Below are 57,671 nucleotides of genomic sequence, written 5' to 3'. Positions count from 1 at the left end.
GCGGCCGCGGCCGTCGTGACTGGGACGACGAGCACGACGCGGACGGGTTCGACGACCACGACGACGACCTGGACGAGTCCGCCGCCCGGCCGGCGCGCGGCGCGAGCGCCCTCGGCAGTGCCAAGCGACGACCGCCGCGCAGCGAGTCCCGGTGGGAGCGGGTCGAAGACGAGGCCGACGACCCTCGCGCGACGAGTGGTCGGCCCTCGAGGCGGCGTAGCTACGACGACTGATCCGCTGCCCGCATACCATCGGCGGGTGCTCGACCCGCGTCATACCGAACGATGAACCAGGCCCGCCGCCCGCGGCACGTCCCTGCGCTCGACGGCGTCCGCGGCGTGGACATGATGCTGTTCATGGCCTACCACTTCGGCGTCACGGCGCTGCAGGGAGCGTGGGTCGCGGTCAATCTCTTCTTCGCCCTGTCCGGCTTCCTCATCGTGCGGCTGCTCACCCAGGAGCGCAGTGTCTGGGGTGAGATCCGCATCCTGGAGTTCTACCGGCGCCGGGCCCGCCGGTTGCTGCCCGCCCTCTTCGTGCTGCTCGCTGCGGTCATCACGTACTGCTTCTTCGTCGCCGAGGACGAGCTGAAGGCCGGGCTGCGTGGCGACGTGCTGGCCACCCTCGCTTACGTCATGAACTGGCGACTGGTGCTGACCGACAACCAGTACTTCGCCGAATGGGGCACGCCGTCGATGCTCAAGCACGCGTGGACGCTCGCGGTCGAGGAGCAGTTCTACCTCGTCGTGCCCTTCCTCGTGCTGCTGCTCTTTCGCTACGTGCGCACCCGCCGGGACCGCGCGCTGATCCTGCTCGGGCTCGCGGTCGCCTCGGCGCTGTGGACCCGGCAGGTCGGTGTCGCCGATCAGGCCGCCCAGGCGCACGCCTACTACGGCACCGACGTGCGCGTGCAGACCCTGCTGGTCGGTGCCGCCGCCGGGCTGTGGTTCGCGCCCAACCGGTCGGGCACGCGCCCGCGTCCGCTGCCGCGCCCCCTCGTCCTCGCCCTGGGCTGGGGTGGCCTGGCCTTCTACGCGTGGGCCTTCGTCGGCGTCCGCCCCTACGCGGGGTGGATGTACTACGACGGCGGCCTGCTGCTGTCCTCGCTGCTCGCCGCCGGGTTGGTGGTCGCCTGCGCCGACACCAGGCCCGGCCTGCTGCAGACCATCCTCGGCTGGCGCCCGCTCGCCTATCTCGGCCGGCTGTCCTACGGGCTCTATCTGTGGCACTGGCCGATCCGCATCGCCCTCGCGCGCGCGACCCCGACCTGGCCGGTCTGGGCCCATGTTGTCGTCGGTATGGCGATCACCATCACCATCGCGGTCGCGTCCTGGGAGCTGCTCGAGAAGAAGGTCATCGCCGGCGGTTTGCGGGCCATCGTCGGCCGGCGCAACGGGCGGCTGCGCAGCCGGGCCCTCGCGATCGGCTGCACGGTCGCACTGGCCGCCGCGGCGATGGCGACCACCTCGACCGCACGGGCCGGCACCGGGGTCAACACGCCCGCGGCGAGCTGGGTCATCGGCTACCCGAAGCTGGTCCCCGGCCAGCCCACCTACACCGCGCCGACCACCCCGGTGCGCGTCACCGTCTTCGGCGACTCGGTGCCCTTCCTGCTGCAGCGGTACTTCCCCTATCGCAACTTCCCGGGCTTCACCGTGGACAACCTGGCCGTCCCCGGCTGCGACCTGATGGACCAGACCATCGAATACCCACCGCCGCTGCCGCCGCCCACCAACGACCCGAAATGCACTGCGGCCAAACGCAATCTCGCGACCACCCTCGCCCGCCAGCCGGGCAGTGACGTGATCCTGTTCGCCAGCCCGTTGCTCGCCTTCCCGCACCGGATCAACGGCACAACCGTCTGGTGGACCGATCCGTCCTATCCGGCCGCGGTGTCGGCCACCTTCGACCGCTATCTCGCGGCCGCGCGCGCCGCGGGCAAGCGCCTGCAGGTCGTCAACGTCCCGTGCCGGCCGTTGAGCAAGCTGGTCCCGCCCGATGTCGCGACCGCGATGCGTTCACGGCCCGGGCTGATCGAGGAAGGGGAGGACCCCCGGCATACCAACGGGCTGGTCGCCTCCTGGGCCGCCCGCAACAAGGTGCCGCTGATCGACCTGCGCGGCGCCGTCTGCGGCGCCGGACCCCGGTCGAGCGTCGACGGCATCGAGCTGTATGGCGACGGCATCCACTTCTCGCCCGCGGCCACCCCGATGGTGTGGGGCTGGCTGGCGCCGAAGATCATCGCCAATGTGGAAGCCGGCCGGTGAGCGCTCGCACCCAGGCCGCACCTCGGCGGCCAGCGGACCGCTCGGCCGCGATCGACGGCTACCGCGGCTTCTTCGTTTCCCTGGTGGTCGCCTTCCACTTCGGGGCGACCTTCCTCGTTGGTGGCTGGGTCGGCATCAACCACTTCTTCGTCTTTTCCGGTTATCTCATCGCCCGGCTGCTGATCCACGAGCGGGTGCGCACCGGCCGGATCGCGGTGCTCGAGTTCTACCGGCGCCGCGCTCGCCGGGTGCTGCCCGCGATGCTGGTCCTGGTGACCGCGGTGCTGCTGCACACCTGGCTGACCCAGCCGCCCCAGCAGAAAAGCCAATTCGGCGGCGACGCGCTGGGCACCGTGGGGTTCTACCTCAACTGGAGGTTGATCTCTCGCCAGGACGCCTATTTCGACATGGTGGGCTCGCCGTCGCCGCTACGGCACGCGTGGACGCTCTCGGTCGAGGAGCAGTTCTACGTGCTGATCCCCTTCCTCATCCTCGGGGTCTGCGCACTCACTCGCCGGCGCTCGCGACGGGTGCTGGTGGTGTCAGCCGCTGCGGTGGCAGCCACCTGGTGGACCGCGCATGTCGGTTATCGCGGTCTGGATTCGCTGCCGCGGGTCTACTACGGCACCGACACCCGGCTGCTCGCGCTGCTGGTCGGCGTCGCGGCCGCCTTCGTCTTCGGGCGCGACGACCGCGGCCGCTTCCCGCGGCAGCTGTCGCGGGGCACGGCCCAAGCCCTCGGGTTGATCGGCTTCGTCGTCTCGCTGAGCGCGCTCTTCGTGCTGTCGCCGACCTCCGCGTGGGCCTACAACAACGGCGGCATGCTGCTTTTCGCGGTCGCTGCCGCGCTGATGGGAGCCTCGGCCACCGACCGCCGCGACCTGCCGCTGAACCGCATCGTCGGCTGGGCGCCGCTGGTCTTCCTCGGCCGGATCTCCTACGGGCTCTACCTGTACCACTGGCCGATCGGTCTCTGGCTGCCCCTCTCCGGTATGCCGACCGTGGTCGCCGGCACGATCCAGTTCGCCCTCACGGTCGCGCTGGCGGCACTGAGCTTCCGCTACCTCGAGGCGCCGATCCTGCAGCACGGCCTGCGGGCCTTCGTCCGCACGAGGCTGCAGGGCCGGGTGATCGCCTTCGGCACCGTGGTCGCGGTCGCCGCCGCCGGCTTCGCGTTGTGGCGCACCCCGCAACCGGGGCTGGCCGACGTGCCCCCGCTGGTGGCCGGGCAGCCGGCATACATCCCTCGAAGCGGTGCCCCGATGCGGTTCGGCGTCGTTGGCGACTCGGTCGCGGTCTCACTGGTCAAGGGCTACCCGCCGAAGGCGTACCGGGACCTCGAGCTCAACGACTTCGCGGCGATCGGTTGCGACCTGATGACCCAGCCGCTCGTCGTCGCCGGGCAGCAGCAGCCCGAGTCACAGGTCTGCGCGAACTGGCGCAAGGACTGGCCGGTGAAATTCGGTCAGTATTTCGACCGCACCCTGCTGCTGATCGCCGGCACGCACTACCTCACCGACCATCAGACGCCGTCCGGTCCGGCCGCTCCGGGCACGCCGCAGGCCGCCGCGCTGATCCGGCAGTCGCTCACCTCGATCTGGCAGTCGGCGAACCGCAACGGAGCCCGGTCGGTGACGGTGATGAACCTGCCGTGCCGGCGCATCGACCCGAACAAGCTCGACCCCTCGCTGCGGTTCTTCGCGGCCAAGGGCAGCAATGACGCCATGGTCGGCTGGGCCAATGGCGTGATCGCCGATTGGGTGAAGTCGACACCGCGCGCGCACCTGCTCGACCTCAACGCCCAGTTGTGCGGGGGCGGGTTCACCCCGACCGTGCGCGGCATACCGCTCTATCACGACACCCTGCACTTCACGCCCGAGGCGGCCGCGATGATCTGGACCTGGGCGGCGCCGGCGGTGCGCCGCAACGCGGACGGCTGACGCGGGTTCAGGCCCGGTCGGCCACCGCCATGACCGAGGCCTCGGCCTCCAGATCGGCGTTCTGGTGGCGGCGCACCACCCGCACCAGGCCAAGGGCGGCGACCACGAGCGCCCCCACGACGCACACCGCGACGATCTGGGCGGCGCTTTGGTGCCACCGCAGCGCGATCGCCGCCACCTCCAGCACGATCACCACCCAGGTCGTCAGGCCGAGCACGGTGGTGTTGCTGACCATCTCGGAGAACAGCCACAGTTGGGCTAGCGCCCAGGTGATGCCGAGACCGACGCAGACCAGCGCGAGGCGGCCGTACTCGGCATACTCCGGGCCGCCGGCGATGACGATGACCGTGCGGGGCGAGACCGCGACGACCGCGGCGGCGAGCAGGCCGAGGGCCAGCACGACGCCGCTGGCCTTCAGCAGGGTGACCGTCGCATTGCGCTGGCGCATCCGTGGCACCAGGATCAGCGCGACGAACTGGGTGCCCCAGCAGATCGCCCGGCCGAAGGTCGAGGCGAGCGAATAGCCGCCGGACTCGTGTGGGGTGAGGTAGTGGCGGGCCAGCAGCACGTCGACATTGGTCAATGCCACGAACGCGGCCAGCGTCATATTGGACCGGACCAGTTCGGTGACCAGGCCGCGGCCGGACGCCGGCAGGGTGCGCAGCTGGGCGCGGATCGTCCACACCCCGAAGGCCGCGGTGACCACGGCCGCGATCAGCATGCCGGCCATCACCTGCAGCACCGAGAAGTCGAAGACCGTCGCGGCGATCGCCACGAGCAGCCGGGTGCCGGCGGTGACCAGATAGAGCAGGGCAAGGGAGCGCAGCCGGTGCTGACCGAGCAACACGCCTTGCACGCAGCCGGTCACCAACATCGCCGGCAGCACGCCCCCGAGCAGCACCGGCGACCAGGCCGAGTCCAGATGGAACAGCGTGCGCAGCACCGGAGCGAGCAGCGCGGTGAACACGAAGATCCCGAGCCCGATCGTCGCGGCCGTGCGCAGCCCGCTCGTCACCTCCTCGGTCGCGGCGTCCGGTGCGGTCACCCGGCGAGCGATGACGATCTGCAGCGCCCCGGCCGGGATGGCGAGCACGACGCCATATGTCGACAGGGCGGTGTAACCGCCGAAATCCTCCGGCCCGAGCGCGCGGGTGAGCAGCGCCACCATCAGGTAGCCCAGGACATTGGCCACGCCCATGGCCATACCCAGCAGCGCTCCGAGGACCCCGGTGGCAGCGCGAGAGGAGGTGGAGATGGTCGGGGTCCCTTTCGAGGTCGAGATGGCGAGTTGGCCAGTACCGCAAGCGTACTCGTGGGTATATTGGAACGCGCCGTTTTGGCCGCAGGGACGCCGACCGACCGGGTCCCGATGTCCCGCGACCCGGAGATCCTTTGCGACGACTGTTCACGCCGTACCGCACGGCGGTCGGGGCCGCCGTCGCCCTCCTGGCGCTGGTGGTCGGTCTCAACGCGTTCGGCAGCTTCTACACCGACATCAAGCCCGAGGTCTATCTCGCGCCGGTGCAGATGATCGGCCGCTATCTCAGCGCGTGGAACGAGTCGCCCTATCTCGGCAGCCCCAACTTCAACGTCGGCCTGGTGCCGGTGTTGTTCGCGACCGGCTTCCTGCGCTCGATCGGATTCTCGCCGGAGTGGACCTTCAAGGTCTTCCACTTCGCTTTGTGGCTGCTCGCCGGCTGGGGCGCCGCGCGCCTGACCCGTCGGCTGGACGTGCGTGGTGGCCGGTGGGCCGGCCTGATCGCCGGCATCGTCTATGTCGCCAATCCCTATGACATGCAGGCCGGGTCGACCCTGGCGATCCTGCTGCCCTATGCCTTGCTGCCGTGGCTGCTGATCTGCCTCGTGCGGGCCTTCCGGCGCCCGAGCGGCTGGGCCTGGCCGGCGGCCTTCGGGCTGGTCTTCTTCGCGATGAGCGGGATGAACGTCGCGGTGGTGCCCACCTACCAATTGCTCGCGATCATCCCGCTCGCGATCGCCGCCCATGCCGTATGGCGGGTGCGCTGGTCGGCGATCGTGCTCGTCGTCGCCAAATGCGCGCTCTTCGTGGTCGGGGTGTCGATCTACTGGCTGGTGCCCGGTGGCGCGGCGATCAACACCGGTTCGCAGATCGTCGCCGGCTCCGAGACGCTCGACGGCATCGCCAAGGTGTCCTCCTTCCCCGAGGTGTTGCGGGGGATGGGCATGTGGCCGCTCTACGGCACCTACGGCGATCGAGCCTGGGTGCCGCAGGACGCCGTCTTCGTCACCAGCACCGTGGTCATGGTGCTCACCATCTTGTGGGCGGTGATCGGGTTGCTCGCGATGACCCGGGCACCCCGGGCCGCGCGTTATCTCGCCGCCGGGTGTGTCGGGCTCGCCGCGGTCGTCATGGTCGGCGCGTTCCCGGACCCGGCCCGCCCGGCCTCGCTCTTCGGCCGCGCCTTCGTGCAGCTGATGCAGTTGCCCTTCGCCTCGGCCTTCCGCACCACCAACAAGATCGGCGCGGTGCTGGCGCTCGGCTTCTCGGTCGCGATCGGGTGCGCCGCCGTGCGCTGGTGGCCACGGCTGCGCGGCCGGGCGCTGCTGCCCGAGCTGGCCGCCGCCTGCGCGGTCATCCTGGTCGCCTCGTGGGTGCTGCCCGCTCTCACCAACCGCCTCTACCTGTCCCAGCTCAATATCCCGCAGTACTGGCAGCAGGCCGCCGAGGCCGCCGACCGGGGCAGCGCGAACTCCACGGTGCTGTTCCTGCCCGGCCAGGTGCGACCGGCATACCGCTGGACCGAGCAGCGGCCGGACGACCTGCCCAACTCACTGATCGACCGGGTGGCCGTGCTGCCCGAGACGACCCCCAACGCATCGGCGCCCGGCAGCAACTATCTCGCCGCGCTCGACGACAGCTTCCAGAACGGCGGTATGCCGGCCAACACCACCATGTCGGCCTATGCCTACTACCTCGGTGCCGACCAGGTGATGCTGCGCAATGACACCGCCTGGGAGGACACCGCCGGCATCCGGCCGAGTCTGGCCAGCACCCAGATCAGCAACGACCCCGGCATGTTCGGTGTCGCCAACTTCGGCCCGCCGGGGGACTACGTGTACGCGCCGGGCGATCCGGCCAACCGCAGCGAGGCCTTCCTCAGCCCGGTGCAGTTGTTCGCCCTGAAGGACGCGGTCGCCTCGGTGCGGGCCGAGCCGGCCGCGAACTCGCTGGTTGTCGCCGGCGACGCCTGGTCGGTCGCGCAACTGAACGCCGCCGGTCTGCTCACCACCCGGCCGACCTTCCAGTATGCCGGGGGCATCACCCGCGGCGACCTGCTCAGCCAGCTCGGCGCGGGCCACCGGCTGGTCATCACCGACACCAACGCCCGTCGAGCGGCGGTGCCGAACCGGTTGACCAATGGCTATGGCCCGGTGCTGTCGGCCGACCAGCCGTTGGTCGGCGGTCGCACCCTCGGCACCGACCCGGCCGATCAGACGGTGATGGTGCCCTCGGGCGCAACGGTCTCGGCGACCGCCGAGGGTGGCGCGTTCTTCGATCTGCCGTATGCCGCCCCGGCGAATGCCATCGACGGCGACCCGGCCACCGCCTGGCTGTTCGGCGACTTCGACCGCGCGGTCGGCCAGCGCCTCACGATCAACCAGCCGGCACCGGTGCGGCTCGGCACGATCAAGATCTCCCAGGCCGACGTGGGGGTGCACAAGATCGGCACGCTGACGGTGACCGCCGGTGGCCGCTCGATCACCCAGCGGGTGCCGGACAAGGGCTATGCCTCCTTCGACTTCGGCGCGACCCTTGCCTCCCGGGTGACCGTCACCGTCGCCACCACCCGCGGCCCGGGCTTCAACCTGGTCGGCATCAATGACATCAAGATGGCCGGACCGCCGGCGGTGCGCACGCTGCGCACCCCGGTGACCTTCGACCGGCTCTACCGCGGCCTCAGCCCGGCCGAGCGGGCCCGTTTCTCGGCCACGCCCCTGGACGTGCTGCTCACCCGGTTGAAGGGCACCAACTTCACCACCGATGACACCGAGACCGGGCTGCGGCGCCTGGTGACCCTGCCCGACGCCCGCCGCTTCGATGTCTCGGCCCAGGTGCGCGTCAACGCCCCGCTGGAGCAGGCCTATGACCGGCTCGCCGGTCTGCCGCCGGGTGCCGCCGCGACGTCGTCGGGGTTCTACTTCGACGATGGCAGTTACCGCGCGGCGGCCGCCGCCGACGGCAGCCAGAGCACCGCCTGGATCCCCGGTGGCAAGGTCGACCAGTCATGGTGGCAACTCAGCACCGCTGCGCGGTCCATCTCCCAGGTCGTCGTCGACCAGCGACGGGGGCTGTCGGACAAGACCGGCGAGGACACCCAGTGGGCCGGTTCGGCCGTCGTCACGGTGGACGGCAAGCAGGTCGGCCAGGCGAAGCTGACGCGGGACGGGCGCACCACCATCAGCTTCCCGGCCGTGCGCGGCAAGACGGTGCGGCTGACCTTCACCGCCGCGGGCGGCCCGCGGGTCGGCGCCCAGCCGCGGTTCACCGCGATCGACACCGGCTACACCCTGCGGCCCGTGGCCGCCGGCCCGCTCGACCAGCCCGACGCGTCCGGCAATCGCTGCATCCCGGTCGGCCAGGTCGATGGCCAGCCGGTGCGGATGCGCCCGGTCGACCCGATCCTCGCCACCCCGGATGTCGCGCTGGGCTCGCGCTGGGAAGCCTGCGCCCCGCTGTCCCTGGCCGCCGGGCAGCACCGGATCGAGCAGGCTCCCGGCTTCACCATCGACAACCTGTCGATGCTGGACGCCTCGGCTCGCCAGCAGGCCGTGCCGGTCACCCCGGTGCAGCGGATCACCGCCAACCACGCCTCCGCCAAGGGGCTGAAGGTCACCGCACCGGCCGCCTTCAACGTGATCCTCGGCCAGAGCTACGACCCGCGCTGGAAGGCGACCGCCAACGGCAAATCACTCGGCAAGCCGGTGCTGCTCGACGGCTACTCGGTCGGCTGGCGCATCCCCCGCGGCGGCAGCTACGACATCCGCATCTCTTATGGGCCGCAGACTTCCTCCAATATTGCGCTCGCGGTGTCGGTGGTGGTGCTGCTCATCGCCCTCGCGCTGGTGCTCCTCGCGCGGCGCAATGGCACGCTCGCCGACCCGGAGCCTGAGCCGCGACGGCGCCTGCGTCCGGCCTTCGGCCGGCTGCCGCGCCCAGCCATCGAAGTCGGCCTCGTCGCCCTCGCCTTCGTCGGCGCCGGCTGGGCCGGTCTGGCCGCCGGACTCGGGCTGGTCGCGCTGCTGCGCTGGCGCCCGCAGGTGCGCTCGGACTGGCTGACCTGGGCCGGCGCCGCGCTGATCCTGAGCTCGATGGTGGTCTACCTGATCGTGCTCGGTCCGCTGCGTGGCACGATCAGCGCCGATGGCGTCGCCAAGAGCCTGTGGCCGCACTATCTCGCCGCGGCGGGACTGGTGCTGGCGCTGACCGGCGTCGTGCGCGGCGCGAGCGAGGAGGAGGGCCCGAGATGACCGGCATACCTCTGGTGACCGTGGTGGTCCCGACCCGCAACAACGAGCGGACGATCGAGGCCTGCCTCGCCTCGGTGCGCGAGCAGAGTTATCCCCGGGTCGAGCTGATCGTCGTGGACAACCACAGCAGCGACGCGACCCCGCAGATCGCCCAGCGGTATGCCGACCTGCTGCTCACCGCCGGACCTGAGCGCTCCGCTCAGCGCAACGCCGGCATCGAGCGAGCGCAGGGGGAGTGGGTGCTGTGGCTGGACAGCGACATGATCCTGCCGCCGACCAGCGTCCAGGTGGCGATGGAGACCGCCGAGCGCACCGGCGCCGATGCCGTGGCCCTGCCCGAGCGCACCATCGGCGACGGATTCTGGACTGCCTGCCGCGCGCTGGAGCGCGAGTGCTATCTGGACCAGCCGTTGCTGCACAACCCGCGACTGCTGCGCCGCGAATTGCTCACCGGTGCCGGCGCCTTCCACCTGGGGATGTCCGGGCCGGAGGACGCCGACCTGCGGTTGCGCTTGCGCGCCGCCGGCCGCCGGATCGAACTCGCCCCGATCGTCGTCGACCACGACGAAGGACGCCTCACCGTCGCCGACGTGCTGCGCAAGCGCTATTACTACGGGCGCAGCATCCCCGCCTTCGCCGCCGAGCACCGCGGGGCGGTCGGCACCCAGGGCCGTGACCTGCTCACGGCGTATGCCGCCCACCGCGGCCGGCTCGCGCGCGATCCCGCCCACGCGGCGGGGATGGTGGTGCTGCGCAGCCTGGAGGTCGTCGGCTATTCGCTCGGCGCCCGGCGCGGACGCAAGGACCGGACCGGCCGATGAGCCGGCGGCTGCTGTGGGTGTCGCTGCCGGACCAGCGACCCCGGCGCGAGCTGTACTGGATGTCGCGGATGCCGGACACTCAGGTCACCGCGCTCGCCGCCCAGGAACCGGTCGGCGACATTCGCTGGGTGCCCTCGGCATACCGCCGCCCGATCAAACGATTCGTCGAGGCCGGCGCCTTCGCCTGGGTGCGGGGGCTGCGCGAGCAGCACCAGGAGGACTACGACTGGGTGGCGAGCCTCGAGCTGTGCTCGCTGGTCACCGGGCAGGCCTCGCGCTGGCGGCGTCGTGGCAGCCGCCACCCGTTGCAGGCGGTGATCACCTGGGAGAACCTGCCCGACCAGCCGCTCTACAAGGTGCCGCCCTACAAGCAGGCGCTGGACTCCTGCCGCAGCGCCGACCTGCTCTTGTGCATGGTCGACGCAGCGCGAGAACACTTGCTGCACAACGGTTTTCACGACGAGCAGATCCGCGTCGTCAAGCCCGGGGTCGACACCGGGTTGTTCCGCCCGGCGCTGGAGCCGGCCCGCGAACCACGCATCGTCTTCACCTCCCCGCTGGCGGAGAACAAGGGCATCGACCGGGTGCTGCAGGCGCTGACCATCGTCCGGCGGACGGTGCCGGAGGCCACGCTCGTCGTTGCCGGCAACGGCCCCCTGCGCCCCATGGTCGAGGCGGCGGCTGCCGATCCGGGCAGCGGCGTGAGCCTCGCGGGGCACCTCGATGCCGAAGGCGTGCGCGACCTGCTGGCCTCCTCGGCGGTCTTTTGCACCGCACCCCGGCCGACCTGGAAGTGGACCGAGCAGCTCGGGCTGGCCTATCTGGAGGCCCAGGCGTGCGGCCTGCCGGTCGTCACGACGCGGTGCGGCACCAACGACGAGGCCGTGCAGTCGCCCAACCTGCTGCTCGAGGACGACGCCGAGGCACTCGCCGAGGGGTTGCTGAACTTCCTCACCGATGACGCGCTGCGCGCACAGGTCGGCGCGGCCAATCGGGCCCGGATGCTCGCCGAGCACGACCTGGCCACCCAGTGCGCCCGGATGGGCGCGGCCTTCGCCGAGATCGAGTCGGACCGGCGGTGAGCACCGCGATCCCGGCTCGCCGGCTGCCGCGGGTCACCCCGGGGATAGCGGGCGGCCTCACCGGGCTGATCTGTGGGCTGCTCGCGCTCGGCCCCGCCCTGCGGCCGGGCTATCTGCTCTTCTACGACATGGTCTTTGTGCCGCGGCTGCCGCTGTCGGCGCGCACGCTCGGCATCGACGGGTCAGTGCCCCGAGCCGTGCCCAACGACCTGGTGGTGGCGCTCGCGTCATCCCTGCTGCCCGGCTGGCTGGTGCAAAAGATCCTGCTGCTCGCGGTCTTCGTGCTCGTCGGGTCCGGCGTCGGCGGGATGCTGCGCACCCGCACCGGAGCGGTCGCGGCCGCCGTCTGCGCGGCCTGGAATCCGTATGTCGGGGAGCGGCTCGCGATCGGGCACTGGGGTTTCCTGCTCGGGTATGCCGTGCTGCCGCACCTCGCGCGCGCGACCGCGGCGTGGGCGGGTGACCGGCGCGGTGGACGCGCCCGCACCGCCCGCTGGACGGTGCTGATGGCGCTCACCGGCTCGACCGGTGCGGTCTTCGGGCTGCTGGTGACGGCCTGTGTGCTGCTCGCCGGCGCAGCGCGATGGGGGCGCCGCCTCGGGCGCACGGCGGTCGCACTCGGCTTCTTCCTGCTCGCCAACGCCGTCTGGTGGTTCCCCTTCCTCTTCCTCGCGCCGCGCGAGAGCGGCGACCCGGCCGGGGTGAGCGCCTTCATGGCCCGGGCCGACACCCCCTGGGGCGTCGTCCTGTCGGTGCTGACCGGTGGCGGCATCTGGAACCGCGGCGTCTGGTTCGCCGAGCGCTCCGGCGTGGTGACCTCCGGGCTTGCGCTGCTCGGGGTGGTCGCGGCGGTTGGCGCGCTGGCGCGCTCCGGCCGGCTGCGCGAGCCGCTGGTGCGCGGCGTGCTCGTCGCCGGTGTGATCGGCGCGGTGCTCGCCTTCGGGTCGGCGCTTCCGGGTGGGCGCGGGCTGGTGACCTGGATCGTGCGCGAGATCCCCGGCGGTGGACTGTTGCGCGACTCGCAGAAATTCGCGGCGCCGTGGATGCTCGCCGTCGCCCTCGGCGCCGGCATGCTCGCGGAGGTGGTTCGCCGCGCCGGGCGCCGGCTGCAGGCGGCCCCCGCCGCGGTCGCGCTGGCGGTCGCCGTTGCGGCGCTGTGGCCGGTGGCGACCCTGCCCGGGCTGGCGTGGGGCGCCGGCGGCAAGTGGCGCGCGGTCGACTACCCCCCGGCATACCGCCAGATCGCCGAGGTGATCGCTGCGCAACCGCAGGGCTCGGTCGCGGTCTTCCCGTGGACGCTCTACCGGCGCTACGCCTGGGACCACCGCGTCGTCGTGCTCGATCCGTGGCAGCGGCTGGTCGATCGCGACGTCCTGGTCAACGACGACCTGCCGCTGTCGGACCGGGTGGTGCGGGGCGAGAGCACCCGGGCGCGAGCGGTCGGCGACGCGTTGCGCTCCGGCGACCCGGTGCCGGTGCTGCGCCGCGAAGGGGTGACCTTGGTGCTGGTGCAAACCGACCAGCCGGCCCAGCCCGGGATCGTCACCGGTCTGCCGGTCCTCGCGCGGGCACCGGGGCTGGTGCTGATGCGGGTGCCCGGTGCCGTGGGCGACGCCACGCCGGCGCCCACGCCGACCGCATGGACGGGGCTCGGCGGGCTCGCTCTGGCGGTCCTCGGCGCGGCCGGGCTGACGGTCGCAGAAAGAGTTCGCACCGGCTCGCGTCGTTAACCCAGCGTGCTACCGACGAGTTTGCTACCGTTGGGCAATCAGCAAGTACGTGGCTTCGACCCGCGAGGCCCCGCACGATAGGTGAGGCGATGACGACTGAAAACCAGGCCGGCAAGAAGACCGCCTACAACGTGGGCGCGGGCATCATCGGTGCGCTGCTTGCCCTCTTCGCGATCTTCGGTCTGATCGCGCAGCAGGGCGCCATCACCCAGCCCCAGACCTACAAGGCACAGATCAGCTACGACCAGTAGCAGCTGACCGCCGAGACGGCGGCCCGGACCTCTCAGGGAGGGGTCCGGGCCGCCGTCTGTCGTTGAGGGCGGTGCGGCTCGCGTCAGACCGCGATGTCCTGCGGCTCGTCGGCGCGTGCGGCGGCCCGACGGGCGAGGTGCTCGGCCAGCAGGTCGTGCACCCGGCGGCGGTGGGAGGAGAGCGCGGCGGGGGAAACCGGCCGCGGCCCGCGCCCGGCGACATTGCGCACCACCTCGTGCAGGCGCGCGCCGGTGGCAGCCCAGTCGAAGCTCAGGGCATGCCGGCGAGCACCCGCGCCGAGTTCCTCGCGCAGGCTGTGGTGGCGCAGCAGCACCCGCACCTGTTCGGCCATGTCGTGCCGGTCGTGGGCGAGCAGCCCGGTGCGGCCGTGCTGGATCGACTCGCTCGGGCCACCGGCATGCGCGAAGGCGATGGTCGGGGTGGCGTGCAGCCCGGCCTCGACGATGGTCAGACCCCAGCCCTCCTTGTGCGAGGGCATCAGTGAGAGCCAGGACTGCGCGAGCAGCCGGTGCTTGGTCGGCTCGTCGACGAAGCCGTGGAAGGTGACCGCGTCGCTCACCGCGCGCCGCTGGGCGTGTCGCACCAGCTCCTCCTGCCAGTAGCCGGAGCCGACGACGTCCAGACGCAGGTCGGGGAATTCCTCGCGCAACTGGGCGACCACGTCGATGGCGATCTCGACCTGCTTGTGCGGCACCAGCCGGCACAACACCACCAGGCTGGGGACGTCGGTGCGGGGCACATCGCCATACGACAGATAGTCCTGCGGCAGGTCGTTGCCGGAGTAGACCAGGTCGATGTCCTTGGCCCGGACACCGAGGCCGATCAGGTCCTCGCGGGTGGCCTGCGACACCGTGACATATCGGCTGCCGCGGTAGACGCGGGGGGCGACCTTGGACTCCAGGAACCAGCCGAAGCGGGCGATGCGCTCACCGAAGATGACCGCCCACTGGTCCTTGTGCACGTGGTGGACCACGTTGACGACCGGCACCCGGCCGGCGACGAGCGGGGTCCAGAAGGGCACGCCGTTTTGCACGTCGATCACCACGTCGTAGTCGCCGCGGTGGGTGGCCAGGTGCAGCAGCCCGGCGAGATAGGTGGTGAACCGGTTGCCGCGGCGCAGGACGGTGACATCGCCGTGCCGGGCCTGCCGGTCGGCGCCCTTGAACCGGGCGGTGAACAGCGTGACGGCATCGCCGAAGGAGGTCATCACCTCGGCGGTCCGTTCGACAAAGGTCTCCGAGCCGCCCGCCTCGGGGTGCTCGCGGTCGCGCCAGGAGAGGTAGAGGATCCGCAGCGGATCCCGGGACCCCTGCGCCGGCGCGAGCCTTCGTCCGTGCGCTGACCTCACGAAGTCTCCCTTTGATCGATGGTCCCGCGCGGGGAAGCGTCCGCCGACTAGAGTATCGCCCGACCTACTCGGAGGTAGCAAAACGCGTGAAGTCCCTTGACTGCGAGATCTGCGGTGGTCCGGTCGCCGATCTTCGGCTCGCTCCGGGGTGCACGCTGGACCGCTGCACCGCGTGTGGTCACCTGGCCCGCGACCTGACGCGCGCTCCTGCCCGGCACCGCGATCTGGCGTATGGCGGGGAGCCGACGCTGGACCGGATCCGCCTGGACCTCACCTATCGCGCGATGCGGCGGTATGCCGAGCCGCGGTCGGTCTTCGAGATCGGTTACGGCAGTGGGTCGATGCTGCGCCGGTTTCTCGACGGGGGCGCCACCGTGGCCGGTGCCGACCCCGACCAGCTGCAGATCGGGGTGGACGAGAAGGTCCGCCGCGAGGGCACCCTGCACGAAGGACCGGTGGAGTCGCTCGACCCCGCCGGCGTGGACGCCGACCTGGTCTACGGCATCCACGTGCTCGAGCATGTGGCGGACCCGGTGCGCACCATGCGGGTGGCGCGCGACCTGCTCGCGCCCGGCGGGATGGTGCAGTTCCTCACCCCGGCCGGCGACAGCGACGGCATACAGCTGTATCGCGACGGCTGGTGGATGCTCGAGGACCCGACGCATGTGCGCTTCTTCACCGCGGCGTCGTTGGCGCGGGCCGCCGAGGACGCCGGGCTGATCCGGGTGCGGGTGCTGCGGCCGGTGCTGGACAGCCTGGTCACCGATGCGGCGAGCGTCGCCCGCCGGCTGTCGCCGCGAGACCGGCCGCGCGGCGTGCTGAGCTCCCGGGCGGTGCTCGGCGCCGGCCTGGCGTCCGCCCCGGTCGTGCTGGGCGCGCGACTGGCCCGGCCCCGGCTGCGGCCCACCCTGCACCTGGTGGCGGAGCGGCCCCGATGAGCGACCGCGGTCTCGCGCGCTCGGTGCGCTTGTTCCGAGCCTTCCTGCAGGAGCAGACCGACCCGCCGGTCTTCTACGGTGCGCTCGCCCGCGATTCGGTCGAGCTGCTCGACGAGCACGCCGACCTGGCCGGCCAGCTCATGCTCGACGTGGGCGCTGGCCCGGCGGAATTCGCCCGCGCCTTTCGGGCAGCGGGAGCGCGCTACGTGCCGGTCGACCACGACCCCTCGGTGGCATCGGTGCACGACGGCGGGGTCGTGGCGACAGCGGCGGCGCTGCCGTTCGGCGACGACAGCGTGGACCTGGTGTTCAGTTCCAACCTGTGGGAGCACGTGCCCGAGCCCGAGGCCGTCGCCGACGAGATGGTGCGCGTGGTCCGGCCCGGCGGACTGGTGTTCCTGTCCTACACCAACTGGCTGTCACCCTGGGGCGGCCACGAGACCTCCCCCTGGCACTGGCTCGGCGGCGATCGCGCCGCCCGGCGCTACGAACGCCGCCACGGTCGCCCACCCAAGAACCGGGTGGACGACACACTGTTCCGGGTGAGCGTCGCCCAGGGTCTGCGGTGGGCCCACTCGAGTCCGCGGGTGGAGGTGCTCGCCGCGCGCCCGCGTTATCTGCCCGACGCCGCCCAGGCCGTGCTGCGCGTGCCGGTGCTGCGCGAACTCGTGACCTGGAATCTGCTGCTGATCCTGCGCAAGCGATGACCCGGCGCTCGCCGGTGCTGTGGCTGAGCGCGATCGTCGTCGCGCTCGTGCCCTGGCTGATCCAGCCGGGCCGCACCGAGCCGGACACCAAGGTCGACCTGGTCATCTCGCCGTGGCGTTATCTCGGGCGCGCCCTGCGGGCCTGGAATGCCCACTCCGGCCTGGGTGAACTGCAGAACCAGGCCTATGGCTATTTGTTCCCGATGGGCCCCTTCTTCGGTGCCGGCTCCTCGGTCGGCCTGCCCGCCTGGGTGATCCAGCGCGCCTGGTGGACGCTGCTCGTGCTGGTCGCCTTCACCGGCACCGTCACCCTGGTGCGGCGGCTGGGCCTCGGCGGCCCGCGGGCGGCAGTGCTCGCGGGCGCCGCCTATGCCTTCGGCCCGCGCGTGCTCACCCTGCTCGCGGCCAACTCGGTCGAAGCCTGGCCGTATGCCGTCGCGCCCTGGGCCGTCGTGGCCGCCCACCGGCTGCTCGACCCGGCGCTGCGGGGACGCCGGCTGGCCGGTGCGCTTGCGGTGTGCGGTCTGTTGGCCACCGCGACCGGGGGTGTCAACGCGACGGCGTCGGCCGTCATACAACTCCTGCCCTTCGGGCTATTGCTGCTCGACCCGGTCGGCCGGCGACGACTGATTCCCTGGGGTGCGGCCGTGCTCGCGGGCGCGGTGTGGTGGCTGGCACCGCTGCTGGTGCTGGGCGGCTTCGCCTATCCCTTCCTGGACTACATCGAGACCTCCTCGATCACCACCGCGGTCACCTCGGTGCCCAACACCCTGCGGGGCGCGAACGACTGGGTCGCCTACATCCTGGACAGCCAGGGTCACCCGGTCTGGCAGGGCGGCTGGGTCGCCGCTCAGTCGCTGACCTCGATCCTGGCGACCTGCGCGCTCGCGGCCGTCGGGGTCCTGGGCGTATGCCGGCTGCCTGCGCGCGTGCGCACCTGGGCGCTGGTCTGCGTGGTGGCCGGGACGCTGGCGATGGTGCTCGGCCACCCGGGGTTCGCCGGGTCGCCGGTCGCTGGGCCGGTGCGTGCCCTGCTGGACGGCCCGCTCGCCGCGTTGCGCAATGTGCACAAATTCGACCCGCTGATCCGGTTGCCTCTCTGCCTCGGCCTGGCGGTGATGGCGCACCGGCTCGCGCGCGCACCGCGACCACGGGTGCGGTGGTCGGCCGGACTGGTGGCGCTGCTGGTGCTCGCGGCCGCGACGCCGTTGTGGCAGGGGCGGGTCGGCGACGCGGGCGCCTATCCCCGGCTGCCGGCGGAGATCTCCCGTACCGCCGCTCGGATGGATGCGCTGGCGGCGGCGGACGGCGGCTCGACCCTGTTGCTGCCCACCTCGCGCACGGCCACCTACACCTGGGGCCGCACCACCGACGAACCGTTGTCCGCGGCCGCGACCTCGCCCGTCGTGGTGCGCGCCTCGGCACCGCTCGGCCCGCCCGCCGCGACCCGGCTGCTCGACGCCGCCGACGAGCTCGCCGCCACCGGTCAGCCGCAGCCTGCGCTGGCGAGCGGACTGGCCCGGATGGGCATTCGTCGCGTCGTGGTGCGGCACGACCTCGCCGCCTCGGCCGGCGCCGGCGCGTGGCAGGCGGTCGAACGCACCCTGGCAAGCTCACCAGGCTGGCGCCGGGTGGGTGCCGACGGTGCGCTGACGCTCTGGCAGGTCACCGTGCCGGCGCCACCCACTCGATCGGACCGGTTCACCGTGGTCGACGGAGGACCAGAAGCGATCTTCGCCGCGCTCGCGACCGGCGTGATGTCCGCGGGCACCCCCACCGCGCTGCTCGGCGACGTGCGCACCGCCGCCAATGTCGTCACCGACTCGCTGCGCTGGCGCGCCTACAACAACGGCGTGCCCACCGTCGATGCCTACAGCCCCACCCTGCTCGCCACCGACAGCTCACCGACCAAGGCCGGTGCCCGCGATCTGCTGCCCGCGATGCCTGCGGGTCAACGCCCGCACCGGGTGCTGCAGCACCTCCAGGCCGTGAGCGTCAGCTCCGATGGTGCCGATCCCTTCGCCCGGGCGTATGCCGGGCCGCTCGCGTCGGCCTGGTCCGCGATCGACGGCGACCCATCGACCGCCTGGCTGACCGGTGGTCACGAATCGACGGCGCGGCTGCGCCTCACGCTGACCGCGGCTCGCGACGTCGGCGCGCTGCGCATCGTGCCGGCGCCGCGGTTGCCGGTCGGCACCTCGGTGGTGGTGACGACCGACCGGGAGCGCTTCACCGTGCCGGCCGACCGTGCCACCACCGTGCGGACCACCCAGCCCACCCGCAGCGTCACGGTGACGCTGAGCGCACCGGCCGGCGCCACTGACCCGGTGCTCGGACTGGCCGAGGTGTCGTCCTCGGCCGTGCGCTGGGGCTCGGTGATCGCCATACCTCGGCGGGTGAATCCCGACCGCACGCTGCTGCTGCAGCGCGACATGCGCACGACCGCGGGCCGGCCAACGGGGGAGGACGGCACGGTCATCAAGCGGCAGGTGACCTTCGGCGCGGCGGACAGCCCGGCGGTCGCGGTGTGGTTGCGGGCGCCCGCCCGGCCGGGAGCGACCGGGTGCGGCGTCGGCGCCGTGCGGATCGGTGATCGCTCGGTCCCGCTGCGCCTCGAGGACCCGGCAGTTCCCGGGTCGCTGGTGCGTGCCGTGCCGTGCGGGCGGGTGCGGGTGGCTGCGGGCACCACCGTGCTGGCGATCAGCGGCGCCGGGGGATTCGTGCCCGATTACGCCGTGTTGGGACCGGCACCGGCGGCGACGACGGGCGGCTCCCTGGTCACCACGACGCACGCGGCCAATCCGGGCTGGTCGGCCGGGCCCTCGGCACCCGCGGAGGTGGTCGACGGATGGCGGCAGGCCTACGCGAGCGCTGGGCCGGTGCGCGAGCGGTTCACCCCGCAGAGCGCGCATCTGCTCGGCTTGCTGACCGGTGCCGCGCTCGTGCTGCTGTTGCTGGCCGCTGCGATCGTCGGTGGCTTCGGGCGGGCGCCGCGCGCGCCGGGGCTGCCGGTCCAGCCGGCCGCGCTGACAGCGGCCGGTGCGCGATCCGGCCGGCCAGCCTCCCGGCGGCGGATGGCCGGTGGGCTGCTCGCCGTGCTCGTCGGCGGCCTGGCGGCCGGCCCGATCGGGCTGCTGATCGGCGTTCTGGTGGCGCTCATTCCGCGCCGGTGGCGGGTGCCCGCCGGCGCCGCCGCGTTGGTGCTGGCCGGGGTGGCCCTGGCGACCCTCGGCGTGGTGGATGCTCGGTCCGCTGGCGCCGCACTCGGTCAGGTGCTCGGCACGCTCACCCTGTGCGCACTGGCGTCCGAGCTGCTGGATCGGACCGACGCGCCCGGCGCAGCACCGGCAGCTCCAGCAACTGCGCCGACGCCTGGGCGATGACCACGGTCACCGTCACCACGGCGAAGAGCATCCAGCCGAAGCCGCCGGTGAACAACTGCCTCCCGGTGAACAGGTAGAGCACCTGCAGCACCAGCACATGCCAGAGAAACACCGCATAGGACAGATCCCCGGCGAAGCCCAGGCCCGGCCACGACGCGAGCTCACGTTCCCCGCGGGTGCGGGGCGAGGCCGAGGCGGCGAAGACGAGCAGCCCGGCGAAGACGGCATACAGCAGTTCCTTGGTGACGGCCTGGGGCACGGTCGGCAACCGCAGGTCGGCCGGGCCGGCCAGGGGAGTGGAGGCGACCAGGTAGACGATCGCGGCGACCCCGACGACCACCCCCGGCGTCCACCGAGCCGGGCGCAGCGCCACATCGGGGCGAGCCTGCAGCACCGCGAGCGCGGCGCCCACGGCAAACCACGCGGCGTGCCCGAGCGCGCTCGTGGCGAGCGCACCGGCATGACCCGCCGGGTCCTGCCGGCTCCACGCGGCGGCGCCAGCCTGGACGACCAGCCCGAGCAGCGCGACGGCCGCCAGCGTCGGCAGCACAGCGCGCGGCGCCCGATCGCACAGCCGCCGCAGGGCCGGTCCGAGCACGGGCAGCAGCAGGTAGAAGGTGACCTCGGTGGTGATGCTCCAGGTCTGGGTGAAGGCCTGATAGGTCTGGCCGGTGTAACCCTGCACCAGCAGCAGATTGGACAGCACCCGCCCGACACCGCCGAGGCCGCCCTCGGGCGTCGCCCCGGTGGCCGCGACGGCGAGCACCGTCACCAGCGCGACGGCATACGCGGGCAGGATGCGGGCGGCGCGGTGGACGGCATACCGGTGCAGGTCGACCGGACCGGTCAGCCACGGCCGCAGCAACAAGAAGGCCGAGATCGCGAAGAACACCGCGACGCCGCTGTCACCGCGCGCGAGCAACCCGCCGGAGACGTCGATCGCGGACGCGCCGGTCCAGAAGGCGACATGGGAGAGCAGCACGAGCAGCGCGGCCAGACCACGCAAGCCATCGATCCAGGGGAATCGCCGCACCCGTCGCCTCCTCACCACATACGCTGCTCACGCCACCTGCCGCGGCCAGCGCCCGGCCCGACCCGAGGGAGGTTAGCCGCCCGATGACCTCGACACTGGACGGTGCGGCGGACCCGTCGGTCGTCGACCACCGCAAGCCGGTGCTGCGTGCCCGCGCGCCGCTGCGGATCTCCTTCGCTGGTGGCGGCACCGATGTGGCGCCCTTCCCGGAGCGCGAAGGCGGCGCGGTGCTGTCGAGCACCATCTCCTCGTTCGCGTTCTCGACGCTGCGGCCGCGCACCGACGGTCGCGTCACCGTCCAGTCCGTGGACTACGGCACCTCGGTCGGCTTCGACATCGACGGCCCGGTCGAACTCAACGGCCAGCTCGACCTGCCCAAGGCGGCGATCGACCGGATCCGGCGCATCGACGGTGCGGTGCCCTCCACCGGGTTCGACCTGTTCCTGCACACTCAGGCACCGCCCGGGTCCGGCCTCGGATCCTCCAGCGCGGTGATGGTCTCGGTCATCGGGCTGGTCGCCCAGCACTGCAGCGTCGACCTCACGCCCTACGAGATCGCCGAGCTGGCCTTCCGGCTGGAGCGCGAGGACCTCGGCATACCGGGCGGTTCGCAGGATCAGTATGCCGCCGCCTTCGGCGGGTTCAACTTCATCGAGTTCCAGCCCGACCAGGTCGTGGTCAACCCGCTGCGCGTGCGCGACGCGACCGTGCACGAGCTTGAGCACAACATGCTGCTGGCCTTCACCGGCCGCACCCGGGTGAGCGACCACATCATCGAAGACCAGCGCAGCCGCTACGAGGGCGGGCAGAGCGAGGCGCTCGAAGGGCTGCGCGCCCAGAAGGAACTCGCCGCGCGGATGAAGCAGGCCCTGGTCAAGGGCGAGGTGGACGCCTTCGGGCGGCTGCTCGGTGAGGCCTGGCGGGAGAAGCAGAAGATGTCCTCGCGGATCACCACTCCGCTGATCGACGCCGCGGTCGAGCGGGCCACCAAGGCCGGCGCGCTCGGCGGCAAGGTCACCGGCGCGGGTGGCGGCGGACACATGGTGTTCGTCTGCGAGTTCGAGCGCCGGCATATCGTGGCCGACGAACTGATCGCGCTCGGGCTCACCGTCTCCGAGGTGACCTTCAGCAAGGACGGCGTCACCACCTGGAGGGGACAGCGCGCATGAGTCATCCGATCCACGGGGTCGACCCACAGGCCGCGGGTGCGGCTGTGACCCGGCGGTATGCCGACGGGCTCGCCTCCTGGTCGGCCCTCGCCGCCGCGCTCACCGATCCCGCGCTGACCGCCGCCGTCGATGCGGCCGGTGCGGCCTTCGTCGAGCGGGTGGCCGCCGGTGGCACCGTGCTCGTGGCCGGCAACGGCGGGTCCGCCGCGATGGCCAGCCATATCGCGGCCGAACTCGTCGGCAAATGTGTCCACGACAACCCGCCGCTGCCCGCGATCAGCCTGGCCGAATCCATCTCCTCGCTGACCGCGATCGGCAATGACTACGGCTACGACGAGGTGTTCAACCGCGGGATCCTCGCCCACGCTCGGGCGGGTGACGTCTTCCTCGCGATGAGCACCAGCGGCAGCAGCCCCAATATCGTCTCGGCGCTCGCCCTGGCCCGGGAGCGCGGGGTGCTCACGATCGCGATGGTCGGTGAAGGTGGCCGGCACCTGCAAGGCAGCGTCGACCATCTGCTCGTCGTGCCCTCGCGCGAGACCCCGCGCATCCAAGAAGTCCACCTGTTGTGGGGGCATTCCTGGTGTGAGGCGATCGACGTGCTCAGCCGTGATGCGGGCGATGCCGGCTCCTGAGCTGACCGACGCCGACCTGCTGGGACGCTCGACGGCGCCGCTGCCGCGGGCGCGGGCGGACTCGGCATACGACCTGGTCCTGCTGGACCGCGACGGGACCTTGAACCTGCGCCGGCCCGGTTATGTCGACGACCCGGACGACCTGGTGATGCTGCCCGGCGCGGCCGAGGCGGTCGCCCGGCTCAATGCCACCGGGGCAATCGTCGTGGTGGTGACCAACCAGCAGGGCCTGGCGACCGGCGCACTGACCGAGCGGCAGGTGCTCGCGGTGCACCGGCGGTTGCTCGACGAGCTCGCTGCGGCCGGCGGCTGGCTGGACGGCATCCAGCTGTGCCCCCATCGCGCGGGCACCTGCGGCTGCCGCAAACCGGCGACCGGCCTGTTCGAACAGGCCTTCGCTCGCGCCGCCTGGGCCCGCCCGGAGCGCTCGGTGATGATCGGCGATCAGCCGACCGATATCGCCCCGGCCACCCGCATGGGGGTGCCGGGTCACCAGCTGGGAGTCGCGGGGGATTCTCTCGCCGAGATTGTCGCGTCCATTCTCGGCGATCCGTGACACACGCCACGCTTACCTACGCTACTGTCCGGTAGAAGTGACTCGACTCTGGAGGTTCTGGTGCGGAAGTCCGCCATCGTCGTCGGCCTAGGTGCGTTTCTCGTCACGCTCGGGCTGCTGCTCAAGTTTTACGCGTTTCCTCGTCTGGCGGTGATCCCGTATGACCAGAACACCGGTCAGACGCTCACCGACCCCAAGGCGAAGTTCTTCGACGCGGACACGCTGAAGTTCAAGCAGGAGCCGATCACCACCACCGCGACCGTCGTCGGCAACAAGGACGCCGCCAAGAAATACGGTCGCAACTCGGTGATGATCAACTACTGGCAGTACACCGACAACAACGGCACCCCGCCGCCGATGTCGGCCACGACCGCCTCCTACGCCCTCGACCGCAACACGGGCAAGGCGCTCAACTGGGCCGGTTCGACCCTCAACGGTCGCCCGGTCGACTTCCAGAACGCCTACATCATCAAGCTGCCCTTCGGCCTGCAGAAGGGCAAGAGCTATCCCTACTTCGACACCACGCTCGGCAAGCCGGTCCAGCTGAACTACGCGGGCACCGAGAAGATCATGGGGATGGAGACCTACAAGTACACCGCGTCCGTGCCGGACACGACGTACATGAAGTTCGAGGCCCCTGGCTTCCTCTTCGGTCTCGGCAAGGAGTCGCCCGGTCAGAACGCCGACCGCACCTACTCCAATGACTACACGATCTGGGCCGATCCGATCACCGGTGTGTTCATGAAGATGAGCCAGCACCAGAAGCAGACCTTCAAGATCCCGGGCCGCCCGGCGGTCAACATCCTGGACACCACGTCCACGATGACCGAGGCCACGGTCAAGAAGAATGTCGATGAGTACAAGTCCAAGGGCTTCCAGCTCAACGCCCTGAAGGCCGCCCCGTGGGCGCTCATCCCGCTCGGCCTGATCCTGCTCATCGGTGGTCTGATCCTCGCCCTCATCACGGGCAACGGCCGTCGCGGTCGTCGCCGGGCAGAGAGCTGAGCCGGATGCGGGTCGTCGTCACCGGCGGCGCCGGTTTCCTCGGCTCGCATCTGTCCGAGACCCTGCTGGCCCGCGGTGCAGAGGTTGTCGCGCTCGACAACTTCTGCACCGGGTCGGTCGACAATGTCGCAGCGCTGATGTCCACCGGCCGGTTCACGCTGGTCGATTGCGATGTCTCCCAAGGGATTTCGGTCGACGGCCCGGTGGACGCGGTGCTGCATTTCGCCAGCCCGGCGTCGCCGGTGGACTACCTGCGGATGCCGATCGAGACCCTCCAGGTGGGCTCGCTCGGCACCCAGCACGCGCTGGAGTTGGCGCTCGAGAAGGGCGCGCGGTTCGTGCTCGCCTCCACCTCCGAGGTGTATGGCGACCCGCAGGTGCACCCCCAGCCGGAGACCTATTGGGGGCATGTCAACCCGGTCGGACCGCGCGGGGTCTACGACGAGGCCAAGCGGTATGGCGAGGCGCTCACCCTCGCCTACCGGCAGACCCACGGTGTCAACACCGGGATCATCCGCATCTTCAACACCTTCGGTCCGCGGATGCGACCCAATGACGGCCGCGCGATCCCGAACTTCATCCGGCAGGCTCTCGCCGGCGAAGCGGTGACGGTCGCTGGTGACGGCCGGCAGACCCGGTCCATCTGCTTCGTGGACGACCTGGTGGCCGGCATCCTGCAGATGGCGCAGATCGACCACCCCGGCCCGATCAACCTCGGCAACCCGCACGAGATCTCGATGCTGGACCTGGCCCGCTGGATCGTTGATCTCACCGAGTCGAGCTCGCCGGTCGTGCACATCGAGCGACCGGTCGACGATCCCTCGGTGCGCCGCCCGGACACCACGCTGGCGCAGGAGGTCCTCGGCTGGGCACCGCAGGTCGGCATCGAGGATGCGCTGCGGGCCACGATCGACTGGTTCCGCGAACACGCCGACAGCGAGCCGCTTTCGCCGGAAGCCACCGAGCAGATCCTGGCCGGCAACGAGCAGCCGCGCGCCACCCGCCGCTGAGCAAGCCTCCCCAACCCGTAGTAGAGGAATCCGGCGGCTATAGCGACCACATTCCCCTACTACGCCTGTAGGGATTTGCGGTGCGCGCACACGATCAGCGACCCCGGCAGCAGCTCCCCGCGCAGCGGGCTCCAGCCGCCCCAGGTGGAGGGGTTGTGTTGCGGCCATTCCGGCTCGACCAGGTCATCCAGCACCAGCCCGGCCGCGACGACCTCGCGCACCCGATCCCCGACCGTGCGGTGGTGCTCGGCATAGGTCAGCACCTCGCCGGCGCGCTCGGCATACGGGCTGCGGTCGAAATAGGAGAAACGCGCGGTGAGGCCCTCGTGCCCGGGCACGTCGGGAAAGGCCCACCGGATCGGATGGCTGGTCGAAAAGACCAGCCGTCCGCCGGGCCGCAGCACCCGGGCGAGCTCGACCATCAAGGCCGCGGTGTCGGCGATGAACGGCACCGCGCCGTATGCCGAAAAGACCAGGTCGAAGGACGCCTCGGCGAAGGGCAACCGCCGCGCGTCGGCCTGCACCAGCGGCACCGGATGGTCCGACGCAGCGTTGAGCCGGCGCCCGACGCCGAGCATGCCGATCGACAGGTCGGTGGCGACCGCACGCGCGCCCTGCCCGGCTACCCACCGCGAGCCCTGTCCGGCGCCGGCGCCGAACTCCAAGACGTCCCGGCCGGCGAGATCGCCGAGCAGCCCCAACTCGGGTTCGGTCCAGCCCTCGGGACCCCAGGTCAACGCGTCATCACCGAGGAATCGGCCGTGCTCGGTGTAGTAGTCGTCGGCCTCGGTGTCCCACCAGGACCGCTGGGCGGGGACGGTCTCGTCGTCACCCAGAGGTTGCGATCGGCCGGTGGTCGTCATACTTTGACCCGTTCCTTGCCGCACAGGTAGGGTTGACGGGCGTCGTCGTGTGCCCCCGGGTGCCTCTGGCGTGTGTCAACCGTCCAACTCGATACGTCCATCAAAGGTTTCCTACTACATGACTGCAACTACCGCCTCCCAGATCGCTGTCAACGACATCGGATCTGAGGAGGAGCTGCTCGCCGCGATCGACGCGACGATCAAGCACTTCAACGACGGCGACATCGTCGAGGGTGTCATCGTCAAGGTCGACCGTGACGAGGTTCTGCTCGACATCGGTTACAAGACCGAGGGTGTCATTCCCTCCCGCGAACTGTCCATCAAGCACGATGTCGACCCGACCGAGGTCGTTTCCGTGGGTGATGAGGTCGAGGCGCTCGTCCTTCAGAAGGAAGACAAGGAAGGCCGCCTCATCCTGTCCAAGAAGCGGGCTCAGTACGAGCGCGCCTGGGGCACGATCGAGCAGATCAAGGAGCAGGACGGCGTCGTCACCGGCACCGTCATCGAGGTCGTCAAGGGCGGCCTGATCCTGGACATCGGCCTGCGCGGCTTCCTGCCGGCCTCCCTGGTCGAGATGCGCCGCGTGCGCGACCTGCAGCCGTATGTCGGCAAGGAGATCGAGGCCAAGATCATCGAGCTGGACAAGAACCGCAACAACGTGGTCCTGTCCCGCCGCGCCTGGCTGGAGCAGACCCAGTCCGAGGTCCGCACCACCTTCCTCAAGGAGCTGCAGAAGGGCCAGGTCCGCTCCGGCGTCGTGTCCTCGATCGTCAACTTCGGTGCGTTCGTGGACCTCGGCGGTGTCGACGGCCTGGTGCACGTGTCCGAGCTGTCCTGGAAGCACATCGACCACCCGTCCGAGGTCGTCGAGGTGGGCCAGGAGGTCACCGTCGAGGTGCTCGACGTCGACATGGACCGCGAGCGTGTCTCCCTGTCGCTGAAGGCGACCCAGGAGGACCCGTGGCAGCACTTCGCCCGCACCCACGCCATCGGCCAGGTCGTGCCGGGCAAGGTCACCAAGCTGGTGCCCTTCGGTGCGTTCGTGCGCGTCGAGGACGGCATCGAGGGGCTGGTGCACATCTCCGAGCTGGCCGAGCGCCACGTCGAGCTGCCTGAGCAGGTCGTCCAGGTCGGTCAGGAGATCTTCGTCAAGGTCATCGACATCGACCTCGAGCGTCGCCGCATCTCGCTGAGCCTCAAGCAGGCCAACGACGACTCGGGCGCCGAGTTCGACCCGACCCTCTACGGCATGGCCGCCGAATACGACGACCAGGGCAACTACAAGTACCCCGAGGGCTTCGACCCCGAGACCAACGAATGGCTCGAGGGTTACGAGGAGCAGCGCGAGCGCTGGGAGAAGCAGTATGCCGACGCGCACGCCCGCTACGAGGCGCACCAGGCGCAGATCGAGCAGGCGCGCAAGGACGACGCCGAGGCCGCCGACCAGGGTGGTTCGGCCCCGACGTCCTACTCCTCGGGCGGCTCGTCCGACACCGCGGCCCCCGCGACCCCGGCCGAGGGCACGCTCGCCTCGGACGAGGCGCTGGCCGCGCTGCGGGAGAAGCTGACCGGCGCCTGAGCCAGTCGGCGCTGACCGTCGCGACAGCCCCCGGGACCTGCTGGTCCCGGGGGCTTCGTGCATCTGCTCACGGTCCCCGGCCAGTGGGGAGGGGCCCGCGGAGGCGGGCGCGGGCAGCATACGGGATTGGTTCGGGCGGACCGGCCAGGATGTTATGTCCAAGCAACCCCACGGACGGCTATCGTTCAGCCCGTGTTCCGCACGTCCCGACAGAGTCTGCGCTCGTGACCGCGCCGCCTGAGATCTCCGCGCCGGCGCCTCGGTCCGGACCTCCCGCGCCCGTCGGCAAGCCGCCGCGCCGCAGTGGCCGCCCGTATGGCGAGTGGTTGCTCGCCGCGGGCCTGTTGCTGCCGAACCTGCTGTTGCTGGTGCTGTTCACCTACCGGCCGCTGGTCGACAACATCCGGCTGTCGTTCACCGACTGGAATATCTCCGCGCCGGTCGCCCGCTATATCGGCGTCCAGAACTATGTCGCCTGGTTCCACGACGGCAACTCCCACCAGGTGCTGCTCAACACGCTGATCTTCACCGTCGCCACGGTCGGCATCTCGATGGCGCTCGGCCTCGCCCTGGCGATGCTGCTCGACCAGAGGCTGCGCGGGCGCAATCTGGTGCGCTCGGCGATCTTCGCGCCCTTCGTGATCTCCGGCGCCGCGGTCGGTCTGGCCTTCCAGTTCGTCTTCGACCCCAACTTCGGCATGATCCGCGACCTGGCCGACCGCTTCCTGGGCGTGAGCGTGCCCGACTTCTACCAACAGCCGGGCTGGGCGCTGGTGATGGTCACCACGACCTACATCTGGAAGAACCTGGGTTACACCTTCGTCATCTACCTCGCCGCGCTGCAGGGTCGGCGCGCCGACCTGGACGAGGCGGCCGAGATCGACGGTGCGTCCGCGTGGCGCCGGTTCAGCAAGGTGCTGCTGCCGCAATTGCGCCCGACGACTTTCTTCTTGTCGATCACCGTGCTGCTCAACTCGGTGCAGGTCTTCGACATCATCAATGTGATGACGCGCGGCGGCCCGCAGGGTTATGGCACGACGACGTTGGTCTATCAGGTCTACCGAGAGACCTTCGTCAACAACAAGGCCGGGTATGGCGCGACCATCGCCACCATCATGTTCCTGATCCTGCTGGTGATCACGGTGGTGCAGGTGCGCGTGATGGATCGAGGGATGAATTCGTGACTGAGTCGGCGATCACCGGCGTCGACCCGGACGAGAGCTCGGGCCGCGCTCACCAGGCGGAGGCCGCGAGCTTCGGCGGGGTGCTGATGAAGGTCGCGGGATATGCCGCGATGGTGGCGGTCCTGCTGCTCGTGGCGGCCCCGCTGTTCTGGATCGTCATCACCTCGATCAAGGAGCGGCCGGATATCTACACCCAGCCCGCGCAGTGGTGGCCCTCGCCGCCGACCGCGGATGGCTACAAGGCGGCGACGACGGACATCGAGTTCTGGTCGTATTTCAAGAACTCGCTGATCATCACCACGATCTTGTCGATCGCCAAGATCGTGCTCGGGGTGTTGAGCGCGTACGCGTTGTCGCTGTTGCGTTTCCCGGGCCGCACCATCATCTTCGTCATCGTGATCGCGGCGCTCATGGTGCCCAACCAGATCACCGTGATCTCCAACTACGCTCTCGTGAGTCAGCTGGGGTGGCGCAATACCTACCAGGGCATCATCATCCCGCTGGCGGGTGTCGCGTTCGGCACCTTCTTGATGCGCAACCAGTTCCTGTCGGTGCCGGGGGAGATCATCGAGGCCGCCCGGCTCGATGGTGCCGGCCCGATGAAGCTGTTGTGGCGGGTCGTGTTGCCGATGTCGTGGCCGACCCTGATCGCCTTCTCCATCATCACCGTCGTCAACGAGTGGAACGAATATCTGTGGCCGTTCCTGATGTCCGATGACGCCCGCACCGGCACCCTGCCGGTCGGCCTGACCCAGCTGCAGAACAACGACGGCATCACCAACTGGGGTCCGGTGATGGCCGCGACCGTGTTGGCCATGCTGCCGGTCCTCATCGTCTTCCTCGCCTTGCAAAGACACATGATCAAGGGCCTCACCGCCGGTGCGGTGAAGGGCTGACCCCACTTTTTTCAAAGGAGCACAAATATGTCCCAGCTTTCCCGCCGTGGATTCCTCGGCGTTGCCGGTGGTGCCGCCCTCGCGAGCGGCCTGGCGGCCTGTGCCGGCACCGGGTCGGGCTCGTCGAGCTCCGGTGGCGGCGGTGGCAGCGCCAACACCATCGACTTCTGGAGCAACCACCCCGGCAAGTCCAAGGCTGCCGAGCAGAAGATCATCGCCGCCTTCGAGAAGGCCAACCCGAAGCTGAAGGTGAAGCTGACCGACGCGGGCAAGGACTACGAGGAGGTCGCCCAGAAGTTCAACGCGGCGCTGGCCGGTGGCAACCTGCCGGACGTCGTGGTCACCTCCGATGTGACCTGGTTCAACTTCGCGCTGAACAACCGGCTGGCCGATGTGGGCGCGCTCTTCCAGAAGAACGGGCTGTCAACGAGTGACTATGTCGACGGGTTGTATGCCGACTATCGCTACGAGGGCAAGCACTTCGCCATTCCCTATGCCCGTTCGACGATCGTCTTCTACTACAACAAGGACGTTTTCAAGAAGGCCGGCCTGCCCGATCGCGCGCCGACCTCGTGGGACGAATTCACCCAGTGGGCGCCCAAGCTGCAGAGCGCGATCGGCAACGGCAAGCACGCGCTGATCCTCGACGACGGCGCGAACTACCTCGACTGGACCTTCCAGGCGATCAATTGGTCGTATGGCGGCGCCTACTCCAAGGAGTGGACGCCGACCTTCGATGACCCCAAGACGCTCAAGGCGGCCACCGTGCTGCAGGGCTGGGCGAAGTCGAAATACCTCAAGACGTCCGCCGACTCCGCCTCCGACTTCGGCGCCGGCCTCGGCGCCGTGCTGCTGGAGTCGACCGGCAACCTGGGTGGCTTCAAGGACCTGCCCTTCGAGCTCGGGGTGGGCTTCGTCCCGGCGCCGGGCGGCATCAAGGCCTGCCCGACCGGTGGCGCGGGTGTCGCGATCCCCTCGGGCATCTCGGCCGAGCGGCAGAACAACGCCGCCAAGTTCGTGGAATTCCTGACCAATGCGCAGAACACCGCGACCTTCACCCAGGCCACGGGGTACATGCCGGTGCGCAAGTCGGCGCTGAAGGAGCCCTCGGAGGCGGCATACCTGCAGCAGAACCCGAACTTCAATGTCGCGGTGCAGCAGCTGCCCAAGACCCGCCCGCAGGACTACGCGCGGGTGTTCGTGCCGGGTGGTGGTGCCTCGATCGGTCAGGCGCTCGACAAGATTGTTGCGGGCGCGGATGTTGCCGCCACCATGAAGGCGCTCAACGGGACGATCAGCTCGGCATACAACAGCCAGGTGAAGCCCAAGCTGAAGTCCTGATCGCACGGCTACTGGGAGCAACTCGATGGCATCGGTCTATTTCGACGGGGCGACCCGCCGGCACAAGGGCAACGCCCGCCCCTCGGTGGACAGCGTCACGCTGGACATCGAGGACGGCGAGTTCCTCGTGCTGGTGGGCCCGTCGGGGTGCGGGAAGTCCACCACCTTGCGCATGCTCGCCGGGCTCGAACCGGTCGATGACGGCACGATCTATATCGACGGGCACGACCAGCGAGGGGTGCGCCCGCGCGACCGGGACGTGGCGATGGTCTTCCAGAGCTACGCGCTCTACCCGAATATGTCGGCGGAGGAGAATATGGCCTTCGCGCTGCGCAACGCCGGCATGGGCAAGGCCGAGGCGCACCAGCGGGTGCTCGAGGCGGCCAAGATCCTGGAGCTGGAACCCCTGCTCGGGCGCAAGCCCGGGCAGCTATCCGGTGGTCAGCGGCAGCGCGTGGCGATGGGCCGGGCGATCGTGCGCCAGCCCAAGGTCTTCTGCATGGACGAGCCGCTGTCCAACCTGGACGCCAAGCTGCGGGTGTCGACGCGGGCGCAGATCGCCGCGCTGCAGCGGCGGCTGGGCGTGACCACGGTCTACGTCACGCACGACCAGGTCGAAGCGATGACCATGGGTCACCGGGTCGCGGTGCTGAATGCCGGTGTGCTGCAACAGGTTGACACTCCCGAGGCGCTGTATGACCGGCCGGTCAACACCTTCGTCGCGGGTTTCATCGGGTCACCGGCGATCAACCTCGTCGAGGCGCCGGTGCGCGATGGTCAGGCCGATCTGCTGGGTGCGCCGGTGCCGCTGCAGCAGCGGGCCGATGCCGAGCGGGTGATTCTGGGCGTGCGCCCCGAGTCGTGGACGGTCGGTGCGCAGGGCGTGCCGGTGCGGGTCGAACTGGTCGAATCGCTCGGCGCCGAGGCCTTCGTCTACGGACGACCCGAGGGTGATCCGGACGGCCCGCGGCTCACGGTGCGGTTGGAGAAGAAGCTGCGCCCCGAGGTGGGTGACGTGCTGACCATCGCGCCGGTGCCGGCCGAGGTGCATGTGTTCGACGCGGAGAGCGGCCAGCGTCTCGCCTGACTTTCCGCGAAACGTCACTTATGCCTCGCGAAACGTCAGTCATGCCTCGCGAAACGTCAGTAATGCTCCGCGAAACGTCACTAATGCTCCGCGAGACGTCAGTCGATGCGCTGCATCCAGCCGGTGAGCTGGCGCCGCTCGGCAGCGGTGAGATGCCGCAGAAAGTCAGCGCGGATCCGTTCGGCGTATGCCGGAAGCAGTCGGTCCAGCATCGCTCGGCCCTCCGCCGTGAGCTCGGCGTAGGTCTCGCGCCCGTCCTGCCCGGATTTGCTGCGGCGCAGCAGCCCCTTCCCTTCGAGTCGCGCTGCCCGGTGGGACAGATGGCTCGGTGACATCAGCACGTGGCCGGCCAACTCCGTCATACGGACTGTGTCGCCGAGCTCGGCCAGGCCGATGAGGACGCCGAACTCGCCGGTGCTGACCGGTTCGTCGGCGAGCAGGGCGGACAGCCGGTCGTCCATGAGGCGGGCGACGCGCAGGAAGCCACGCCAGGTGTCGCGCTCGGAGCCGCGCAGACCGTCCGGCAGCACGTCGTGCCCCTTCTCGTCGGTTCGCTCGCCGCTCACAGCAGTCGGCGGCGTCCGGCGAGCATACCGAGCACCAGGCTGCCCACCCCGACGAGCACGAAGAACGTCGAGGGCACCGTCCACGAGCCGGTGGCCTCGTGCGCCACGCCGACGATGATCGGCCCGAGGGCGGCCACGCCGTAGCCCACGCACTGCGCCATGCCCGCGAGTTGTCCCGCGCTGTGGCCGTCCCGGGTGCGAAGGCCGAAGAAGGCGAAGCCGAGCGGCATACCAGCACCGAGTCCGAGGCCGGTGAGCAGCACGGCGGCGACGAGGGCGGGACCGGACAGCAGCACGATGCCCAGCGCGCCGGCGATCTGCAGCACGCCGACAAAGGCCGCGATGCGCACCTGGTGGTGCGCGCGGGCGGCGAGCGGCGGGACCACAGTCGCTGGCAGCAGTCCGATGAGGGTTAACAGGCTGAGCAAGGTGGCGGCGTCGGTGGTGCTGATGCCCTTCGCGCCGAGGATCGGCACCAGCCAGGCGACGGCGGAGTAGAACAGCAGCGATTGCATGCCGAAGAAGAGCGACACCTGCCAGCCGAGGGCGGTGCGCCAGCTGCGCCCGGTGGTCTGCGCGGTGGCCGGGGGTTGGTGGTGTTCGCGCTCGAAGGGAGTCCAGGTGACGGCGGCGAGGAGCGCGACCAGCCCGGTGGCGACGAGGCCGGCGTGCAGGCCCCAGGCGCCGGTAATGGGCAGCGCGGTCCACGATCCCAGGGCGCCGCCGACGGTCATCGTCGTGGTGTAGACCGCCGTCATCGTGCCGACGGAGCCGGGGAAGTCACGGCGAATCACCATGGGCAGCAACACATTTGGTAGACAGAGCCCGGCCGCGACGAGCACGGTGCCGAGGTAAAGGGCGCCCACCGCGGGGAGGGTCCGCAGCGCTGCACCCAGCGCCGCCGCTGCGAAGCCGATCACCACCGCGACCTCGATGCCGAAGCGCTTGCCGAGTGTGGTCGAGAACGGCGAGCACAGCATGAACACCACCATGGTGAGCGTCGTCAGGCCGCCGACCGCTGCGGGGGACAGACCGTATGCCGAGCTGATCCGCCCGCCGAGGGGGCCGACGGCGGTGATCGGTGAGCGGGCGGCGAGACCGGCTGCGATGACCGCGGCGACGAGCACCGGGACCCGCCAGGGGTGCGCGCTGCCGATCCGTCGTCGAGCGGCCGCCTGGTGGGTCAGGGTCATCGAGGTCCTTCCGGTAGTTGACGGCGTCAACTATGGCGGCGACTAGTTGTCAGTGTCAACTAGATGGCACCCTCAGCCGCGGCCGAGTAGCGTGCCGCCGTTGACCTGCAGGATCTGACCGGTGGTCCACCCGGCGCCCGGTGAGACGAGATAGGCCACCGCCTCGGCGACCTCGTCCGGAGTGCCGGGGCGGCCCATCGGGATCGGCGCCACCCGGTTGTCCACGATGCCCGGGTCGGCCTTGATGCGCTCGGCCCAAAACTCCGTATCGGGCACAAACCCCGGAGCCACCGCATTGACCGTAATGCCTTCTGCCGCAAGGTCATTCGCCATACTCAGCACCCAGGCGTTCACGGCCGCCTTGGCGGCGCCATACGCCCCGCTGCCACGCAGGGCGGCGATCGACGACATCGCGACGATGCGGCCGCCGGGTCGCGGCATGTGGTCGAGCAGTGCCTGGGTGAGCAGGACCGCGGACAGGACGTTGCCGTCGAAGTCCTCCCGCCAGGCCTGGGCGGTCTCGGCGAGGGTCTTCGCGCCGAGCCCGTAGTTGCCGCCAGCGTTGGCGACGAGCACGTCGATCGGGTCGCCCTGGTGCAGCTCGTCGGCCAGGCTCTGCACCTGTTCGGGTTCGGTGAGATCGCACTGGTGGGTGCTCACCGTGAGGCCGGGAGACAGGGTGGTGAGTTCGGCCGCGGCTTCCTCGAGCGGACCGGGACGGCGACCGACGAGGATGAGTTCGGGTGTCTCCTGCAGGAGTCGGCGGGCGACCGCGCGGCCGATGCCGGTGCCGCCGCCGGTGATGACGATGCGTCGGGTCATGCGCCCAAGGTATGCGACGATCGGGCCATGGCTCGAACCATCGCGACGGCGCAACGAGTCGACCTGCCAGCACTGCTTGACTTCGTGCGCCCCCGGCACCGGATGATCCTGCTCACCACCCGCGCCGACGGCAGCCCGCAGGCATCGCCGGTGAGCGGCGGCGTCGATGGGCAGGGTCGGATCGTGGTGTCCACCTATCCCGAGCGGGCCAAGACGGCCAATGCTCGCCGCACCGGCACCGCGTCGGTGGTGGTCCTGTCGGATGAGTGGAACGACGCGTGGGTGCAGGTCGACGGTGACTGTGAGGTGCTCGATGTGCCGGAGTCGGTCGAGCCGCTGGTCGATTATTTCCGGTCGATTTCGGGAGAGCACCCGGACTGGGACGAATATCGGCAGGCGATGCTCGACCAGGGCAAGTCGCTGCTGCGGATTACGCCGACTCGGTGGTCGCCGATTGCGACCGGCGGGTTCCCCGCGCGGTTGGCCTGATCGTTGTGCTGCGGATCGGGCTGACGGGCGGCATCGGAGCCGGCAAGTCCACGGTCTCCTCCCGTATGGCGGAGCGGGGCGCCCTGATCGTCGACGCCGACCTGATTGCCCGGGAGGTGGTGGCGCCCGGGACGCCTGGCCTGGCGGCTGTCGTTTCGCGTTTCGGCGACGGGGTGCTGGCTCGTGACGGTGCGCTGGATCGAGCCGCACTTGGCCGAATCGTGTTCTCCGACAAGGCTGCTCGCCGTGACCTGGAGGGGATCACCCATCCGCTGATCTTCGCCGAGACGGTGCGCCGTTTTGAGGCCGCGCGGCCCGATCAGGTGGTCGTGCACGACATACCTCTGCTCGTCGAACTCGGCCGCGAGGTGGACTATCCACTCACGGTGATCGTCGCGGCCGCCGAGGAAGTGCGGCACACGCGACTGGTGCGCGATCGCGGGATGGACTCCGATGAGGCGTGGTCGCGCATCCGCGCGCAGGCGAATGACGAGCAGCGGCTTGCTGCAGCAGATGTCTGGCTGCTGAACGAGGGATCTCCCGATGACGTCATCGCTGCGGTGGATGCGTTGTGGGACAACAGAATTCGCCCGTATGACGAGAACTTGCGCTCGGGTCGAGGGGTGCGCCGGCCGAGCCTTGCGGAGTTGGTGGACTATGACCCGCAGTGGCCGGCGGTGGCGGACCGATTGGGTCGGCGGATCGCGACACAACTGCGGAACGCAGGTTTCGGTGAGCTGACGGTCGAGCACATCGGGTCGACCAGCGTGCCCGGACTTGCGGCTAAGAATGTCCTCGATCTGCAGCTGCTGGTGCCGGATCTGGCTGTGGCAGAGCAGGATTCGTTTGCCTCGGGTCTGTTGGCGGCCGGTTTCGCCGAGTTTCGGTTGAATGAGGACACTCCACAGCCGTGGGCTACCGACCCAGCGCTGTGGACGAAGTTCTCCGCCCTCGGATGCGATCCGGGTCGGGTGGTGCACCTCCATGTTCGGGCGGCGGATGGCCCCGGCGCCGAGCTCGCCCGCGACTTTCGCGACTGGTTGCGCGCCAACGATGACGAGCGGGCGGCATACGAGGTGATGAAGCGCGAGGTGGCCGACGCGCACCCCGGTGGCACCGAGGACACGCGGGGGGACTATCCGGAGGCGAAGGAGCCGTGGTTCGCCGAGAACCTGCCGCGGGCGAAGGCCTGGGCTGATGCTCGCCGCGGCGGGTGACGTTTCGCGGGGATCTAGTGACGTTTCGCGGGGCATTGGTGACGTTTCGCGGGGATCTAGTGACGTTTCGCGAGGATCTGGTGACGTTTCGCGGGGTTTGTTAGAACATATGGTTGACGGGTCGGTAGCGTCCGGGATGGAATGGCGCCAGCGCATCCGGGCGAGACAGCATGGCCGCGTTCGGACGAAGCAGGAGCCGCGTTCGGGCCCGGACGGTCGCGTTCGGACGAAGCAGGAGCCGCGTTCGGGCGAGCGAGGACGGCACACCGGCCAGGGAGGACATGATGGGCAGACCAGGGGCGGCCACCGTCCGGCTCACCGTGGCGCAGGCCCTCGTGCGTTTCCTCGCAGCGCAGCACACCGAACGCGACGGCGTCGAAAGACGTTTGATCCCAGGGGTTTTCGGCATCTTCGGGCACGGCAATGTGGCGGGCATCGGCCAGGCGCTGCTGCAGGCTGCGGCCACCGACGGTGATCAGGCCTGGTCGGCGGATCCGCCCGAGGGCCGGCTGCCCTATCTGATGGTTCGCAACGAGCAGGGTGGCGTGCACGCCGCCGCCGCCTTCGCCCGCGCGAGCAACCGGCTGCAGACCATGGCGGTCACCACCTCGATCGGTCCGGGCGCGACCAATATGGTCACCGGCGCGGCGCTGGCCACGACCAACCGCCTGCCGGTCCTGCTGCTGCCGGCCGACATCTTCGCCACCCGTGCGCCCGATCCGGTGCTGCAGCAGCTGGAGGATCCGCGCAGTCTGGACATCTCGGTCAACGACGCCTTCAAGCCGGTCTCGCGCTTCTGGGACCGGATCAACCGGCCCGAGCAGTTGATCCCCAGCGCCCTCGCCGCCATGCGGGTGCTCACCGACCCGGCCGAGACCGGCGCGGTGACCCTGTGCCTGCCGCAGGACGTGCAGGCCGAAGCCTTCGACTGGCCGGCCGCGTTCTTCGACCATCGGGTATGGCGGGTCGCCCGGCCGGTGCCCGAACCTGCGGCTCTGGACCGCGCGGTGGCGGCCATCCGCGCCGCCCAACGGCCCTTGGTCGTGGCCGGGGGTGGAGTCGTCTATTCGGAGGCGGCCGGCGCGCTGCGGGATTTCGCCACCGCCACCGGCATCCCCGTCGCTGACACCCACGCCGGCAAGGGCGCGATCAACTGGGACCACCCAAGCGCCGTTGGCGGACTGGGAGCTACCGGCACGGCTGCCGCGAATTCCCTTGCGCGACAAGCCGATCTGGTCATCGGCGTCGGCACGCGGTATAGCGATTTCACCACCGCCAGCCACACCGTCTTCGCCGACCCCGGCGTGCGCTTCGTCAATGTCAATGTCGCCGCCTTCGACGCCGCCAAGCTCGGCGCGACGAGCATCGTCGCCGACGCGCGGACCACCCTGCAGGCACTCACCGCCGCCCTCGACGGTCACCGGATCGACCCGGCATACGGCAGGGAGATCGCGAGGCTGGCGAAGGACTGGCAGCAGGTGGTCGACGAGTGTTACCACCGTGACCACCGGCCGCTGCCCGCACAGACCGAGGTCTTCGGCGCGCTGAACGAGGCGATGGGCCCGGACGATGTGGTGATCAACGCCGCCGGCTCGATGCCCGGTGACTTGCAGTGCCTGTGGCGCGCGAGCAATCCGGGGGAGTATCACGTCGAATATGCCTACTCCTGCATGGGTTACGAGATCCCCGCGGCGATCGGCGCACGCCTGGCCAGGGGGGAGCGTGGCCAGGTGGTGGCGATCGTGGGCGACGGCACCTACCAGATGGCGCCGGGCGAACTCGCCACCATCGTCGCCGAACGACTCAAGGTGATCATCGTGCTGCTGCAGAACCACGGTTTCGCCTCGATCGGAGCGCTCAGTGAGTCGGTCGGAAGCCAGCGGTTCGGCACGCGCTATCAGATGCACGAGGGCGGTGAGGTCCCCTTCGATCTTGCGGCCAATGCCGCGAGTTTCGGGCTGGAGGTGTTGCGCTGCAACGGAATCGAGGAGTTCCGCGCCAACTATCGCAAGGCGGCCGAGCTGACCGGGCCGGTCGCGCTCTTCATCGAGACCGACCTCCTCGGGCCCAGTCCGCCAGGCAGCGCGTGGTGGGATGTGCCGGTCGCGCAGGTGAGCGAACTCGACAGCACCCGGCAAGCGTTGGCCGAGTACGAGACCGAGAAGGCCGCCCAGCGGCACTATCTATGACCGACCACGCCCTCGACGTCCTCACCATCGGCCGGATCGGCGTCGACATCTACCCCCAGCAGGTCGGCGTCGGCCTGGAGGAGGTCACCTCGTTCGGCAAATTCCTCGGCGGCACCGCGACCAATGTGGCGGTGGCGGTCGCCCGGCTCGGGCACCGCTCGGCGGTCATCAGCCGCACCGGCGCCGACCCCTTCGGCCGCTATGTCCATCAGGCGCTACGCGGGTTCGGTGTCGAGGACCGATGGGTGACCGAGGTGCCGGACCTGCCGACTCCGGTCACCTTCTGCGAGATCTTCCCGCCCGACGACTTCCCGCTCTATTTCTACCGGTTCCCGGTCGCACCCGACCTGTGCATCGAGCCGGCCGAGATCCCGTCCGAGGCGGTGCGCGCGGCCCGCATCTACTGGTCGACGCTCAGCGGTATGTCGGCGTCCCCGAGCCGCGAGGCGCACCTGCACGCTTGGGAGGAGCGCGGCCGGTCCCGGCATACGGTGCTCGACCTGGACTACCGCCCGATGTTCTGGGACTCGGTCGCCGACGCGCGCGCGGCAGCCGAGAAAGCGTTGCGGCACAGCACGATTGCCATCGGCAACCGGCAGGAGTGCGAGGTCGCGGTGGGGGAGAGCGACCCCGAGCGGGCGGCGCGAGCCCTGCTCGATCGGGGCCTCGAGCTCGCCGTGGTCAAGCAGGGGCCAGACGGTGTGCTCGCGATGACGCGCGAGGAGTCGGTGGTGGTGTCGCCGATCGAGGTCGACGTCGTCAACGGATTGGGCGCGGGCGATGCCTTCGGCGGGGCCTTCTGCCACGGGCTGCTGGAGGGATTGTCGCTGCGCGAGACGATCACCCTCGGCAACGCCGCGGGAGCGATCGTCGCCGGACGGTTGGAGTGCAGTTCGGCCATGCCCACCGCTGACGAATTGTCGGCGCTCATCGACGCGACAGGCCGGCGATGAACCTCGACCGGCTCGCGCGCGTGCGCCGGCACAACCCCGGCGCCATCGACCGGGCCTGGGCGGCGCGCCGGCGCAGGCCGCTGCTCGCACCGGACGGCCGGATGCTCGTCGTCGCCGCCGACCACATGGCCCGCGGCGCGCTCGGGGTGCGCGACGACCCGGTGGCGATGGCGTCCCGGCCGGACCTGCTTCGGCGGCTCGCCGTCGCGCTGAGCCGGCCGGGCGTCGACGGGGTGCTGGGCACCGCGGACGTGCTGGAGGATCTGCTGCTCGCCGGACTGCTGGACGACAAGCTGGTCTTCGGGTCGATGAATCGCGGCGGCCTGCAAGGGGCGAGCTTCGAGCTGGACGACCGCGCGACGGCATACACCGCGGACCAGATCGCGGCTCGCGGCCTGGACGGCGGCAAGATGCTCGTGCGCATCTGCCTCGACGATCCGGGCACGGTGACCACCCTGTCCGAGTGCGCGCGCTCGGTGGATCAGCTTGCGGCACACCGGCTTCCGGCGATGATCGAGCCCTTCTGGTCGATCCGGGAGGCGGGTCGGGTGATCAACCTGCTCGATGCCGAGTCGGTGATCCGCTCGGTCAACGTCGTCTCCGGGCTCGGGTCGACCTCGGCCTACACCTGGCTGAAGCTGCCGGTGGTGCCGGACATGGAGCGTGTGCTCGCCGCGACCACCCTGCCGGTGCTGATGCTGGGCGGCGACCCCCGCGAAGACCCCGAGGCGACCTATGCCGTCTGGGCCGCCGCGCTCGCTCAGCCGACGGCTGCCGGGCTGGTGGTCGGCCGCGCGTTGCTCTACCCGCCCGATGGGGACGTCGGGGCGGCGGTCGACATCGCCGCCTCGCTGGTGCACGGCTGAAGGAGGGAATCCCATTGTCCGACAAGTGGATTCGGCGGTATGCCGAGTCGGGAGACACAGCCTTCGAGGTCGCCATTCGTCCCGATGGCGAGCACTGGCAACACACCGGGCTGCTGGTGACCACCCTGGCCGAGGATGAATCGCGCACGATCGAGACCGGCGACTTCGAGTATGCCGTCCTCCCGCTCGCCGGCGGAGGTGACCTGGGCGTGCAGAGCGGCGCACAGAGCACGCAGCTCGCCGGTCGGCGCAATGTCTTCGCCGGGCCTGCCGATTGCGCCTACGCGCCGCGGCGCAGCACGCTCACGGTGACGGCGCAGGGGCCGGCGACCGTGGCCTGGTGCTTTGCGCTGGCCACGGCCGACCTGCCGTTCTCGGTGGTGCGTGCGGCGCGGGTGCCGGTCGAGCTGCGCGGCGCCGGGCAGTGCTCCCGTGAGGTGCACAACTTCGGCACCCCGGACACTCTGGAGGCGAGCTCGCTCATCGCCTGCGAGGTGATCACGCCGGCCGGCAACTGGAGCTCCTATCCGCCGCACAAGCACGACGAGGACCGTCCTGGTGAGGAGTCGCAACTCGAGGAGATCTACTACTTCGAGGTGCGGCCGACCGACGGCGCGCCGCCGGAAGCGGACCCGGTCGGCTACTGCTGCGTGACCGGCGCCGACGAGCGACCGCTCGAGGTGCTGGCCGAGGTGCGCAGTGGTGATGTAATCCTCGTGCCGCACGGCTGGCACGGCCCGGCGATGGCACCGCCCGGCTATGACCTCTACTACCTCAACGTCATGGCCGGGCCCTCCCGGGAGCGGGTGTGGTTGATCCGCGACCACCCCGCCCACGGGTGGGTCCGCGACATTTGGGAGGGTCAACCGATGGACCCACGACTGCCGATGACGTCACCCAGCCAGCGAAGAAGGGAACTCCGATGACGACACGCATCACCCACCGCCTCGGCCACGCCTCGTGGACCGGCCCGGCCGGCCGCACCAGCGAGGTGTTCAATCCGGCGACCGGCGAGGTCACCGGCATACTCGATCTGGCCGACAGCGAGACGGTCGATGCGATCGTGCGGCGAGCCGACGAGGCCGCCCGGGAGTGGGGCAATGCCTCCATCGCCAAACGCACCAAGGTGCTCTTCGCCTTCCGCGAGCTGCTCGAGGCGCGCAAGGGCGAGATCGCGCGCACCATCGTCGCCGAGCACGGCAAGACCTACCCCGACGCGATCGGTGAGATCAACCGAGGGCTCGAAGTCGTCGAATTCGCTTGTGGCGTAGGGCAAATCCTCAAGGGCGGCTTCAGTGACAATGTCTCGACGGATGTCGACGCCTACTCCATCCTGCAGCCGCTCGGCGTCGTCGGAGTGATCAGTCCGTTCAACTTCCCGGCGATGGTGCCGCTGTGGTTCGTGCCGGTGGCGATCGCGTGCGGCAACGCCGTCGTCATCAAGCCGAGCGAGAAGGACCCGAGCGCGGTCAACGAGATCGCCGCCCTGTGGGAGGAGGCCGGGCTGCCCGACGGCGTGATGAATGTCGTGCACGGCGACAAGGAGGCGGTCGACGCGCTGCTCGATCACCCGCGGGTCCGCTCGATCTCCTTCGTCGGGTCCACCCCGATCGCCCGCTATGTCTATGAGCGCGGTGTCGCGGCGGGCAAGCGGGTGCAGGCGCTCGGCGGCGCGAAGAACCACATGCTCGTGCTGCCCGACGCCGACCTCGACCTGGCTGCGGACGCGGCCGTGAACGCCGGCTTCGGCGCCGCCGGTGAGCGCTGTATGGCGATCTCGGTCGTCCTGGCCGTCGAATCGATCGCCGACGAGCTGGTCACCCGCATCGCCGCTCGGATGGCCCGGCTGCGGACCGGCGAGGGCAACGAGGACGGCGTGGACATGGGTCCGCTGGTCACCCGGCAGCACCTGGACAAGGTGCGCGGGTATGTCGAGGCGGGCGTCGCGGCCGGCGCCACGCTCGTCGTGGACGGCCGTGAGGGGGAGTGGCAGGGCGGCAGCAAGGACGGCTTCTTCCTGCTGCCGACCCTCTTCGACCGGGTGCGGCCGGAGATGTCGATCTACACCGACGAGATCTTCGGCCCGGTGCTGTCGGTGGTGCGGGTGGCCGGTTACGAGGAGGGCGTGCGGCTGATCGACGACAACCCCTTCGGCAATGGCACCGCGATCTTCACCAATGACGGAGGTGCGGCGCGCCGGTTCCAGCGCGAGGTGCAGGTCGGCATGGTCGGCATCAACGTGCCGATCCCGACGCCGATGGCGTATTACTCCTTCGGCGGGTGGAAGCACAGCCTCTTCGGTGACACGCACGCGCACGGGATGGAGGGCGTGCACTTCTTCACCCGGACCAAGGCCGTCACCGCCCGCTGGCTCGACCCGAGCCACGGCGGCCTCAACCTCGGCTTCCCACAGAACGACTGAAACCGGCTGTGACAGAAGGGGATTGCTGATGCGGATCGGGGTGGCCGGAGTCGGCCGGATCGGGGCTTTTCACGCTGCGACGCTCGCGCAGACGCCGGGCGTGGCCGAGGTCGTCGTCGCCGACGTGCAACCGGGCGCGGCCGAGGCGGCGGCCGAGCGGCTCGGGGTGCGTGCCGTCGGGTCGGTGGAGGAGCTGCTCGCGGCGGGCCTCGACGGTTTCGTCATCGCGGCCGCGACCTCGGTGCACGATCCGCTGCTGCGCGCGGGCCTGGCGGCCGGGGTGCCGACCTTCTGCGAGAAGCCGGTCGCCGGCACGCTCGCCGAGTCGGTCGACCTGGTCGAGGCGGAGCGCGCGGCGAGCGTGCCGGTGCAGGTCGGTTTCCAGCGCCGCTTCGACCGCGGTTACCGCGCGGCGCGGGACGCCGTGCAGGCGGGGGACCTCGGCTGGTTGCACACCGTCCGTCTCAACACCTTCGATCAGTCGCCGCCGCCCGCGGCATACATCCCGACCTCGGGCGGCATCTTCCGGGACTGTTCGGTGCACGATTTCGACATCCTGCGCTTCGTCACCGGGCGTGAGGTGGCGTCGGTGTTCGCGACCGGCGGCAACCAGGGCGAGGCGTTCTTCGCCGAAGCCGACGACGTCGACACCGGCGCCGCGCTGCTCACCCTCGACGACGGCACGATGGCGCTGGCCAGCGCGACCCGCTACAACGGCGGCGGTCACGACGTGCGGATGGAGCTGATGGGCAGCCGGGCGAGCCTCGGCGTGGGGCTGGACGACAGCCTGGTCATGCGCTCAGCCGAGGGCGACCTGCCGTGGCCCGCAGGTCCGGTGAAGACCACCTTCATGGAGCGGTTCGAGCCGGCCTACCGCGCCGAGCTCGCGGCCTTCGTGGAGGTGGCCGCCGGGCGGATGCCTTCACCGTGCACGGTGGCCGATGCCTTGCAGGCCTTCCGGATCGCCGAGGCGTGCGAGATCTCTCGGCACGAACACCGGCCGGTCGAGCTCGCCGAGATCGCCGCGCCGCAGGGGACACAGCAGGTTCACGCCCCGGGCTGAGTGGCGCCCTCGACGTAGGTCGTCAGATGCCCCTGATGCTGCGCGCTGAGCTGGGCGAGGCGATCGGCATCGCGGGCCAGGAAGGCATCGAGCATCTGCTGGTGCTCGGCGTGCAGTTCGGACAGCTGCCCGGGCTCGAGCAGCGTCATCGGCTGCATCGGCTCGGTGAGATTCCACGCCACCTCGAGCATGTGCAGCAGGCGCGGCATCCCGCACGAGGAGAGGAGCGCCTCGTGGAAACCGCGACTGTGCCGTTGGTATGCCGCCGCGTCGCCGTCCGCAATCGCCGCACCGAGGGTGTCGTGGGCCTCCCGCGCCCGGCGATCGTCCGCCGCCCGCGCGTTGCGGACCGCAGCGGCTGTGGCGGCGGCCTCCAGAGCCCCGCGGACGACATACAGCTCGGACAGTTCTTCGGCGGACAGCAACGTCACGGTGTAGCCACCCCGCTGCTCGTGGGCGACCAGCCCCTCGCCGATGAGCGTCTTGAGCGCCTCACGGACCGGGATCCGGCTGACCTGGAAGAACGCCGCCACGTCGTCGACCGGCACGAAGGTGCCCGGCACCACCTGGCCCGAGACGATCACCCGCCGCAACTCGCGCAGCACGTCCGGGCCGGTGGCATAACGCTCCGGGCGGCGCAATCCCGCGAGGATCGGGTGGGTCGGGTCCATCCGGACAGTATGGCGGGACCGTCGCCTTCGGGAACAAGGCTGTCGGTGCTGGCGCTTACGGTAGGGATATGCGACCGACCACGGACCTGCAGCGCACCGTCTCGCCCTTCGAGGTGGTGTCGGAGTTCTCCCCGAGCGGCGACCAGCCGACCGCCATTGCCGACCTGGCCCGTCGAGTGACGGCGGGGGAGCAGGATGTCGTGTTGCTCGGTGCCACCGGCACCGGCAAGTCGGCCACGACCGCGTGGCTGATCGAGCAGGTGCAGCGGCCGACGCTGGTGCTCGCGCCCAACAAGACGCTGGCGGCGCAGTTGGCCAATGAGTTTCGAGAGTTGTTGCCGCACAACGCTGTTGAGTACTTCGTCTCCTACTACGACTACTACCAGCCCGAGGCGTATATCCCGCAGACCGACACCTATATCGAGAAGGACTCCTCGATCAACGACGAGGTCGAGCGGCTGCGGCACAGCGCCACCAACTCGCTGCTGACCCGCCGGGATGTGGTCGTCGTCGCCTCCGTGTCGTGCATCTACGGTCTGGGCACGCCGCAGGAGTATGTCGACCGGATGGCGCAGCTCAAGGTCGGTGACCGCATCGATCGCGACGACCTGCTGCGGCGATTCGTGCAGATGCAATACACGCGCAACGACCTGGCCTTCACCCGCGGCACCTTCCGGGTGCGCGGCGACACGGTCGAGATCATCCCGGTCTACGAGGAGCTCGCGGTGCGCATCGAGTTCTTCGGCGACGAGATCGAGCGGCTCTACACCCTGCATCCGGTGTCCGGTGAGGTCGTGCGCGAGGAGGAGGAGATGTATGTCTTCCCCGCCTCGCACTATGTCGCCGGCCCCGAGCGGATGGAGCGGGCGATCAAGGGCATCGAGCTTGAGCTCGCCGACCGGTTGGCGGAGTTTGAGCGGCAGGGCAAACTCCTTGAGGCACAACGGCTTCGGATGCGCACCACTTACGACATCGAGATGATGCGCCAGGTCGGATCGTGCTCCGGCATCGAGAACTACTCGCGGCATATCGACGGTCGTGCCGCCGGATCGGCGCCCAACACGCTGCTCGACTATTTCCCCGAGGACTTCCTGCTGGTGATCGACGAGTCGCACCAGACCGTCCCGCAGATCGGCGCGATGTACGAGGGCGACATGTCCCGCAAGCGCCAGCTCGTCGACCACGGTTTCCGGCTGCCGTCGGCGGTCGACAACCGGCCGCTGAAGTGGGAGGAATTCCTCGAGCGCATCGGCCAGACCGTTTATCTGTCGGCGACGCCCGGTGACTACGAGCTGGCCAAATCCGACGGTTTCGTGGAGCAGGTGATCCGGCCGACCGGGCTCGTCGACCCCGAGGTCATCCTCAAGCCCACCAAGGGCCAGATCGACGATCTGCTGCACGAGATCAACGAGCGCACCGCCAAGGACGAGCGGGTGCTGGTCACCACGCTGACCAAGAAGATGGCCGAGGACCTGACCGACTATCTGCTCGAGAAGGGCGTGCGGGTGCGCTATCTGCACTCCGAGGTCGACACCCTGCGCCGCGTTGAGCTGCTGCGCGAGTTGCGGCTCGGGGAGTTTGACGTGCTGGTCGGCATCAACCTGCTGCGCGAAGGTCTCGACCTGCCCGAGGTGTCGCTGGTGTCGATCCTGGATGCCGACAAGGAGGGCTTCCTGCGCTCGACCCGGTCGCTCATCCAGACGATCGGTCGCGCGGCCCGCAATGTGTCCGGGCAGGTCCACATGTATGCCGACCGGGTCACCCCCTCGATGCAGGATGCGATCGACGAGACCAATCGGCGGCGCGAGAAGCAGATCGCTTACAACCGCGACAAGGGCATCGACCCGATGCCGTTGCGCAAGAAGATCGCCGACATCACCGACATGCTCCAGCGCGAGGACGCCGACACCGACTCGCTGATGGGCAGCGGCCGCAGCCAGTCGCGCGGCAAGGGTGGCCGCGGCGGTCGCGGCGCGGCATCGGCCGATGCCACTGTCGTGGTCGGCGCGTCGCGGCTCGCAGGGGCTGGGGCTTCCGACCTGGCCAGCCTGATCCAAGAGCTCACCGACCAGATGCACCAGGCGGCCCAGGATCTGCACTTCGAGCTCGCCGCGCGGTTGCGGGACGAGCTCGGCGAGCTCAAGAAGGAGCTGCGGCAGATGACCGAGGCGACCAAGTGAAGCCCGGGTCGAGCGCGCCGCTGCGGGCGGTGAGCGGGGCCGGCACATGAAGCCCGGCGAGGCGCTCGACCACGCGCTGGCCAAGCCGGGCGCCTGGCCGGACGAGCCGTGGGAGGGCGACACGGTCGCCAAGGTCGACGCCAAGATCTTCTGCTTCGGCGGGGCGCGGACTGTCGGCGTCAAATGCGGAGTCACCCGCGAAGAGGCCGATGAATGGTTGCGGGCCTATCCGCAGGACGCTGCGGTCATGCCGTATATCGGCCGCAACGGCTGGAACACCCTGACCATGGGCGGCGCCATCAGCGACGAAGAGATCCTCGAAGCGATCGACACGTCATACCGCCTGGTGGTGGAAAAGCTCCCCAAGTCTCGCCGACCCGCCGGCTGGGAGGGCTGAGTGCGGGCCGGGTGGCGGTGCCGCTCAGCCGGTCTCGGCGGGGGCGGTGGCTGCGGCGCCGCGCCGGTGGCTCATGATCACCACGCTGGCGGCGACCACGAGCGCCATTCCGGCGAGCTCGAGGCCGGACAACCGCTGACCGAGCACGAGCAACCCGGCCAGAGCGGCAGCCGCTGGCTCCAGTGACAGCAGCACCCCGAAGACGCGAGCGGGCAGCCGGCGCAGCGCGATGAGTTCCAGCGAGTAGGGCACGAGCGAGGACAGCATCGCGATGCCCAGCCCCTTGAGCAGCACCTCGCCGTGCCAGAGCCGGGAGCCGGTGAGCGCGACCGCGATCGGCGTCAGCACCACCGCCCCGACACACAATGCGATTGCCAGGCCGTCCAGGTCGGCGAAGCGCGCACCCGTCCACCCGCTCGTCAGGATGTATGCCGCCCACAGCGCTCCCGCGAGCAGCGCCAGACCGATGCCGACCCCGTCCAGCTGGGACCACGGGGTCGACACCGCTCCCGAGATCAGCAGCACCCCCGCCGCGGCGGCGAGCACCGCGATCACGTCACGGGCGCTGCGCGACAGGCAGGCGGCGAGCACCAGCGGCCCGACGAACTCAATCGTCACCGTGACACCGATCGGCAGGCGCTCCAGCGCCGCGTAGAAGCTCAGGTTCATCGCGGCGAGCGTCGCGCCATACGCCAGGACCACCTGCCAGTCTCGATGGGAGCGGCCGCGCAGCGCGGGCCGGGCGATGACGCCGAGCACGAGGGCGGAGATCGCCAGCCGGAGCGCGACACTGCCGACCGGACCAACGACCGGGATGAGGGTGGCGGCGAGAGCACCACCGAATTGCACGGAGACGACGGCCGCGAGGACCAGCAGCGGTCCGGTCGCGGCGGGGTGCGATGTCCTCACTGAGTGGGGGCGATACGACCCGCACTGACCAGCGTCGTGCGGCGGGCGTCCGACAGTTCCTCCTCAACGACGGCCGCGCCGGTCTGCGGCGCGTGCAACATCACCCCGGGCTGCACCACGAAGCCGACGTGATGGATCGAGCGGCCGGGTCGGGCGAAGAAGTAGAGGTCACCGGGTTGCACCTGGTCAACCGGCACCGGCGTCGCCGCTTCGGCCTGGTCGTGCGCATCGCGGGGCACGGTCCAGCCGAGATCGCGCGCCACGAGGTGCACCAGCCCGGAGCAGTCCAGGCCGGCCGGGGACAGGCCACCCCACAGATAGGACAGGCCGTCGTGCCGCCGAGCGGTGTCCACCAGGTCCGTGCCGGTCACCTCCGGCGCGGGTATGCCGGCCGGCGCGTCGGCTGGTGGGGCCGCCGAGGAGAGGTGTGCGGTGCGGATCCAGCCCGGATAGCCCGCCTCGTCCCGGCTGCTGGGCTGCCACGGACAGGTCACCCGCGACCACCCGGCGACCGTCTCCTGGACGGTGACCGGCTCACCTTCGAGCAGTTCGGTGAGCAAGCGGTCGTCCAAGCCGAGGCGGCTGGCGGGATCGGTGTCCGGGACGGCGTCCATCGCCGCCAGCCAGGAGGCATGGTCGGGCGCGTCGGCGAGCACCGGCTGATCGACCGGACGAGGTGCCTCTGGTGAGGACCACAGCTGGGTGACGGGGACGCTGACGACGGCTTCGGCGATCACTGGTCCATACCACCAGAGAATCGGCCGTGCGTCTTCACCAGCCCCGCTCCCGCCACTGTGGCAACTGCGGCCGCTCGGTGCCGATCGTCGTGTCCGCGCCATGCCCCGGGTAGACCCAGGTGTCGTCGTCGAAGCGGCCGAACAACCGCGCCTCGACATCGTCGATCAGTTGCGGAAACGACTGGTAGTCATAGTGATTCGTGGCGCCAACCCCGCCCGGGAAGAGCGAGTCGCCGGTGAAGAGGTGGTGCTCGTCGTCGGCGTCGACGAAGGAGATCGCGATCGACCCCGGCGTGTGTCCGCGCACTGCGCTGATCGCGAAGTCCACCCGCCCGACCGTGAAGCCGTCCCGGTCGTCCATCGGGTATGCCGCCTCGACCGGCAGGTGCGCTGCGTCGTCCCGGCCGGCATAGGTGCGTGGGTGCCAGGCATCGACCGCGTCCTGCAGCGCGCCGGTGTGGTCGCTGTGGCGGTGGGTGGTCGCCAGCGCGACGACGGCGACCCCGCTGGAGGCGACCAGGTCGCGGATTCGCGGCCAGTCCGCCGCGGCGTCGATGAGGAGTGCCTCGCCCGTCGCCTTGCAGGAGATCAGGTAGACGTTGTTGTCCATCGGACCGACGCTCAGCTTGCTGATCCTCGCGTTGCCGACGTCTCGGGTCTGGGCGGGGCCGCCGGAGGCGACCTTGCCGTCATACGTCATGGGCGGAACCCTCTCACTGGCTGCGGTGTCGTGCGGCACGTTCGGCCCGGGCGATCGCGACCGCCGCGGTCACCAGCGTGAGGTGACTGAACGCCTGGGGGAAGTTGCCCACCATGCGCTTGTTCTCGGGGTCGTACTCCTCGGACAACAGACCGACATCGTTGCGCAGATCGAGCAGCCGGCGCATGAGTTCGTGGGCATCGTCGATGCGGCCGGCCATCGCATAGGCCGACGCCAGCCAGAACGAGCAGGCGAGGAAAGGGTGCTCGTTGCCCGGCAGACCGTCCACCCCGGCCTCGGTGCGATAGCGCAGCAGCAGCCCGTCGCGCATGAGGTCCTGCTCGATCCGCTCGATCGTGCCGATCACCCGCGGGTCGTCACCGGGCAGGAAGCCGACCAGCGGGATGAGCAGCAGGCTCGCGTCGACCTCGGTGGTCTCGTAGTGCTGCACGAACGAGTTGATCTGGCTGTTGAATCCCTTGGCGAGCACTTCCGCCCGCACCTGGTCGCGCAGCGAGCGCCATTTGTCGACCGGTCCCTCGAGGTCGAACTCCTCGACCGCGCGGACCGCCCGGTCGAAGGCCGCCCACACCATCACCCGCGAGTGGGTGAAATGCCGCAGGGGGCCGCGGATCTCCCACAAGCCGTTGTCCGGCTCGTCCCAGTGGCCGGCGAGGTTTTCGACCAGGGCGCGTTGCACCGCCCAGCTGTGCTCGTTGTCAGCGACGCCGCGCACCCGCGCGTCGTGCATCGCGATCATCACCTCGCCCAGGACATCGGTCTGCCGCTGGTCGACCGCCCCATTGCCGACGCGGACCGGCCGCGAGTCGGCATACCCCGGCAGGTGGTGCAGCTCGCGCTCGGGCAGGTGGCGGCCGCCGTCGACGGCATACATGATCTGCATGTCCTCGGGGTCGCCGGCGATCGCCCGGATCAGCCAGTCGCGCCAGAGTGGACTGGCCTCCTCGAAGCCGACCGCCAGGAGGGCCTCCAGGGTGAGCGAGGCGTCGCGCAGCCAGCAGAAGCGGTAGTCCCAGTTGCGCACGCCGCCGAAGTCCTCCGGCAGGCTCGTCGTCGGGGCGGCCACGATGCCGCCGCGGCGGGTGTCGGTGAGCAACCGCAGCACGAGCATCGAGCGCACGACCGCCTCGCGGTAGGGACCTTCGTAATCGCACCGGGCCGCCCAGGCCTCGGACGTCTCGGTGGTGCGCCAGATCCGCAGGTCGACGTCGGTCGGCGGCGGGATCTCCTTCCAGGAGGAGAACCAGTTGAGACTCCAGCGTTCGGTCTCGCCCGCGCGGATGGTGAAGGTGTCGGTATGCCGGCCGTCGACGGCGTGCGGCCTCCGGGTGCCTCTCAGCACGAGCATGTCCGGCCCCGCGATGGCGACGGTGGCTTCGGGGCGGTTGGTGGTCGCGGCGTTGTGCGACACCCAGGGCCGCACCCGGCCGTAGTTGAACCGCACGATCCACTCGTGCTCCATCTCGACCTCGCCCTCGAGGCACTCGACGATGCGCACGATGTCGGCCCGCTCCATGCCGAGCGGCATCAGGTCGGTGACCTTGACCGTGCCGGTCGCGGTGGTGTGGATCGTCTCCAGGATCGAGGTGTTCCCGCGATAGGAGCGGGTGCTGGTGGCCTCGCCGGTCGGGCCGAGCAGCCAGCGGCCGTGCTCGGGGGTGCCGAGCAGTGCAGTGAAGCACGAGGCACTGTCGAACCGGGGCACGCACAACCAGTCGATCGACCCTCGCCGGCTCACCAACGCCGCCGTCTCGGTGTCGCCGATGATCGCGTATTCCTCGATGGGCACGTCGTTGGATTCGGCCATAACCACGCAGACTATGACGTCGGTCGCCGCCCGTGAGGGACCCTGTCGGTGGGCCGACCTAGCATGTTCTGTGTGCCTGCCAAGACTTCGTCCTCCGTGACGGCGCGCCCCACTCACGACCACCTGCGTGTGCGCGGTGCCCGTGAGCACAACCTGCGCAATATCAGCGTCGACATCCCCCGCGACGCGCTCGTCGTCTTCACCGGTCTGTCGGGTTCGGGCAAGTCCTCGCTCGCGTTCGACACCATCTTCGCCGAGGGCCAGCGGCGGTATGTCGAGTCGCTGTCGGCTTACGCTCGCCAGTTCCTCGGGCAGATGGACAAGCCGGATGTCGACTTCATCGAGGGGCTGTCGCCCGCGGTGTCGATCGACCAGAAGTCGACCAACCGCAACCCGCGCTCGACCGTGGGGACGATCACCGAGGTTTACGACTACCTGCGGCTGCTCTATGCGCGCGCCGGTCGTCCGCACTGCCCGATCTGTGGCGAGCCGGTGGGGCGCCAGACGCCGCAGCAGATCGTCGACCAGTTGCTGGAGCTGCCCGACCGCACCCGTTTCCAGGTGCTCGCGCCGGTGGTGCGCGAGCGCAAGGGTGAGTTCGTCGACCTGTTCGCCGAGTTGCAGACCAAGGGCTTCTCGCGCGCCCGCGTCGACGGTGAGGTGGTCTCGCTCGCCGAGCCGCCGACCCTCGCCAAGCAGAAGAAGCACAGCATCGATGTCGTCGTGGACCGGCTGGTGGCGCGCGGCGCGCAAGACCGCAGCGGCAAGCAGCGGTTGACCGACTCGGTGGAGACGGCGCTCGGCCTGGCCGGCGGCATCCTGCTGATCGACTTCGTCGACGAGGAGGAGGGCAGCCCGGGCCGCGAGCGTCGTTTCTCGGAGAAGATGGCCTGCCCCAACAACCACCCACTCGCGATGGACGAGATCGAGCCGCGCTCGTTCTCCTTCAACAGCCCGTTCGGCGCCTGCCCCGAGTGCACTGGCATCGGCACCGAGCTGGAGGTGGACCCCGAGCTCGTCATACCGGATGAGGACAAGTCGATCGCCGAGGGCGCGATCCTGCCGTGGGCCCAGGGCGCCTCGTCCTCCGACTACTTCCTGCGGGTGATCGGCGCACTCGGCGACGACCTGAAGTTCTCGCTCGACACCCCCTGGCGGTCGCTGCCGGAGCGCGCCAAGGAGGCGCTGCTGCACGGCAAGGACCACAAGGTGCACGTGCGCTTCCGCAACCGCTACGGGCGGGAGCGCAGCTACACGACGGGCTTCGAGGGCGTCATACCGTTCATCAAGCGGCGGCACGCCGAGACCGAGTCGGACTGGAGCCGCGAGCGCTACGAGGGGTACATGCGCGAGGTGCCGTGTCCGGCCTGCCACGGCACTCGGCTGAAGCCGGAGAGCCTCGCGGTGCTCGTCGGCGGCCGGTCGATCGCCGAGGTGTGCGCGCTGCCGATCTCGGAGTCGGCGACCTTCCTGTCGACCGTCGACTTCACCGCGCGGGAGCAGCAGATCGCCGAGCGCGTCATCAAGGAGATCGACGCCCGGCTCGGGTTCCTGCTCGACGTCGGTCTGGACTATCTGTCCCTCGACCGAGCGGCCGGCACGCTGTCCGGTGGCGAGGCGCAGCGCATCCGGCTGGCCACTCAGATCGGGTCCGGGCTGGTCGGCGTGCTCTATGTGCTCGACGAGCCGTCCATCGGCTTGCACCAGCGCGACAACCACCGGCTGATCGACACCCTCACCCGGCTGCGCGATCTCGGCAACACTCTGATCGTGGTCGAGCACGACGAGGACACCATCGCGACCGCCGACTGGGTCGTCGACATCGGACCCGGCGCGGGGGAGCACGGCGGTGAGGTCGTGCACTCCGGCCCGGTCAGGGAGTTGCTCGCCAACGACCGTTCGATCACCGGCGACTATCTCGCCGGACGCCGGGCGATCGCGGTGCCGCCGGTGCGCCGCCCGCAGGACGGCCGCGAGGTCGTCGTGCGGGGCGCGCGCGAGCACAACCTGCGCGATGTCGACGTGAGCTTCCCGCTCGGCAACCTGGTGGCGATCACCGGAGTCTCCGGCTCGGGCAAGTCCACGCTGGTCAACGAGATCCTTTACAACGTGCTGGCCAACCAGCTCAACGGTGCCCGGCACGTGCCGGGCCGGCATCGCACCGTCGAGGGTCTGGATCAGCTCGACAAGGTCGTGCACGTCGACCAGAGCCCGATCGGGCGCACGCCGCGCAGCAACCCGGCCACCTACACCGGCGTCTTCGACCACATCCGCCGACTGTTCGCCGAGACCCAGGAGGCGAAGGTCCGTGGCTACCAGCCGGGCCGGTTCTCCTTCAACGTGAAGGGCGGTCGGTGCGAGGCGTGCAGCGGTGACGGCACGCTCAAGATCGAGATGAACTTCCTGCCGGATGTCTACGTGCCGTGCGAGGTCTGCCACGGGGCCCGGTACAACCGGGAGACGCTCGAGGTGCACTTCAAGGGCCGCACGATCGCCGACGTGCTCGATATGCCGATCGAGGAGGCGCGCGAGTTCTTCGCCGCCGTGCCGGCGATCGCCCGGCATATGGAGACCCTGGTCGACGTGGGCCTCGGTTACGTCCGACTCGGCCAGCCGGCACCGACGCTCTCCGGCGGTGAGGCGCAACGGGTCAAGCTCGCCTCGGAGCTGCAGAAGCGCTCGACCGGTCGCACCATCTACGTCCTGGACGAGCCGACGACCGGCCTGCACTTCGAGGACATCCGCAAGCTGCTCGGCGTGCTGCAGGGGCTGGTCGACAAGGGCAACACCGTCCTGGTCATCGAGCACAACCTAGACGTGATCAAGTCGGCCGACTGGATCGTCGACATGGGCCCGGAGGGCGGTCACCGGGGCGGCACCGTCGTTGCCGCCGGCACCCCTGAGGAGATCGCGGCCGTGCCGGAGAGCTACACCGGTCAGTTCCTGAAGCCGCTGCTCGGATCGGCGGGCGCCCGGCCGTCCACGCGGCGCGCCACTCCGGCCACGACGTCTCCTGGCAAGCGGTCGACCAAGCGAGGCACGGCGACCAAGAGCGCAGCGAAGAAGACGACCGCTCAGCGGGCGGCGGCCAAACCGGCGACCGCGCGACAGGAGCGACGCACCGGCTGACGGCCACGCGCGACGCGAGATGATGGGGTGGAACGACACCGGCACGGGAAGGACGATGAGATGACTGCTGAGGACAAGACCCCGCGGCGCAGCGTGCTCGGCGGCGCGGGCATCGCCGCAGCCGGTGTGCTCGGCGGAGCGACGCTCGCCGGGTGCGGCGGCAGCGACGGCGGCGCCACCGCGACGGGCACGGGTCTGCCCGAGCCCACCGGCAGCGCTACGTCCTCCACCGCCGCGCCGGTGCCGGCGAGCAAGGTCCCCGACGGCGGGGGCTATATCGACACCGCCGCCAATGTTGTGCTCACCCAGCCGGCGACCGGGGAGTTCAAGGCGTTCTCGGCCGTGTGCACCCATCAGGGCTGCTCGGTGAGTTCGGTCGAGGGTCAGAAGATCGTCTGCCCCTGCCACGGCAGCGAGTTCAGCATCCGCGACGGCTCGGTGCTCAACGGTCCAGCGACCCAGCCGCTCGCCGCTCGCAAGGTCACCCGCAGCGGTGCCAACCTGATCATTTCCTGACCCCACGTGGCCGATCCGTCCAGCTATCGCCCCGCGCCCGGCTCGATCCCGGTCGACCCCGGTGTCTACCGCTTCCGGGACAAGGACGGCCGGGTCATCTATGTCGGCAAGGCCAAGTCGCTGCGCAGCCGGCTCTCGTCATACTTCCAAGACATCGCGGCCCTCCACCCGCGGACGGCGACCATGGTCTCGACCGGAGCGAGCGTCGAGTGGACGGTCGTGCGCAACGAGGTCGAGGCGCTGCAGCTCGAATACGCGTGGATCAAGGAGTTTGACCCGCGGTTCAACGTCAAATACCGCGACGACAAGTCCTATCCCTATCTCGCCGTCACGATGGGTGAGGAGTTCCCTCGGGCGCAGGTGATGCGTGGCGCCAAGCGCAAGGGCACGCGCTATTTCGGGCCCTACGCGCACGCCTGGGCGATCCGCGAGACGCTCGACCAGTTGCTGCGCGTCTTCCCGATGCGCACCTGCTCCAGTGGTGTCTTCAAGCGCGCGGGCCAGGTTGGCCGTCCCTGCCTGCTCGGCTATATCGACAAATGCTCGGCGCCCTGTGTGGGCCGGGTCGACGCCGACGAGCACCGGGAGATCGCCGAGGAGTTCTGCGCGTTCATGGAGGGCGACACCGCCCGCTTCGTCCGGCGCCTCGAAACCCAGATGAAGCAAGCCAGCGCCGACCTCGACTTCGAGACCGCTGCCCGCCGCCGGGACGACCTCCAGGCGCTGCGCAAGGCGCTCGAACGGTCCGCGGTCGTGCTCGGCGACGCCACCGACGCCGACGTCTTCGGCATCAGCGACGACGATCTCGAGGCGGCCGTCCAGGTCTTCCACGTGCGCGGCGGCCGGGTGCGCGGCCAGCGCGGCTGGGTGGTCGACAAGCAGGCCGAGGGCGATCTCGGTCAGGCCGAGGTCGTCGAACGGTTGCTGCTGCAGGTGTATGGCGACGAGTCACCTTCCGGCGTACCTCGCGAGGTGCTGGTCCCGGTGCTGCCGACCGAGCCGGACACCGTCGCGGCCTGGTTGGCCGAACGGCGGGGCTCGCGGGTCGACCTGCGGGTGCCGCAGCGCGGGGACAAGAAGACGCTGATGGAGACCGTCACCCGCAATGCCAGCCAGTCGCTCGCCCGGCACAAGGTCGCGCGCGCCGGCGACCTCACCGCGCGCAGCCAGGCGCTGCAGGACCTGCAGGAGGCGCTCGGGCTCGACGAGGCGCCGCTGCGGATCGAGTGTTATGACGTCAGCCATGTGCAGGGCACCAATGTGGTCGCCAGCATGGTGGTCTTCGAGGACGGCCTGCCGCGCAAGGGCGAATACCGCAAGTTCATCGTGCGGGGCACGCCCGGGGAGGACGGCGAGCTGCGCCTGGACGACACCGCCGCGATGGACGAGGTGCTCACCCGGCGGTTCCGCCGCTATCTGGCCGAGCGCGACGGCGAGGGTCAGCCGCAGGATGTCACCGCCGATGATCAGGCGCTGCCGACCGGTGATGACGATGCTCCCTCCGGGCCGATCGACGAGCGCACCGGGCGGCCGCGCCGGTTCGCCTATCCGCCACAACTCGTCGTCGTCGACGGCGGCAAGCCCCAGGTTGATGCGGCAGCGCGCGCGTTGCAGGGGCTCGGCATCGATGATGTCGCCGTCGTCGGCCTGGCCAAGCGCCTGGAAGAGGTGTGGCTGCCCGACGACGACTTCCCGGTCATCCTGCCGCGCACCAGCGAGGGGCTCTACCTCTTGCAACGGGTTCGGGATGAGGCCCACCGGTTCGCGATCACCTTCCATCGCCAGCGGCGATCCAAGGCGATGACCACCTCGGTGCTCGACGAGATTCCGGGGCTCGGCCCGGCCCGACGCAGGGCACTGCTGAAGCGCTACGGCAGCGTGAAGAAGTTGCGGGCCGCCAGCGCGGAGGACATCGCGCAGGTCCCGGGCATCGGTCCCGGACTCGCCGCAACCATCGCGGCAGCCGTGGGCCAAGATGGGGACCAGGCACCCGCCGTCAACCTGACCACCGGAGAAGTCCTCGACCAGGAGTGAGCCGATGACCAGCGAAGCAGTTCGCCCCGATCCGCAGCTGGTCGTCGTCACCGGGATGAGCGGTGCCGGCCGCACCACCGCGGCCAATGTGCTCGAGGACCGCGGGTGGTATGTCATCGACAACCTGCCGCCACAGCTGCTGGGCTCGATGGCCGAGTTGCTGCAGGGCATCCCACCGCAGGAGCGCCCTAACCTGGCCGCCGTCGTCGACGTGCGGGCCGGGTCCCTCTTCGCCGACTTCCGCGAGGGCATGGACCGGCTGCGCGATCTCGGCTGGCGCACCTCGGTGGTCTTCGTGGACGCCACCGACGAGGCGCTCGTGCGACGGTTCGAGTCGGTGCGCCGGCCGCACCCGCTGCAAGGCGAGGGACGGTTGCTCGACGGCATCCTCGCCGAGCGGGAACGGCTGCGTGACCTGCGCGCGAACGCCGACAT

Annotated in this window: 47 protein-coding genes (2 of these 47 cut by a window edge); 35 read left to right on the top strand and 12 right to left on the bottom strand. The window is 70.1% G+C overall.

Annotated elements, in window-relative coordinates; genetic code table 11:
• The 3 genes in view from G9U51_RS04075 to G9U51_RS04065 are tightly spaced (at most 51 nt apart) and all read left to right on the top strand, a layout consistent with a single transcriptional unit that may run on beyond the window.
• Positions 1–233, top strand: the end of a protein-coding gene (locus G9U51_RS04075) for a hypothetical protein (protein WP_166193549.1). The gene continues 358 nt to the left of window position 1, outside the view; only the last 233 of its 591 coding nucleotides appear in the window; its start codon lies beyond the left edge, outside the window; the stop codon is at positions 231–233.
• Between the two features lie 51 nt (positions 234–284).
• On the top strand, positions 285–2,267 hold the full coding sequence (locus tag G9U51_RS04070) for an acyltransferase family protein (RefSeq protein ID WP_166193546.1): 1,983 nt from the start codon (positions 285–287) through the stop codon (positions 2,265–2,267).
• Positions 2,264–4,207: an acyltransferase family protein gene (locus tag G9U51_RS04065; protein WP_166193543.1), complete on the top strand. Its 1,944-nt coding sequence runs from the start codon at positions 2,264–2,266 to the stop codon at positions 4,205–4,207. Before G9U51_RS04070 ends, G9U51_RS04065 begins: the two co-directional genes overlap by 4 nt.
• 7 nt (positions 4,208–4,214) lie before the next feature.
• Here the strand turns inward: G9U51_RS04065 and G9U51_RS04060 are convergent, their stop codons facing one another.
• A complete protein-coding gene (locus G9U51_RS04060) occupies positions 4,215–5,411 on the bottom strand; it encodes an oligosaccharide flippase family protein (RefSeq protein ID WP_166193540.1) in 1,197 nt (398 codons plus the stop codon).
• Positions 5,412–5,599: 188 nt separating this feature from the next.
• Between G9U51_RS04060 and G9U51_RS04055 the strand changes: the two genes are divergently transcribed.
• From G9U51_RS04055 to G9U51_RS04035, 5 genes are all read left to right on the top strand, one after another.
• Entirely contained in the window at positions 5,600–9,715 is a 4,116-nt protein-coding gene (locus tag G9U51_RS04055; protein ID WP_166193537.1) for an alpha-(1->3)-arabinofuranosyltransferase domain-containing protein, read from the top strand.
• Positions 9,712–10,536, top strand: a complete 825-nt coding sequence (locus G9U51_RS04050) for a glycosyltransferase family 2 protein (protein ID WP_166193534.1) — start codon at positions 9,712–9,714, stop codon at positions 10,534–10,536. The genes G9U51_RS04055 and G9U51_RS04050 overlap by 4 nt, the downstream gene beginning before the upstream one ends.
• A complete protein-coding gene (locus G9U51_RS04045; protein ID WP_166193531.1) occupies positions 10,533–11,618 on the top strand; it encodes a glycosyltransferase in 1,086 nt (361 codons plus the stop codon). The genes G9U51_RS04050 and G9U51_RS04045 overlap by 4 nt, the downstream gene beginning before the upstream one ends.
• Positions 11,615–13,348: a hypothetical protein gene (locus tag G9U51_RS04040; RefSeq protein WP_166193528.1), complete on the top strand. Its 1,734-nt coding sequence runs from the start codon at positions 11,615–11,617 to the stop codon at positions 13,346–13,348. The genes G9U51_RS04045 and G9U51_RS04040 overlap by 4 nt, the downstream gene beginning before the upstream one ends.
• An 89-nt stretch (positions 13,349–13,437) precedes the next feature.
• Positions 13,438–13,599, top strand: a complete 162-nt coding sequence (locus tag G9U51_RS04035; protein ID WP_166193525.1) for a hypothetical protein — start codon at positions 13,438–13,440, stop codon at positions 13,597–13,599.
• An 83-nt stretch (positions 13,600–13,682) separates the two neighbouring features.
• On the opposite strand, the gene G9U51_RS04030 is transcribed toward G9U51_RS04035, so the two are convergent.
• The gene (locus tag G9U51_RS04030) at positions 13,683–14,969 is read right to left on the bottom strand and encodes a glycosyltransferase family 4 protein (RefSeq protein WP_328823300.1); all 1,287 of its coding nucleotides are present in this window, start codon (positions 14,967–14,969) and stop codon (positions 13,683–13,685) included.
• Between the two features lie 86 nt (positions 14,970–15,055).
• On the opposite strand from G9U51_RS04030, the gene G9U51_RS04025 reads away from it, so the two are divergent.
• The 3 genes from G9U51_RS04025 to G9U51_RS04015 are packed head-to-tail and all read left to right on the top strand — an operon-like array spanning position 15,056 to position 19,997.
• Positions 15,056–15,907 carry a class I SAM-dependent methyltransferase gene (locus G9U51_RS04025; protein ID WP_328823299.1) on the top strand — a complete coding sequence of 284 codons (852 nt, stop codon included), beginning with the start codon at positions 15,056–15,058 and terminating at the stop codon, positions 15,905–15,907.
• Positions 15,904–16,614, top strand: a complete 711-nt coding sequence (locus tag G9U51_RS04020) for a class I SAM-dependent methyltransferase (RefSeq protein ID WP_166193522.1) — start codon at positions 15,904–15,906, stop codon at positions 16,612–16,614. Before G9U51_RS04025 ends, G9U51_RS04020 begins: the two co-directional genes overlap by 4 nt.
• Complete coding sequence (locus G9U51_RS04015; protein WP_166193519.1) at positions 16,611–19,997, top strand: alpha-(1->3)-arabinofuranosyltransferase domain-containing protein; 3,387 nt, start codon at positions 16,611–16,613, stop codon at positions 19,995–19,997. The genes G9U51_RS04020 and G9U51_RS04015 overlap by 4 nt, the downstream gene beginning before the upstream one ends.
• Here the strand turns inward: G9U51_RS04015 and G9U51_RS04010 are convergent.
• A complete protein-coding gene (locus G9U51_RS04010) occupies positions 19,900–21,030 on the bottom strand; it encodes an acyltransferase family protein (protein WP_166193516.1) in 1,131 nt (376 codons plus the stop codon). The genes G9U51_RS04015 and G9U51_RS04010 overlap by 98 nt on opposite strands.
• Positions 21,031–21,113: 83 nt before the next feature.
• On the opposite strand from G9U51_RS04010, the gene G9U51_RS04005 reads away from it, so the two are divergent.
• The 5 genes from G9U51_RS04005 to G9U51_RS03985 are packed head-to-tail and all read left to right on the top strand — an operon-like array spanning position 21,114 to position 25,405.
• Entirely contained in the window at positions 21,114–22,199 is a 1,086-nt protein-coding gene (locus G9U51_RS04005) for a GHMP family kinase ATP-binding protein (RefSeq protein WP_166193513.1), read from the top strand.
• The gene (locus G9U51_RS04000) at positions 22,196–22,834 is read left to right on the top strand and encodes a D-sedoheptulose-7-phosphate isomerase (protein WP_166193510.1); all 639 of its coding nucleotides are present in this window, start codon (positions 22,196–22,198) and stop codon (positions 22,832–22,834) included. Before G9U51_RS04005 ends, G9U51_RS04000 begins: the two co-directional genes overlap by 4 nt.
• Positions 22,821–23,390 (top strand): D-glycero-alpha-D-manno-heptose-1,7-bisphosphate 7-phosphatase, encoded by a 570-nt coding sequence (locus G9U51_RS03995; RefSeq protein WP_166193507.1) that lies wholly within the window; start codon positions 22,821–22,823, stop codon positions 23,388–23,390. Before G9U51_RS04000 ends, G9U51_RS03995 begins: the two co-directional genes overlap by 14 nt.
• 60 nt (positions 23,391–23,450) lie before the next feature.
• A complete protein-coding gene (locus G9U51_RS03990) occupies positions 23,451–24,395 on the top strand; it encodes a DUF3068 domain-containing protein (RefSeq protein ID WP_166193504.1) in 945 nt (314 codons plus the stop codon).
• Between the two features lie 5 nt (positions 24,396–24,400).
• The gene (locus G9U51_RS03985; RefSeq protein WP_166193501.1) at positions 24,401–25,405 is read left to right on the top strand and encodes a UDP-glucuronic acid decarboxylase family protein; all 1,005 of its coding nucleotides are present in this window, start codon (positions 24,401–24,403) and stop codon (positions 25,403–25,405) included.
• 59 nt (positions 25,406–25,464) lie between these two features.
• On the opposite strand, the gene G9U51_RS03980 is transcribed toward G9U51_RS03985, so the two are convergent.
• Positions 25,465–26,268 (bottom strand): class I SAM-dependent methyltransferase, encoded by an 804-nt coding sequence (locus G9U51_RS03980; RefSeq protein ID WP_166193498.1) that lies wholly within the window; start codon positions 26,266–26,268, stop codon positions 25,465–25,467.
• Between the two features lie 118 nt (positions 26,269–26,386).
• Here G9U51_RS03980 and rpsA point away from each other — a divergent pair, with 118 nt between their 5' ends.
• From rpsA to G9U51_RS03955, 5 genes are all read left to right on the top strand, one after another.
• On the top strand, positions 26,387–27,847 hold the full coding sequence (gene rpsA, locus G9U51_RS03975) for a 30S ribosomal protein S1 (protein ID WP_166193495.1): 1,461 nt from the start codon (positions 26,387–26,389) through the stop codon (positions 27,845–27,847).
• Between the two features lie 224 nt (positions 27,848–28,071).
• Complete coding sequence (locus G9U51_RS03970; RefSeq protein WP_328823298.1) at positions 28,072–29,031, top strand: carbohydrate ABC transporter permease; 960 nt, start codon at positions 28,072–28,074, stop codon at positions 29,029–29,031.
• The gene (locus G9U51_RS03965; protein ID WP_328823297.1) at positions 29,028–29,927 is read left to right on the top strand and encodes a carbohydrate ABC transporter permease; all 900 of its coding nucleotides are present in this window, start codon (positions 29,028–29,030) and stop codon (positions 29,925–29,927) included. The genes G9U51_RS03970 and G9U51_RS03965 overlap by 4 nt, the downstream gene beginning before the upstream one ends.
• A 27-nt stretch (positions 29,928–29,954) precedes the next feature.
• On the top strand, positions 29,955–31,268 hold the full coding sequence (locus G9U51_RS03960) for an ABC transporter substrate-binding protein (RefSeq protein ID WP_166193489.1): 1,314 nt from the start codon (positions 29,955–29,957) through the stop codon (positions 31,266–31,268).
• Between the two features lie 25 nt (positions 31,269–31,293).
• Positions 31,294–32,355, top strand: a complete 1,062-nt coding sequence (locus G9U51_RS03955; protein WP_166193486.1) for an ABC transporter ATP-binding protein — start codon at positions 31,294–31,296, stop codon at positions 32,353–32,355.
• Positions 32,356–32,453: 98 nt separating this feature from the next.
• Here the strand turns inward: G9U51_RS03955 and G9U51_RS17245 are convergent, their stop codons facing one another.
• From G9U51_RS17245 to G9U51_RS03940, 3 genes are all read right to left on the bottom strand, one after another.
• Positions 32,454–32,921: a MarR family winged helix-turn-helix transcriptional regulator gene (locus G9U51_RS17245; protein WP_166193483.1), complete on the bottom strand. Its 468-nt coding sequence runs from the start codon at positions 32,919–32,921 to the stop codon at positions 32,454–32,456.
• Positions 32,918–34,114, bottom strand: coding sequence for an MFS transporter (locus tag G9U51_RS03945; protein WP_166193480.1), 1,197 nt, complete (start codon positions 34,112–34,114; stop codon positions 32,918–32,920). The genes G9U51_RS17245 and G9U51_RS03945 overlap by 4 nt, the downstream gene beginning before the upstream one ends.
• 72 nt (positions 34,115–34,186) lie before the next feature.
• Positions 34,187–34,936 (bottom strand): SDR family NAD(P)-dependent oxidoreductase, encoded by a 750-nt coding sequence (locus G9U51_RS03940; protein ID WP_166193477.1) that lies wholly within the window; start codon positions 34,934–34,936, stop codon positions 34,187–34,189.
• 27 nt (positions 34,937–34,963) lie between these two features.
• Between G9U51_RS03940 and G9U51_RS03935 the strand changes: the two genes are divergently transcribed.
• The 8 genes from G9U51_RS03935 to G9U51_RS03900 all read left to right on the top strand — a co-directional run bounded on the left by G9U51_RS03935 (position 34,964) and on the right by G9U51_RS03900 (position 44,135).
• On the top strand, positions 34,964–35,425 hold the full coding sequence (locus G9U51_RS03935) for a PPOX class F420-dependent oxidoreductase (protein WP_166193474.1): 462 nt from the start codon (positions 34,964–34,966) through the stop codon (positions 35,423–35,425).
• 5 nt (positions 35,426–35,430) lie between these two features.
• The gene (gene coaE / locus G9U51_RS03930; protein ID WP_166193471.1) at positions 35,431–36,642 is read left to right on the top strand and encodes a dephospho-CoA kinase; all 1,212 of its coding nucleotides are present in this window, start codon (positions 35,431–35,433) and stop codon (positions 36,640–36,642) included.
• A gap of 284 nt (positions 36,643–36,926) precedes the next feature.
• On the top strand, positions 36,927–38,831 hold the full coding sequence (iolD, locus tag G9U51_RS03925; protein WP_171715561.1) for a 3D-(3,5/4)-trihydroxycyclohexane-1,2-dione acylhydrolase (decyclizing): 1,905 nt from the start codon (positions 36,927–36,929) through the stop codon (positions 38,829–38,831).
• Positions 38,828–39,784, top strand: a complete 957-nt coding sequence (gene iolC, locus G9U51_RS03920) for a 5-dehydro-2-deoxygluconokinase (protein WP_166193464.1) — start codon at positions 38,828–38,830, stop codon at positions 39,782–39,784. The genes iolD and iolC overlap by 4 nt, the downstream gene beginning before the upstream one ends.
• A complete protein-coding gene (locus G9U51_RS03915) occupies positions 39,781–40,650 on the top strand; it encodes a Cgl0159 family (beta/alpha)8-fold protein (protein ID WP_166193461.1) in 870 nt (289 codons plus the stop codon). Before iolC ends, G9U51_RS03915 begins: the two co-directional genes overlap by 4 nt.
• 14 nt (positions 40,651–40,664) lie before the next feature.
• Positions 40,665–41,576 (top strand): 5-deoxy-glucuronate isomerase, encoded by a 912-nt coding sequence (gene iolB / locus G9U51_RS03910; RefSeq protein WP_166193458.1) that lies wholly within the window; start codon positions 40,665–40,667, stop codon positions 41,574–41,576.
• A complete protein-coding gene (locus G9U51_RS03905) occupies positions 41,573–43,072 on the top strand; it encodes a CoA-acylating methylmalonate-semialdehyde dehydrogenase (RefSeq protein WP_166193456.1) in 1,500 nt (499 codons plus the stop codon). The genes iolB and G9U51_RS03905 overlap by 4 nt, the downstream gene beginning before the upstream one ends.
• Positions 43,073–43,100: 28 nt before the next feature.
• A complete protein-coding gene (locus G9U51_RS03900; RefSeq protein WP_166193453.1) occupies positions 43,101–44,135 on the top strand; it encodes a Gfo/Idh/MocA family protein in 1,035 nt (344 codons plus the stop codon).
• On the opposite strand, the gene G9U51_RS03895 is transcribed toward G9U51_RS03900, so the two are convergent.
• Complete coding sequence (locus G9U51_RS03895; protein ID WP_166193450.1) at positions 44,120–44,806, bottom strand: GntR family transcriptional regulator; 687 nt, start codon at positions 44,804–44,806, stop codon at positions 44,120–44,122. The genes G9U51_RS03900 and G9U51_RS03895 overlap by 16 nt on opposite strands.
• A gap of 68 nt (positions 44,807–44,874) precedes the next feature.
• Between G9U51_RS03895 and uvrB the strand changes: the two genes are divergently transcribed.
• Positions 44,875–46,986, top strand: coding sequence for an excinuclease ABC subunit UvrB (gene uvrB / locus G9U51_RS03890; RefSeq protein ID WP_166193447.1), 2,112 nt, complete (start codon positions 44,875–44,877; stop codon positions 46,984–46,986).
• A 46-nt stretch (positions 46,987–47,032) separates the two neighbouring features.
• Complete coding sequence (locus G9U51_RS03885; protein ID WP_166193444.1) at positions 47,033–47,383, top strand: MmcQ/YjbR family DNA-binding protein; 351 nt, start codon at positions 47,033–47,035, stop codon at positions 47,381–47,383.
• A gap of 24 nt (positions 47,384–47,407) precedes the next feature.
• Here G9U51_RS03885 and G9U51_RS03880 read toward each other — a convergent pair whose 3' ends face one another.
• The 4 genes from G9U51_RS03880 to G9U51_RS03865 are packed head-to-tail and all read right to left on the bottom strand — an operon-like array spanning position 47,408 to position 51,557.
• On the bottom strand, positions 47,408–48,292 hold the full coding sequence (locus G9U51_RS03880; RefSeq protein ID WP_166193441.1) for an EamA family transporter: 885 nt from the start codon (positions 48,290–48,292) through the stop codon (positions 47,408–47,410).
• Positions 48,289–49,029, bottom strand: coding sequence for a C40 family peptidase (locus G9U51_RS03875; RefSeq protein WP_207947989.1), 741 nt, complete (start codon positions 49,027–49,029; stop codon positions 48,289–48,291). Before G9U51_RS03875 ends, G9U51_RS03880 begins: the two co-directional genes overlap by 4 nt.
• 34 nt (positions 49,030–49,063) lie before the next feature.
• Entirely contained in the window at positions 49,064–49,729 is a 666-nt protein-coding gene (locus tag G9U51_RS03870; RefSeq protein ID WP_166193435.1) for an MBL fold metallo-hydrolase, read from the bottom strand.
• 13 nt (positions 49,730–49,742) lie between these two features.
• Positions 49,743–51,557 carry a glycoside hydrolase family 15 protein gene (locus G9U51_RS03865; RefSeq protein WP_166193432.1) on the bottom strand — a complete coding sequence of 605 codons (1,815 nt, stop codon included), beginning with the start codon at positions 51,555–51,557 and terminating at the stop codon, positions 49,743–49,745.
• A gap of 63 nt (positions 51,558–51,620) precedes the next feature.
• On the opposite strand from G9U51_RS03865, the gene uvrA reads away from it, so the two are divergent.
• The 4 genes in view from uvrA to rapZ are tightly spaced (at most 60 nt apart) and all read left to right on the top strand, a layout consistent with a single transcriptional unit that may run on beyond the window.
• Positions 51,621–54,686, top strand: a complete 3,066-nt coding sequence (gene uvrA, locus G9U51_RS03860; RefSeq protein WP_166193879.1) for an excinuclease ABC subunit UvrA — start codon at positions 51,621–51,623, stop codon at positions 54,684–54,686.
• 60 nt (positions 54,687–54,746) lie between these two features.
• Positions 54,747–55,202 carry a Rieske (2Fe-2S) protein gene (locus G9U51_RS03855; protein ID WP_166193429.1) on the top strand — a complete coding sequence of 152 codons (456 nt, stop codon included), beginning with the start codon at positions 54,747–54,749 and terminating at the stop codon, positions 55,200–55,202.
• Between the two features lie 6 nt (positions 55,203–55,208).
• Entirely contained in the window at positions 55,209–57,236 is a 2,028-nt protein-coding gene (uvrC, locus tag G9U51_RS03850; RefSeq protein WP_166193426.1) for an excinuclease ABC subunit UvrC, read from the top strand.
• Positions 57,237–57,240: 4 nt separating this feature from the next.
• On the top strand, positions 57,241–57,671 hold the 5' portion of the coding sequence (gene rapZ / locus G9U51_RS03845) for an RNase adapter RapZ (protein WP_166193423.1). 457 nt of this gene lie beyond the right edge of the window; only the first 431 of its 888 coding nucleotides appear in the window; it begins with the start codon at positions 57,241–57,243; its stop codon lies beyond the right edge, outside the window.

The organism is Metallococcus carri, from assembly GCF_011440275.1.
Taxonomy (GTDB): Bacteria; Actinomycetota; Actinomycetes; order Actinomycetales; family Dermatophilaceae; genus Metallococcus; species Metallococcus carri.
This window is presented reverse-complemented; position numbering and strand designations above follow the sequence as displayed.

Coding starts and splice junctions, on each gene's coding strand:
- G9U51_RS04070 (WP_166193546.1), top strand. CDS start 285: ATGAACCAGGCCCGCCGCCCGCGGCACGTCCCTGCGCTCGACGGCGTC.
- G9U51_RS04060 (WP_166193540.1), bottom strand. CDS start 5,411: ATGGCCATGGGCGTGGCCAATGTCCTGGGCTACCTGATGGTGGCGCTG.
- G9U51_RS04050 (WP_166193534.1), top strand. CDS start 9,712: ATGACCGGCATACCTCTGGTGACCGTGGTGGTCCCGACCCGCAACAAC.
- G9U51_RS04045 (WP_166193531.1), top strand. CDS start 10,533: ATGAGCCGGCGGCTGCTGTGGGTGTCGCTGCCGGACCAGCGACCCCGG.
- G9U51_RS04035 (WP_166193525.1), top strand. CDS start 13,438: ATGACGACTGAAAACCAGGCCGGCAAGAAGACCGCCTACAACGTGGGC.
- G9U51_RS04020 (WP_166193522.1), top strand. CDS start 15,904: ATGAGCGACCGCGGTCTCGCGCGCTCGGTGCGCTTGTTCCGAGCCTTC.
- G9U51_RS04015 (WP_166193519.1), top strand. CDS start 16,611: ATGACCCGGCGCTCGCCGGTGCTGTGGCTGAGCGCGATCGTCGTCGCG.
- G9U51_RS04005 (WP_166193513.1), top strand. CDS start 21,114: ATGACCTCGACACTGGACGGTGCGGCGGACCCGTCGGTCGTCGACCAC.
- G9U51_RS04000 (WP_166193510.1), top strand. CDS start 22,196: ATGAGTCATCCGATCCACGGGGTCGACCCACAGGCCGCGGGTGCGGCT.
- G9U51_RS03995 (WP_166193507.1), top strand. CDS start 22,821: ATGCCGGCTCCTGAGCTGACCGACGCCGACCTGCTGGGACGCTCGACG.
- G9U51_RS03985 (WP_166193501.1), top strand. CDS start 24,401: ATGCGGGTCGTCGTCACCGGCGGCGCCGGTTTCCTCGGCTCGCATCTG.
- G9U51_RS03980 (WP_166193498.1), bottom strand. CDS start 26,268: ATGACGACCACCGGCCGATCGCAACCTCTGGGTGACGACGAGACCGTC.
- rpsA (WP_166193495.1), top strand. CDS start 26,387: ATGACTGCAACTACCGCCTCCCAGATCGCTGTCAACGACATCGGATCT.
- G9U51_RS03960 (WP_166193489.1), top strand. CDS start 29,955: ATGTCCCAGCTTTCCCGCCGTGGATTCCTCGGCGTTGCCGGTGGTGCC.
- G9U51_RS03955 (WP_166193486.1), top strand. CDS start 31,294: ATGGCATCGGTCTATTTCGACGGGGCGACCCGCCGGCACAAGGGCAAC.
- G9U51_RS03945 (WP_166193480.1), bottom strand. CDS start 34,114: ATGACCCTGACCCACCAGGCGGCCGCTCGACGACGGATCGGCAGCGCG.
- G9U51_RS03940 (WP_166193477.1), bottom strand. CDS start 34,936: ATGACCCGACGCATCGTCATCACCGGCGGCGGCACCGGCATCGGCCGC.
- G9U51_RS03935 (WP_166193474.1), top strand. CDS start 34,964: ATGGCTCGAACCATCGCGACGGCGCAACGAGTCGACCTGCCAGCACTG.
- iolD (WP_171715561.1), top strand. CDS start 36,927: ATGGGCAGACCAGGGGCGGCCACCGTCCGGCTCACCGTGGCGCAGGCC.
- iolC (WP_166193464.1), top strand. CDS start 38,828: ATGACCGACCACGCCCTCGACGTCCTCACCATCGGCCGGATCGGCGTC.
- G9U51_RS03915 (WP_166193461.1), top strand. CDS start 39,781: ATGAACCTCGACCGGCTCGCGCGCGTGCGCCGGCACAACCCCGGCGCC.
- G9U51_RS03905 (WP_166193456.1), top strand. CDS start 41,573: ATGACGACACGCATCACCCACCGCCTCGGCCACGCCTCGTGGACCGGC.
- G9U51_RS03900 (WP_166193453.1), top strand. CDS start 43,101: ATGCGGATCGGGGTGGCCGGAGTCGGCCGGATCGGGGCTTTTCACGCT.
- G9U51_RS03895 (WP_166193450.1), bottom strand. CDS start 44,806: ATGGACCCGACCCACCCGATCCTCGCGGGATTGCGCCGCCCGGAGCGT.
- uvrB (WP_166193447.1), top strand. CDS start 44,875: ATGCGACCGACCACGGACCTGCAGCGCACCGTCTCGCCCTTCGAGGTG.
- G9U51_RS03885 (WP_166193444.1), top strand. CDS start 47,033: ATGAAGCCCGGCGAGGCGCTCGACCACGCGCTGGCCAAGCCGGGCGCC.
- G9U51_RS03870 (WP_166193435.1), bottom strand. CDS start 49,729: ATGACGTATGACGGCAAGGTCGCCTCCGGCGGCCCCGCCCAGACCCGA.
- G9U51_RS03865 (WP_166193432.1), bottom strand. CDS start 51,557: ATGGCCGAATCCAACGACGTGCCCATCGAGGAATACGCGATCATCGGC.
- uvrA (WP_166193879.1), top strand. CDS start 51,621: ATGTTCTGTGTGCCTGCCAAGACTTCGTCCTCCGTGACGGCGCGCCCC.
- G9U51_RS03855 (WP_166193429.1), top strand. CDS start 54,747: ATGACTGCTGAGGACAAGACCCCGCGGCGCAGCGTGCTCGGCGGCGCG.